At 45.2% G+C, this 57,671-nt stretch carries 48 protein-coding genes and 1 pseudogene; 19 read left to right on the forward strand and 30 right to left on the reverse strand.

Features of this window, described 5'->3' with window-relative positions:
• Positions 1-152 precede the first annotated feature (152 nt).
• From QUA74_RS12355 to pgl, 6 genes are all read right to left on the reverse strand, one after another.
• Complete coding sequence (locus QUA74_RS12355) at positions 153-605, reverse strand: FHA domain-containing protein (protein ID WP_333328826.1); 453 nt, start codon at positions 603-605, stop codon at positions 153-155.
• Positions 602-1,291, reverse strand: a complete 690-nt coding sequence (locus QUA74_RS12360) for a hypothetical protein (protein WP_333328830.1) — start codon at positions 1,289-1,291, stop codon at positions 602-604. The genes QUA74_RS12355 and QUA74_RS12360 overlap by 4 nt, the downstream gene beginning before the upstream one ends.
• 167 nt (positions 1,292-1,458) lie before the next feature.
• Positions 1,459-2,196 carry a PRC-barrel domain-containing protein gene (locus tag QUA74_RS12365; RefSeq protein WP_333328833.1) on the reverse strand — a complete coding sequence of 246 codons (738 nt, stop codon included), beginning with the start codon at positions 2,194-2,196 and terminating at the stop codon, positions 1,459-1,461.
• A 55-nt stretch (positions 2,197-2,251) separates the two neighbouring features.
• Positions 2,252-2,743, reverse strand: coding sequence for an FHA domain-containing protein (locus tag QUA74_RS12370; RefSeq protein ID WP_333328836.1), 492 nt, complete (start codon positions 2,741-2,743; stop codon positions 2,252-2,254).
• 82 nt (positions 2,744-2,825) lie between these two features.
• A complete protein-coding gene (locus tag QUA74_RS12375; protein WP_333328839.1) occupies positions 2,826-3,617 on the reverse strand; it encodes an FHA domain-containing protein in 792 nt (263 codons plus the stop codon).
• A gap of 206 nt (positions 3,618-3,823) precedes the next feature.
• The gene (gene pgl / locus QUA74_RS12380; protein ID WP_333328842.1) at positions 3,824-4,543 is read right to left on the reverse strand and encodes a 6-phosphogluconolactonase; all 720 of its coding nucleotides are present in this window, start codon (positions 4,541-4,543) and stop codon (positions 3,824-3,826) included.
• Positions 4,544-4,568: 25 nt separating this feature from the next.
• Between pgl and QUA74_RS12385 the strand changes: the two genes are divergently transcribed.
• Positions 4,569-4,853 carry a hypothetical protein gene (locus QUA74_RS12385; protein WP_333328844.1) on the forward strand — a complete coding sequence of 95 codons (285 nt, stop codon included), beginning with the start codon at positions 4,569-4,571 and terminating at the stop codon, positions 4,851-4,853.
• Positions 4,854-5,006: 153 nt separating this feature from the next.
• Positions 5,007-6,377: a hypothetical protein gene (locus QUA74_RS12390; RefSeq protein ID WP_333328847.1), complete on the forward strand. Its 1,371-nt coding sequence runs from the start codon at positions 5,007-5,009 to the stop codon at positions 6,375-6,377.
• A 189-nt stretch (positions 6,378-6,566) separates the two neighbouring features.
• On the opposite strand, the gene QUA74_RS12395 is transcribed toward QUA74_RS12390, so the two are convergent.
• The 5 genes from QUA74_RS12395 to QUA74_RS12415 form a co-directional block, all read right to left on the reverse strand.
• Positions 6,567-7,733 (reverse strand): LptF/LptG family permease, encoded by a 1,167-nt coding sequence (locus tag QUA74_RS12395; RefSeq protein ID WP_333328850.1) that lies wholly within the window; start codon positions 7,731-7,733, stop codon positions 6,567-6,569.
• A 74-nt stretch (positions 7,734-7,807) separates the two neighbouring features.
• Positions 7,808-8,536, reverse strand: coding sequence for an LPS export ABC transporter ATP-binding protein (lptB, locus tag QUA74_RS12400; protein WP_333129396.1), 729 nt, complete (start codon positions 8,534-8,536; stop codon positions 7,808-7,810).
• 173 nt (positions 8,537-8,709) lie between these two features.
• Positions 8,710-9,180 carry an LptA/OstA family protein gene (locus QUA74_RS12405; RefSeq protein WP_333328853.1) on the reverse strand — a complete coding sequence of 157 codons (471 nt, stop codon included), beginning with the start codon at positions 9,178-9,180 and terminating at the stop codon, positions 8,710-8,712.
• A 303-nt stretch (positions 9,181-9,483) separates the two neighbouring features.
• Positions 9,484-9,891: a DUF309 domain-containing protein gene (locus tag QUA74_RS12410; RefSeq protein WP_333328855.1), complete on the reverse strand. Its 408-nt coding sequence runs from the start codon at positions 9,889-9,891 to the stop codon at positions 9,484-9,486.
• A gap of 146 nt (positions 9,892-10,037) precedes the next feature.
• Positions 10,038-10,400: a ferredoxin-thioredoxin reductase catalytic domain-containing protein gene (locus tag QUA74_RS12415; protein WP_333328858.1), complete on the reverse strand. Its 363-nt coding sequence runs from the start codon at positions 10,398-10,400 to the stop codon at positions 10,038-10,040.
• Positions 10,401-10,711: 311 nt separating this feature from the next.
• Between QUA74_RS12415 and cas6 the strand changes: the two genes are divergently transcribed.
• Positions 10,712-11,842 carry a CRISPR-associated endoribonuclease Cas6 gene (gene cas6, locus QUA74_RS12420; protein ID WP_333328861.1) on the forward strand — a complete coding sequence of 377 codons (1,131 nt, stop codon included), beginning with the start codon at positions 10,712-10,714 and terminating at the stop codon, positions 11,840-11,842.
• 35 nt (positions 11,843-11,877) lie between these two features.
• Here cas6 and QUA74_RS12425 read toward each other — a convergent pair whose 3' ends face one another.
• The 3 genes and pseudogenes from QUA74_RS12425 to QUA74_RS12435 form a co-directional block, all read right to left on the reverse strand.
• Positions 11,878-13,314, reverse strand: a complete 1,437-nt coding sequence (locus QUA74_RS12425) for a DUF2079 domain-containing protein (protein WP_333328864.1) — start codon at positions 13,312-13,314, stop codon at positions 11,878-11,880.
• A gap of 9 nt (positions 13,315-13,323) precedes the next feature.
• Positions 13,324-13,584, reverse strand: a pseudogene (locus tag QUA74_RS12430) (DUF2079 domain-containing protein); the annotation flags it as partial.
• A 12-nt stretch (positions 13,585-13,596) separates the two neighbouring features.
• The gene (locus QUA74_RS12435; protein WP_333328867.1) at positions 13,597-14,907 is read right to left on the reverse strand and encodes a DUF2079 domain-containing protein; all 1,311 of its coding nucleotides are present in this window, start codon (positions 14,905-14,907) and stop codon (positions 13,597-13,599) included.
• A gap of 127 nt (positions 14,908-15,034) precedes the next feature.
• Between QUA74_RS12435 and dxr the strand changes: the two genes are divergently transcribed.
• Entirely contained in the window at positions 15,035-16,225 is a 1,191-nt protein-coding gene (gene dxr, locus QUA74_RS12440; protein WP_333328871.1) for a 1-deoxy-D-xylulose-5-phosphate reductoisomerase, read from the forward strand.
• Positions 16,226-16,568: 343 nt separating this feature from the next.
• On the opposite strand, the gene QUA74_RS12445 is transcribed toward dxr, so the two are convergent.
• Positions 16,569-17,096, reverse strand: a complete 528-nt coding sequence (locus QUA74_RS12445; protein ID WP_333328874.1) for a phosphoribosyltransferase family protein — start codon at positions 17,094-17,096, stop codon at positions 16,569-16,571.
• A 54-nt stretch (positions 17,097-17,150) separates the two neighbouring features.
• Between QUA74_RS12445 and QUA74_RS12450 the strand changes: the two genes are divergently transcribed.
• Positions 17,151-17,900, forward strand: coding sequence for a pentapeptide repeat-containing protein (locus tag QUA74_RS12450; RefSeq protein WP_333328877.1), 750 nt, complete (start codon positions 17,151-17,153; stop codon positions 17,898-17,900).
• 327 nt (positions 17,901-18,227) lie between these two features.
• Here the strand turns inward: QUA74_RS12450 and QUA74_RS12455 are convergent, their stop codons facing one another.
• Together QUA74_RS12455 and QUA74_RS12460 are read right to left on the reverse strand one after the other, a co-directional pair.
• Entirely contained in the window at positions 18,228-18,428 is a 201-nt protein-coding gene (locus tag QUA74_RS12455; protein WP_041622289.1) for a hypothetical protein, read from the reverse strand.
• Positions 18,429-19,162: 734 nt separating this feature from the next.
• Complete coding sequence (locus QUA74_RS12460; RefSeq protein WP_333328880.1) at positions 19,163-19,360, reverse strand: hypothetical protein; 198 nt, start codon at positions 19,358-19,360, stop codon at positions 19,163-19,165.
• A gap of 1,647 nt (positions 19,361-21,007) precedes the next feature.
• Here QUA74_RS12460 and QUA74_RS12465 point away from each other — a divergent pair.
• Positions 21,008-21,193 (forward strand): hypothetical protein, encoded by a 186-nt coding sequence (locus tag QUA74_RS12465; RefSeq protein ID WP_333328883.1) that lies wholly within the window; start codon positions 21,008-21,010, stop codon positions 21,191-21,193.
• A 325-nt stretch (positions 21,194-21,518) separates the two neighbouring features.
• Here QUA74_RS12465 and QUA74_RS29865 read toward each other — a convergent pair whose 3' ends face one another.
• Positions 21,519-21,680, reverse strand: a complete 162-nt coding sequence (locus QUA74_RS29865; protein WP_445251662.1) for a transposase — start codon at positions 21,678-21,680, stop codon at positions 21,519-21,521.
• A gap of 872 nt (positions 21,681-22,552) precedes the next feature.
• Between QUA74_RS29865 and QUA74_RS12470 the strand changes: the two genes are divergently transcribed.
• From QUA74_RS12470 to QUA74_RS12520, 11 genes are all read left to right on the forward strand, one after another.
• On the forward strand, positions 22,553-23,413 hold the full coding sequence (locus tag QUA74_RS12470; protein ID WP_333328885.1) for a calcium-binding protein: 861 nt from the start codon (positions 22,553-22,555) through the stop codon (positions 23,411-23,413).
• 279 nt (positions 23,414-23,692) lie between these two features.
• The gene (locus QUA74_RS12475; protein WP_333328888.1) at positions 23,693-26,476 is read left to right on the forward strand and encodes a tetratricopeptide repeat protein; all 2,784 of its coding nucleotides are present in this window, start codon (positions 23,693-23,695) and stop codon (positions 26,474-26,476) included.
• A 24-nt stretch (positions 26,477-26,500) separates the two neighbouring features.
• A complete protein-coding gene (locus tag QUA74_RS12480) occupies positions 26,501-30,592 on the forward strand; it encodes a tetratricopeptide repeat protein (RefSeq protein ID WP_333328891.1) in 4,092 nt (1,363 codons plus the stop codon).
• The gene (locus tag QUA74_RS12485) at positions 30,585-32,477 is read left to right on the forward strand and encodes a tetratricopeptide repeat protein (RefSeq protein WP_333328894.1); all 1,893 of its coding nucleotides are present in this window, start codon (positions 30,585-30,587) and stop codon (positions 32,475-32,477) included. Before QUA74_RS12480 ends, QUA74_RS12485 begins: the two co-directional genes overlap by 8 nt.
• Before the next feature lie 42 nt (positions 32,478-32,519).
• The gene (locus QUA74_RS12490) at positions 32,520-33,161 is read left to right on the forward strand and encodes a Uma2 family endonuclease (RefSeq protein WP_333328897.1); all 642 of its coding nucleotides are present in this window, start codon (positions 32,520-32,522) and stop codon (positions 33,159-33,161) included.
• A gap of 225 nt (positions 33,162-33,386) precedes the next feature.
• Entirely contained in the window at positions 33,387-34,121 is a 735-nt protein-coding gene (locus QUA74_RS12495) for a glutathione peroxidase (RefSeq protein ID WP_333328900.1), read from the forward strand.
• A 203-nt stretch (positions 34,122-34,324) separates the two neighbouring features.
• Positions 34,325-35,296 (forward strand): sodium-dependent bicarbonate transport family permease, encoded by a 972-nt coding sequence (locus tag QUA74_RS12500; protein WP_333328903.1) that lies wholly within the window; start codon positions 34,325-34,327, stop codon positions 35,294-35,296.
• A gap of 1 nt (position 35,297) precedes the next feature.
• Complete coding sequence (locus QUA74_RS12505; protein ID WP_242728729.1) at positions 35,298-35,609, forward strand: P-II family nitrogen regulator; 312 nt, start codon at positions 35,298-35,300, stop codon at positions 35,607-35,609.
• Positions 35,610-36,059: 450 nt separating this feature from the next.
• Positions 36,060-37,091, forward strand: coding sequence for a type I glyceraldehyde-3-phosphate dehydrogenase (gene gap, locus QUA74_RS12510; RefSeq protein ID WP_333328906.1), 1,032 nt, complete (start codon positions 36,060-36,062; stop codon positions 37,089-37,091).
• A 158-nt stretch (positions 37,092-37,249) separates the two neighbouring features.
• Positions 37,250-37,615 carry a DUF1823 family protein gene (locus tag QUA74_RS12515; RefSeq protein WP_333328909.1) on the forward strand — a complete coding sequence of 122 codons (366 nt, stop codon included), beginning with the start codon at positions 37,250-37,252 and terminating at the stop codon, positions 37,613-37,615.
• An 8-nt stretch (positions 37,616-37,623) separates the two neighbouring features.
• Positions 37,624-37,773: a hypothetical protein gene (locus QUA74_RS12520; RefSeq protein WP_333328912.1), complete on the forward strand. Its 150-nt coding sequence runs from the start codon at positions 37,624-37,626 to the stop codon at positions 37,771-37,773.
• 175 nt (positions 37,774-37,948) lie between these two features.
• Here QUA74_RS12520 and QUA74_RS12525 read toward each other — a convergent pair whose 3' ends face one another.
• A complete protein-coding gene (locus QUA74_RS12525; RefSeq protein WP_333328915.1) occupies positions 37,949-40,258 on the reverse strand; it encodes a protein phosphatase 2C domain-containing protein in 2,310 nt (769 codons plus the stop codon).
• A 1,203-nt stretch (positions 40,259-41,461) separates the two neighbouring features.
• Here QUA74_RS12525 and QUA74_RS12530 point away from each other — a divergent pair.
• Positions 41,462-41,818 (forward strand): hypothetical protein, encoded by a 357-nt coding sequence (locus QUA74_RS12530; RefSeq protein ID WP_333328917.1) that lies wholly within the window; start codon positions 41,462-41,464, stop codon positions 41,816-41,818.
• A 336-nt stretch (positions 41,819-42,154) separates the two neighbouring features.
• Here QUA74_RS12530 and QUA74_RS12535 read toward each other — a convergent pair whose 3' ends face one another.
• From QUA74_RS12535 to QUA74_RS12545, 3 genes are all read right to left on the reverse strand, one after another.
• Positions 42,155-42,499 (reverse strand): NAD(P)H-quinone oxidoreductase subunit M, encoded by a 345-nt coding sequence (locus QUA74_RS12535; protein ID WP_333328920.1) that lies wholly within the window; start codon positions 42,497-42,499, stop codon positions 42,155-42,157.
• A gap of 75 nt (positions 42,500-42,574) precedes the next feature.
• Entirely contained in the window at positions 42,575-43,096 is a 522-nt protein-coding gene (locus QUA74_RS12540) for a hypothetical protein (protein WP_333328923.1), read from the reverse strand.
• A gap of 272 nt (positions 43,097-43,368) precedes the next feature.
• Entirely contained in the window at positions 43,369-44,985 is a 1,617-nt protein-coding gene (locus QUA74_RS12545; RefSeq protein WP_333328926.1) for a TerD family protein, read from the reverse strand.
• Between the two features lie 25 nt (positions 44,986-45,010).
• Here QUA74_RS12545 and QUA74_RS12550 point away from each other — a divergent pair, with 25 nt between their 5' ends.
• Positions 45,011-45,811 (forward strand): ion transporter, encoded by an 801-nt coding sequence (locus QUA74_RS12550; RefSeq protein WP_333328928.1) that lies wholly within the window; start codon positions 45,011-45,013, stop codon positions 45,809-45,811.
• A gap of 273 nt (positions 45,812-46,084) precedes the next feature.
• Here QUA74_RS12550 and QUA74_RS12555 read toward each other — a convergent pair whose 3' ends face one another.
• The 8 genes from QUA74_RS12555 to QUA74_RS12590 all read right to left on the reverse strand — a co-directional run bounded on the left by QUA74_RS12555 (position 46,085) and on the right by QUA74_RS12590 (position 56,890).
• Positions 46,085-47,461, reverse strand: a complete 1,377-nt coding sequence (locus QUA74_RS12555; RefSeq protein WP_333328931.1) for an ATP-binding protein — start codon at positions 47,459-47,461, stop codon at positions 46,085-46,087.
• Between the two features lie 108 nt (positions 47,462-47,569).
• Complete coding sequence (locus QUA74_RS12560) at positions 47,570-48,925, reverse strand: ATP-binding protein (protein WP_445302144.1); 1,356 nt, start codon at positions 48,923-48,925, stop codon at positions 47,570-47,572.
• 682 nt (positions 48,926-49,607) lie between these two features.
• Entirely contained in the window at positions 49,608-50,174 is a 567-nt protein-coding gene (locus QUA74_RS12565) for a hypothetical protein (protein WP_333328937.1), read from the reverse strand.
• Between the two features lie 89 nt (positions 50,175-50,263).
• On the reverse strand, positions 50,264-51,829 hold the full coding sequence (locus tag QUA74_RS12570; protein WP_333328939.1) for a hypothetical protein: 1,566 nt from the start codon (positions 51,827-51,829) through the stop codon (positions 50,264-50,266).
• Between the two features lie 482 nt (positions 51,830-52,311).
• Positions 52,312-53,196 (reverse strand): hypothetical protein, encoded by an 885-nt coding sequence (locus QUA74_RS12575; RefSeq protein ID WP_333328942.1) that lies wholly within the window; start codon positions 53,194-53,196, stop codon positions 52,312-52,314.
• Between the two features lie 122 nt (positions 53,197-53,318).
• Positions 53,319-54,695 carry an oligosaccharide flippase family protein gene (locus tag QUA74_RS12580; RefSeq protein ID WP_333328945.1) on the reverse strand — a complete coding sequence of 459 codons (1,377 nt, stop codon included), beginning with the start codon at positions 54,693-54,695 and terminating at the stop codon, positions 53,319-53,321.
• Between the two features lie 182 nt (positions 54,696-54,877).
• Entirely contained in the window at positions 54,878-55,666 is a 789-nt protein-coding gene (locus QUA74_RS12585) for a TIGR03943 family putative permease subunit (RefSeq protein WP_333328948.1), read from the reverse strand.
• Between the two features lie 144 nt (positions 55,667-55,810).
• The gene (locus QUA74_RS12590) at positions 55,811-56,890 is read right to left on the reverse strand and encodes a permease (protein ID WP_333328951.1); all 1,080 of its coding nucleotides are present in this window, start codon (positions 56,888-56,890) and stop codon (positions 55,811-55,813) included.
• Between the last annotated feature and the right edge of the window lie 781 nt (positions 56,891-57,671).

Consider the following 57,671-nt stretch of genomic DNA (forward strand, 5'->3'; position numbering starts at 1 on the left):
TAAGTCGGGTCGCAGAAAGAGGAAGCCCAAACAGTGATGTTTGGAATCACCGTGGCTTTAGCGGGCGTGAGAATGTCAACACAATATTAGTTAGATGCTCTAATTGGGCATCTGAGCTTTGTTTGAACTAGCCTGCAATTGATAGCTGCCGGTCAGTCAAGATCGATTTGAGTGAGCCCTCCATGCTCATCATCTTCGATTATTCCCACGCCCCCAGGCCAAGCAGTTAACTTGTCTTTTGAAGCTTCGTCATTTTGGCGGAATTCGTGCTGCGGTGGCTTGATTATTTTGCCCGGTTGATTCGTTGCACCCACCCGAATCCTGATTTTTGGCCCGGAATTGCCCAAGCGAACTGTCATCCCGTCCACAACTGACACCTGAGCGATCGGTCTATCATTTACATAAGTGCCGTTAGCACCAAAATTAATAATTTCCCAGCCATTGACGTGATTCCACAGCTCTACGTGGTGGCGGGAAACTACAGCGCTGTAAATAATTACATCATTGTCGTTCGATCGACCGATCCGAACCACCGATTCGGATTCAAAACACCAACTTTGAACCGGGACAGACTGGATAGGATGTAACAGAGTTAAGGTAATCACTGATGTTTTGACACTCCACCGCCAGACAGAAACGGGGATACTTCTAGAGAGATTTTTTGGGATAAAACTACAAAAAATTTGATTTTTAAAGGCGTCGTCAGTGGGCCACTATTCCCTCGCTCTGCCGTAAAAGTCGAACTTTTGGCTGCTTGAGGCATTTGAACCAACTTTTGAGGGTTAGCTTTTGGCGCAGGCGCCAATTTTTGCTGTCCTCGGTAACAACCAAACACGATGTTATTAATCGGGTGAACTTCCCCATCATTGACAGAGGTCTCAACCGCTTGATTAATTAGATCTCGGATGGAGCGATTGCGCCGGTGGCTGAGTCGCTCCATTCCATGCGCCAAATAACCATTTTCCCGCTGACCAACGAGAGCATTTAACTCAGACCCACGTTGGTTGCACCGCTGATTCGAGTTCTCTATCGGGCGACAGTCAACGATCGACGAATCGCTGTTCGTGGAGACAGAAGTTAACCGATTATTAATCCTGGGGTCTCTAGATAAAATACTTGTTGGTTGTATCTGAGATGTTGCACCATTCTGAATCAGTCTTTTATGAACAGGCAAGATGCCTGTTCCACAAGAAAATTCACTCTTTGTGGAACAGGCATCTTGCCTGTTCTTGAGAATGGTGCAAGATGTGAGTTGTATCAAACAGCATAGGTCTTTTTGAGTTGCTAACATTTTCCTTATTGATGCGATACCTTTAAAATACAATGCTTTGAGCAGCACTTGAATTTAGAGCGACAACGCCTCAATCTCTCACATGGAAAATACAGATCGACCTTCCTCGCGCGCGACCCCCAAATGCGATCGGCAATCAGTCGCAGGGCGAGCGGGAAGGCCAAACTTCAGCTCAAATCTGAGTCGGGCGGCTCCGGGTTCGGCCCTGGCGGGACAGATTCTTGCCTTTGCCGCTTCAACTCTGCAACTTTTTCTTGAGCTACATCCCTGACTTCGAGAGCTTTATCTTGGAATTTTTCCGCCAAACTTTGAGCGCCCCGCTTCACACCTGCCACATTTTTGAGAGTTCTGTCGAAATCTTCATGTAAAAACTCTGCTACCAGACCGACTTTTTTGTGCAGTCCCTCCGCGTACTGGACTGGCTCCGATACAGCAGCTTCAGAGACGATCGCCCGCTTGCTGCCGATGGTCGAAATAGCTGCCACAGGTAACAAGTAAATGTCGTCTAAAACACCGCGCCAGCCGCTCGATTTAAATAGGTAGTGGGTGACTGAACCCGTGCGGACATCGAATAGGTAGTCAACCACTGCACCTGCCTGATTCCCAGCGTCCGTGAGCACCTCAAGCCCGATCGGACAAACAGCTTGTTCCGGCTGATGCAATTCCGGCAGTTCCGGGTTAATGGTGACAAAAACATTTTCCCCCACCGTATCAACTTGCGCCCAAGCGAACCAAGTTTTTTTGCTGCCCAAAAGTCCCGACTTGCAAGTAAAGCCGATCGCCCGCTGGGAGTGAGCATCGAGCCAAATCCGATCTACCCTGCCGACCTCTTCCGCCGTTCTGCGGTCGATCGTGCGGCGGTTTAGCAGTTCGCTGCGCCTAACAATCTGTGGTGATGTACTCATAAATAAACTCCTGAGTGCCGCCTTTGAAAAATGTCGATCGTCCAAAGAAGCAGATTTAATATTCTTCTTCCGAATAATGGCGATTATTATCTGCCTCGGTTAACTCCTCCTCTTCCCTGGAAGTGCCAACTTCTTTTTGGTCGGGAACAGGAATCGTGCTAATGTGCACGCCGCCCGAGGGAGCGTTAATTTCCTTAGCCTCCCTGGGCTTGACGCTAAGAAGTCCTAACTGGACTGAGGACGGATTCGGGCCTACGTTGATTTGAATTTTCGGCCCTGAGCGAGCCAAGTGAACGATCAGACCGTCCACAATGGGAACCTTAGCGATCGGCTTACCATCGAGGTAAGTGCCGTTGGTACCTAAATTGATCAGTTCCCAAGTTATGCCGCTGCGCCGCAATTCGATGTGGCGACGAGAAACCACAGCGCTAAAAAGAACGACGTGGTTTTCGGTCGAGCGCCCGATCCGGACGACCTGCTCGTCTTCAAAGATCCAACTGCGGACGGGTATAGACTGGAGTGGATGTAGCAAGGTCAGCTTAATCACATTGGCAGCATTGAGTTTTGGTAGAGCGCCTTAAGATGCGATTTTAGATTTTAGACTTTCGATCGCCCAATCCAAACTCGATCTAAGAGATTTGAAATAAAAACGTAACCAGGTCTCCTTTGCCCAGAGAGATGCGGTCTCCCGGTCGCAACCGATGGCGGTTTCCCTTGGGTAGCGGAGTATTGTTGACGTAAGTGCCGTTGGAACTGCCTACATCTTCTAGGTAGCAAGCATCTCCCTCCACCCGGAGATTTGCGTGTACCCGAGAAACTATCTCAGAATTAGCAAATCCCGAAACATCAATATCCGGCGGCACTAAGTCATTTGGCTTGCCTATGTGAACCACAGCCAGACTGTGAGGCAATTCCATCGGCGTATTTGTCTGAACGTGTAGCAGGCGCGCCGACTGCTGTTGCAGTTGAGTTTTAGCTACACCTGGTGGCTGTGGGCCCGGAACCGGAGGAGAGATAGTTACTGGTGTTGCCACCGATTCAGTTGTAACAGGAACCGAGGGCGAAGGCGGGGGATCTGGAATCGTCGGAATGCTGGCAGGAGTTTTTTCCAAGTTAAGCCCCTTATTCAGGGTAACTAGAGGTTCCATTGGCATCAGGGGATCGGGTGGCAATAAATCCGGCGCCGGTGAGGATACCACTGTGGGGCCTACAGGCGAGGGGGACGGTACTGTCACCTCAACTTCTGGAACTATGGAACCCGGACGCAAGTTAAAGCCACACTGGCCGCAAAATGCTGCATCTGTCTGAACTGCTGCACCGCAGTTCGAGCAACTTGCGGTAACAGGTAAAGGCGTGTAGCAAGCCTCACACTGGCTGGCCCCGTCGGGGTTCTGGTGATTGCAATTGGGACAGACAATCATCGATTTCTCCTTGCTATCGGCCAGATTTTCAAATCAGCCTCATAAAAATACTCGTGTATATGGTCAAATTTTAACTTTAACCGCCACAATTCTTATATTGCTTCGCTAATACTAGCAACTGAGCTGACGCCGTGACGTTAGCTGTGATGGGCAAGATTGAGTTAGTGATAATGCTGAGTGTGTTGGCACGCTTGCGGCTCTGTCGGCTATTTTACTGCTTCGCCAGCCGCGGCATCGAGCAGCCACCAAAGTTGGCCCTCTGGTTGAACGAGTCTGGCTGGATAAGTCATTTCGTCGGCTGCAGGGGCAAAAATTTGAGCAAGGGCGGGTTGTTTGCTGGCTCCTGCGACCATGAAGATGACGCACCGGGCCCGGTTGATTAAGGGGACTGTAAAGGTAATGCGGGGTTGACCGTCTTTGTTGCCTACAGTTACTAGGGCATCCCGGACTTCCAAGGCTGCTGTGCCGGGAAATAGAGAGGCTGTGTGGGCGTCGTCTCCTATGCCCAAGAGAATGATGTCGAAGGCAGGAAACTCGCCCTCGGATACTTTGAAGAACTGCTGCAATTCGGTTTGGTGCGCTGCAGCGTCGGCTGCGGGGTCGCCGGCGCCTGTGGGCATGGGGTGGATGTTGCTGGCGGGGATATTCACTCGATCGAGCCACGCGAGGCGCGCCATTTTTTGATTACTGTCTGGGTGTTCTGGGGGAACGTAGCGTTCGTCGCCCCAGAAAACGTGAATTTTGTCCCAAGGCAGGTCTTGGACACAGAGCGCTCTGTAGAGGGGTTCGGGTGTGCTTCCGCCCGCTGCGGCGATCGTACAAATTCCGCGTTCCGCTATGGATTCCGAGATTTTCGACAGCACAATCTCCAGCGATCGATCTATTAGTTGTTCCCGATTTGCTAATACTTCAACTACTTTTTTCATTAATTTCCTCTCAACTTTCCTATTCGTGTTATTCTCAGCAATTGCCAATTTTACCTTGACATTTTGGTTTGAGGTCGATCGGCTGACAGATCCGGCAGACCGGGCACAGCATCCCATAAAATTTTATCATCTTATGCCCCTTGATTTAAGGCAAGCAAGACATATTTCTACCAGTGCTTTATGGATTTTCACCTGTTGCATTGAGCTTTCGCAACTTTCAATCAAAAGTTCGATCGTACTGGGAGCATCTCTACATAAAGTAAAAAGCGTTTTTTGGGAGTGCGATCGTCCCGAACCGCAAAGTCTCTAAATATAGCGAGCCGGACGATCGCACACCGACAGTAAAAGCCAAACCGAGATGCTCCCGATCGCACTTACTCCGGCATAGCAAAAATAATCAAGATCGATGTGGTAGACTAGGAAAAATAGTTTTAAATCCGCACGATCGGATGGAAGCAAAACTATGTCAATTTTTAAGCGATTTCCTACATCTGTCCGCTATCTGATAGCGCGGTTGCGCCACTGGACCCAACCGGCGGTTTGGGCTCCCCTAGCCGTGCTCTGTGCAGGGGGGTTATTTATCTGGGAGGTCTCTGTAAACCCAGAAAGGTTGAGCATAGATGGCGAAGAAGAAGTAGCCACAAACAATCCAGCTTCGCTATCGGGACTATCTGCTGAAGATACCGCCATTGCGGCTGAAATCGACAGCTCACCAGTGCTAGTCAATCAGTTTAATGGCTCTACTGCTTCTGAACTGAACTTGTTAAATTCATCAGTAGTAAAAAGCCAAGGTTTATTCGACGAACTTCGAGATCGGGGCTTAGAAACTCCTCAGCCATCTTCCGCCCCCAAGGGAGTAGGAAGCAGCGGATTTTTCCCCTTGCCAAATTTAGCAACTCCTGCTGTCGAGGCCGGAAACAATAACCCCCAAAATTCCAGCTTACCAAGTTCAAACGCCACATCAGCATTGAGTTTATCTGGCAGTGGCAGACTGACTTCCGGGATAAAAACGATGATCAAGCCTGAGTCTGGGGGTACAGCAACAGCAACTTTATCGCAGGCGTCGAGTGATGCTAATTCAGATAAACAAAACGAAAATTCTCTGCCTTTGAGTCCGCTGCAAGCAGCTATGAAAAAATACGTCGTTGCTAACACTTCGGCAACGGTAGCGGAGGCTGAGAAAACTGCAGACTCGGCTAGATTGCTCGATCGACCTGCTTCCGATCCGGCAGCAGTAAATGCGACAAATTTGCTCCCAACGACCGCTAAAGCTCAAGCTGGAGCAAATCCTGTGAATGTTCCCACAGCACTTCCCCCACTTGTGGCTCCGACAACTGCTGTGAGCAAGGAATCTCAAGAATTCTTAAACCCCACAGCTACAGTCCCTGAACCCTTGGCTGGATTAAATTCCCGAGTACCGAGCCTCCCCGAAATTAATGCAGGCGCTCCAACGGTGGCTTTGCCGAAAAATCCCTACCAAACTAATTTATCTGGCTCAGGCTTCGCACCTGAAGTTCAACCTGCGGCACTTCCAGTAGCCATACCTTCGCCAACACCTCTACTTCCAAATGTCGGTCAATCTCCCTTTGGGAGTGGGATTGGGGGAAGCAAGATAATTAGCCCTCAATTCTCTCCCAATTCAGCGAATTCTCAATTTCAAACACCTCCACCGAGTCAGCTTAATTTGCCACAGCAGCCTAACTTTGGAGTTGTTCCCCAAAACACAAATCAGGGCGTGCAGCCCATTCAACCTCAAACTTTTGCTACACCCCGCTCCCTGGCTCCAGGACGCTACATTGGCGGTGGCGAAATCAATACTTTTTCTAATCCTTAAATGAAGGAAGTTCGGCCCCGAAAACGATATTATCAATTCCCCATACTTCGGCTACGCGGTTGCTGCCCTTCGACTTGGGTTCTCCTGAGCGGAGTCGAAGGACTTGCCTAGCCGAAGGGAAGAGAGCCGAAGGCAGTCGAAGGGCTGTACAAGTTCCCAATTACCCATTCCCAATGTTAGTGGTAAAACTTACCTAGCGGCTGCCCGCACCAACAACAATCCCCCGATACCCAAGCCAAACATTATCGGCAGCCAAGCCGACAGAATCGGAGTCAAAACAGCTTTCACGCCCATAGAACTGGTGATGAAAGAAAATACGTAGTAAGTAAAAATCACAACTACGCTAATACCAAAACTCGTTCCTCGGCCGGAGCGGCGCGGTTGAGTTCCCAAAGCGGCTCCCACTAAACCAAATACCATGCACACGAAAGGAAAAGCATATTTTTCTTGAATTCGCACCTTTAATTTGCGAATTTGCGGTTCGTCGCCACTGTTTTTAAGGATATCCAAACGCTCTAAAGCTTGGGCAATGTTCATTTCCTTGAAATCCCGCGCTCTAGCAGCTAAATCTAAGGGCGTGCGGGGGAGTTGCAATTGCTGGTGTTGAAACCTAACTATATTGCGGTAAGAGCCATCCGGAGCTACTATATAAGCGGTTCCGTTGAAAAAATCCCAGGTATTTTCTGAGGGATTCCAAGTAGCGGATTCTGAAGAAACGATTTGATTGAGGCCTGGGGTGGAGCGATCGATAATTGTTAAACCTTTCATTTGTTGGCCGTCAAATTGTTCTGCATAAAAAAAGCGGGCGAGGATTTCGTCGCCGCCTTTTTCTGGTTTGCGAAATTCTGTGTAGATAATATTTCTATCTTGAAATATCGGTTTTTCTCGCTTCAGGGCTCTGTCTAAAGTCAGAGTAGCTCTGTAGCTGGCGGCGGGTACGACTAACTCTTGCAAAGCAAAGGTGAAGCCGGCAACAATTAAACTCATAATCACTGCAGGCAGTATCAATCGGTAAACGCTAACTCCGCAACTGCGGAGGGCGATGAGTTCGCTGTCGCTGGACATTCGGCTGTAGGCCATTAAGGTTGCTAGCAGCATTGACATGGGGAAAGCCAATACTACGAAGTAGGGAATTTGCAGGAGAAAAATTTCTATGGCGGCGCTGTAGGGGAGGCCGGATTCTGTTACTCTGCGGACTAATTCAAATAAGGCTCCAACTGTGACGGCGACGGATGTAAAGAGTCCGACGCCAAAGAGAAATGGGCCGATTAGTTCTTTGGTAATGTACCAGTCCATTACTGAAATTCTCGGCAGCCAGTTGATGGGATTCAAAGAATTGGATATTGCTATTTTCATAGTTGCGCGTTCTCGCCGATTGCTCCTCAATTTAAAATCTAAAATTCTGCGGTTTGCCGAGTGCCTTCAAAAGACTATCGCACGAAGCTGTCGCCCAAGTAATACTGCCGCACTAAAGGGTTGCTGTAGAGTTCTTCTTCAGCCCCGGAGGCTAAAATTTGGCCGTCTCGCATGATGTAGGCTCGATCGGTAATTTCGAGGGTTTCTCGGACGTTGTGATCTGTGATGAGGATGCCGATTTTGCGATCGCGCAGTTTAGCAATAATGGTTTGAATTTCGTCTACGGCGATCGGATCGACGCCTGCAAACGGTTCGTCTAAAAATAGGAACATGGGCCCGTCTCGCCCTGCAGCTAAGGCTCTGGCTAGTTCAGTCCGCCGCCTTTCTCCCCCCGATATTTGAATTCCCAAACTGGATGCTATTTTTTCTAAGCGAAATTCTTGCAATAGGAAATCGACTCGCTCGCGCCATTCCCAGCGCGGCACTTGAGTTTGTTCTAAAACTAACAAAATGTTGTCCCGCACGCTCATGTTTCGGAAAATGCTTGCTTCTTGAGCGAGATAGCCAATTCCCAAATGCGCTCGCTGGTGCATCGCCAATTTAGTGATGTCTAAATCGTTTAGCCAAACGGTGCCTTGATTGGGTTTTTCTAATCCGGTTGCTATGTAAAATGTTGTGGTTTTGCCGGCACCGTTTGGGCCTAGCAATCCTACGATTTCTCCTTGGGCTACTGACAGGTTGACGCGACTGACTACATTGCGCTTTCCGTAGGATTTGTGAATATTTTCGAGTACAATTTTCATTTTCGCTCCCGGCAACCTCTACAAGCTAAATTTCAGACTGCTGCTTTGTGCGATCGAGTCTCTAATTTAAATTTTACCTTTTCAAGTTTGTGAGTTTTATAAGGACGAAATTTCGCATCTATCCCAAGTAGTATGTTTTGGCTGAGGCGAAATTTCGCTGCTGCGAGCCACTGTTACCGGGGGGCTGTAGTTGGACGTGGGGAGCCAACTGCATTTTGGGCGGCCGCATCTTGTTCGGGGGCAACCAGATAGACAGATTCTACCTGTCCTGGGTTGTCTGGCAGGGCAATAAACCGCCCTTCGTCGATGAGGTATGTTATGGTTTCGCCGCGCAGGCTGTTGCCCTGCTGCAATACGTAAACATCTCCGCTGAGAATGATCCGGCGCTCGCGGCTGAAGTATTGAGCTTGAGCTGCGGTTGCTTGTATTTGGCGGGCTGGATAGTTGATTTGGACGTTGCCGCGGGCTGTCACGATGCCGGTTTTGGAGTCGGCTTCTTGAATGTCCGATCGCACACTGAGAGTGCGGGGCGGGGCGACTTGCGGGTAGGTGGGAGAGGCGATCGCGCCTGCCAGAGTGAGGGGCAACAGCAGCGATAATCCTTTGAATATTCGCGAATTAAGTAGTTTAGCGGAGAGCATCATAAGCTTGGAGCCTCAATATTTGTGAAATTGCTGAAGGGCATTATCTCCAGTTAGATATTTTATCTTAACGGCCAGAAAGATTCCCGTGAGGTCGATCGATTGACCCGATAGTCTCAACCAATTATCCTAGCAAGACAACAGCGAATTTAATTGGTTATTTTGCTGAGTGGCTACGACTGTCTTAACCGCGAACGGGCAAGATACTCGTTCCACAGTAAATTAATCTGCTTGGGCAGCCGGCAAGAAAGCCACCCCTCCTCTGTGTAGGGGCCAAGTATACTGCACCCTAATACAAACATTTATTTAACTTTTTGGTACTTTGATAATTTGCGGCAATTGCAAGCCTGCAACTTCTTTACCTGCGAACAACGGTTGAAATTTAGCTACTTCTTCCGGGCCAGCTTGTTGCAAAGCGCTCAAAAGTTTAGCACTTTGTCCGAGCAACTCTTCAAGGGCAATTCCGGCATAACTCGGCTGATAATAACTGATCCGATTTATTCCTTCTCCCAGCAAGATTACCGCACCGCGCCAGTTTTGATTTCCTAAGTGATAAAGTGCTACCGCAATTTGCAATATTCCCTGATAAAATCTTTTTTCCGGGTCGCCGGCTTCCATCCACAATGCCTCGAAAGTATCGTGAGAAGCGTAAAATTCTTGGCTGTTAAACTGTTCAATACCTTGCCAAAATTCGAGCGGAATTTCCTCTATCATTCGATTGGAGATTAGGGATTTTCGATTGCGGATGTGTGTTTGAGTAGGCGGCGATCGATTTTTTTTTATAGCTCAGTCTTAAAAATAGGAAAAATAACGACCTGTTTTCAAAACTACTGCCATTTAACGACCGCCTACTTAACCGATTACATAGTCTCTCTGACAGATTGAATCTGATCCATTCCTATTTCCTGATTAGTTCCAGCGAAATCGTTGTCTGGCGTCAAAAATAACATACAGTGACACTCTTTACGCTCGCGCATGGGAATGCAGGGACAGTTCCAGTAGGCGGCTTTTACTTCGGCTTCTTTATCTTCGTAATGGCGACAAGGGCATAAGGGAGCGCCTAGTTCATCCTTGTGTTTTGCTAGTCCTTCTATGACGACAGCAGTGACAGAAGGCTCGGAACAAAAGTAAGTTCCGGTGCGCTTGGCGTAGGTTTCGGAGAAATTCTTCATCGCCTCCAAAGTTTTTTCGTTGGAGAGTTTAGATTTTTCTGTTGTGTTCATAGTTTAGGATCGGAGTTGAGGATGCTACGAGCTTTTGACAATTGTAGCGCAGAATGTGATTTTAAACACTGGTATATTTCTGTTTAGTTACAAGGAAGAAAACCTTGACAAAGATTGAGTTTTAGGTTGTTGGTTTTTTAGTGGTTTTTGTCTATCCCGGAGGGTGCGGGAAACTTGTGGCAGAGCGGGTTGTTGGAGCTGCCAAAAGACTTGGGCGATCGATCGCCCTCAACAATCATCCCCCAAAGGGGATAAAAATCGGATAAGATAGCACGGCGCTCTTTCTGTGACGGCTATAGGCACGGCATCTGATGGCAACTTCCCCGAACCGCACCGGCACCCGCGATCGAAAATCTCCTCCTTCTGGGCTGATTTGGCCGGCTGACACCGAGTTAGTCGGATTAGTGTTTGAATTGACTCCCCGCGCTGCTAGCTATCTGTACGCGCAGTATGCTATAGGTTTGCACGCTTGGTTTTTAGGTCAAGTACACCAAACTGACCCGGATTTATCGCAACTTTTGCACGATGAACAGTCAGAAAAAGCCTTTACTATTTCGGGATTGGAAGGTGATTTGCTCCCTGGCGGCAAAGAATTTCAGCTTTTGGGCGATCGAATTTATCGCTGGTACGTAACAGGACTTTCAAAGCCAGTAGTGCAGTGGCTGAGTCAGTGGCTGCAAAATTTGCCCCAAGAAATAGATTTGCGAAATGCTCCGCTGCTAATTCGCTCTTGGGATATTGCTTTTGCTCCCACAACTTACCAGCAATTATTAACAGCAGAACGCCCATTGTCGCCAACTATCAAACTTAGTTTTGTGACTCCTACAAGCTTTCGTAGCAAAGGCCATCACTTCCCTTTGCCAGTTCCCGAAAATGTTTTTCACAGCTATTTGCGCCGCTGGAATAACTTTTCGGGGGTAAATTTTGACCAAGCAGAATTTTTGAATTGGATTGATGAAAATGCAATTATTAGCCGCCACAAATTGGAGTCGCAAAAGGTAGCGGCGGGCAAAAAAGGCATGGTAACGGGATTCACTGGGGCTGTGGAATTTGGGCTAGGGCGATCGGCTCACAATCGTCCTGATTTTGTACAATTATTTTATGCTTTGGGGCGGTTAGCGCCTTACTGCGGCACTGGCCACAAAACAACTTTTGGATTGGGACAAACGCGAGCACAATGGTTGACAGAATCGCTACCTGAAGTGTCGATACAAAGCGTATTGGCGGCGCGAATAGATGAATTGACACAGAAGTTTATGGCGCACAGAAAGCGTACAGGCGGAAATCGGGCTGCTGAGGTTGCTGAAACTTGGGCGACGATTTTGGCGCGCCGGGAGTTCGGGGAATCTTTGTTTAATATTGCTGCTGATTTGGAAATGCCTTATGAAACTGTGAAAACTTACGTGAAGTTGGCAAGAAGGGTTTTGAAAGTGGAGGATTAGCGCGAATTTGTTGACTGTTGACTGTTGACTGCTGACTAATGACTTTTAGTGAATAGATATATGTCGTCTCGCTGATATTTTAGTTGAAATTGAGGGGTGTTTTTTAGTTGAGTTACTAGGTTTTCAACAAAATCTCGATCGCTCATCCAGCCAGGATATCTGAGGTTCAGCAATACATAATCAAATTCTGCGAGATTTGCAGGTGGCGCGTTAGCGTGAGTTAATCTTACTACAGGGCGGTGCGCTAGGTGCGGAGCAATCTGAGAAGTTGTTAAAACACTGCCTTTGGTTTCAACAAGAGAAATTGCCTCTCTGGTAGCGGGCAAAGTGTCGATCCCATTTAAATAAATAGTCCAAAAATAGCCGTATTTCGCTAAAGCTAAGAAAGCAATCAACGACCAAACTACAATGACTCTAGGCAATGGATAATTAGGAATTGGCAATCTCTCAAATATTGTCTTTCCCTTTTGCTGATTGCTAGCTGCTAAACTGGAAATTACGGCAACCAACAAAAACGGCAATATCGGCACAGAATATTGATGAACTAAATCCCGCTGAGCGGGCCTATCGGAAAGAATATTCATCGCCAACATCGGTACAGCACTAATTAAAGATGACAGATAACGCGGGGACAGCCACCAAATTACTGGTAATAGCAATAAGGCTAAATATTCAAAAGTCTCTAGAGAAAAAAAACGCTCTAAAACTAGATTGGGTTTCACTATTAAATTAATAGCAATTTCAAAAACCGAGTTTCCCAAATATTGATAACGCGCGATTCCCGCGTGTTCTCTTCCCTGATTAAAATACGGTATAACTGCCTGAGTAGCTACCAGGAACCAACCCGCGCCTAGAAATAGAGCTATGAGCCCACAATTGCGTTTTTTCTCAAAACACAACAGCCACAAACCCATCGCTGCCACAGTTAAAGATAGCACGGCTTTGCAGCTCAAAACTAATACAATAGCAGCACAAAACCACAAGATTTTATTCAGCCTCGCGGCTAAGGTTGCTGCTAGCAGTGCTGGTAAAGCAATTACTTCTGGGTGGAAGTCGAAGAGATTGACATTAAATACTAATGGATACAGGAGGTAAATACAGGCGATCGCCCCAGATATGCTATTATTTAATCCGGCTTGACGTGCTAAACTCCAACTCGGCCAAGCACCTAAAGCTAGGGAAACAGCTTGCACTAAAAAAAGCCAGTGAACATCGGGATATATTTTGTAAAGTAAAGCTAGTGGATAGAAAATAAAAGCGGCGTGATCGCCCCAAATATTTATTGCCATTAAAGAGGAAAATGGCGTTTGATTTTGGGAGATTAAATAAATTGCTTGGTCAAAAATTGCTAAGTCGAATACAGTTGACTGAAACAAAGCGTGCCGCGCGCTGCTGGCGGTAAATAAGACTATCGTTGTCACGACAATCATTAAAAATACTGGATGAGATTTTAGGGATTTTAAAGTTAGCATTTTATTGGTTTAATCAGCGATTCGTTTAAATAGCAGAACTTGGTTTTTTTGATAAGTTAAGTGAAAATCGGGAGATTTTTTAAGTTGATTTGCTAAGGTATCACCAATTTTTTCAGTATCAGGCCAGGGATGGCGCAGGTTTAATAATATGTATTGAAATTCAGCTAAATTTCTTTGGGGAGAAATTTGTGAAAGCAATTTTACTATTGGGCGGTGGGCAAAGTGAGGGGCAAGTCTATTATCGGTTAAAATACTGCTTTGCGGTTGAACTTGTGCGACTGCTTAGCGTGTAGCTGGCCAGGTATCTAGTCTATTTAGGTACAGATAAAAATCTTTATATTCGCTCACCCAGAGGAAAATTAGTAATGACCAAATTATCATGATTCTCGGCAATTGAATTCCTTGCCAAAGTTGAGAAATTCGGAAGTTTTTAAATTGTGGCAGATTGACCCATGTTAAAAACTGTTGCTTATTTGCTTTCTCCTCTTCCTTGTTGCCTTTTATTTCTTCCCTGTTCCTTGTTTCTTCCTTCGCGATTACTGCTAAAAATAAAAATGGAATTACAGGCACTGAATACTGATAGGCTAAGCTGCGTTGAAATGACAAGTCAGAGAGGATATTGATCAGCAGGGTAGGGAGGGCAGGAATTAGCGCTGTTAAATATTGTAAGCGTAGTTTGCCGGAAAATGGCAATAGCAGCCAAATCACAGGTAAGGTGAGGAGAAATAAATATTTGAATGTATCGAAGGAAAGAATTTTTCCTAATACTAACTGTGGTTTTAATATGAGATTGATGATAATTTCTAGTACGGATTTGCCTAAATAGCTGTAGCGCCCGACTCCAGCGACTTCGCTGCCGCTAAAAAAGGGGATGATTTTCTGGGAAGCTATCAAAAACCAAGCTGCACCTAGCAAAAGTGCGATCGCCCCGCATCGTTGCTTTTTTTCACAAAAAAACAGCCACAAACCCATAGCAACAACGGTTAGGGACAAAACCGCCTTGCAACTGAGAACTAACACAATAGCGGTACAAAACCACACAAGTTTATTTAAACGTGCCGCCAAAATTGCTGCCAAAAGTGCGGGTAAAGCGATTACTTCCGGGTGAAAATCAAATAAATTGATGTTAAATACCACCGGATAGAGCAAATAAATCAATGCGATCGCACGGGATTGTTCTTGATTTAAACCTGCCAAACGCGCTAAACTCCAGGTAGGCCAAGCCCCCAGGGATAATGTAACTGCTTGTACAAACAGCAGCCAATGCACATCCGGGTAAATTTTGTACAGCCAAGCTAGCGGATAATATATTACCGCTGCGTGATCGCCCAAAATATGAATCCCCATTAAAGAAGAAAAAGGCGTTTGGTTTTGGCTGATCAAGTAAATTGCTTGGTCAAAAATTCCCAAATCGAAAGCAGTTGATTGGAATAAAGCGTGCCGTAAACTGCTACACAAAAAGAAAATTGCCGCAGCAGTAGCGATCGCCCAAACCAAACTCGACGGTAGCTGCGATCGACCTTCCTCTATATTTTCGGCGATCGAAACACTGATGTCCTCACGGTCATCAGCAAAATTTTCCCTATTCTGCATGAAATCTGGCACTAGGTGGTCACTCAAAATATGATTCCATCGAATGTGCTTTCCACGCAATAGTTAACCACTAATTTTTATCCCCGCAATCGTAATATTAGAATAATCCACAAAACCTTAAAAAATTGTGAAAGCAATAACTCTTCTCGGCTCCACAGGCTCCATCGGCACTCAGACTCTGGATATTGTAGCTCAATACCCCGACAAATTTCGGATTGTCGGGTTAACCGCCGGACGAAATGTAACGTTGCTGGCCCAGCAAATTCGCCAGTTTCGACCGGAGATTGTCGCGGTTTGCGACGAAGATAAATTACTGGAATTGAAGGAGGCGATCGCAGATCTCGACCCTCAACCTATTTTACTTGCTGGCGAGTCAGGCGTTGTCGAAGTTGCCCAATACGGCGACGCTCAAGCCGTCGTCACCGGCATAGTTGGCTGCGCCGGTTTGCTGCCAACAATTGCGGCAATCAAAGCAGGTAAAGATATTGCCTTAGCCAATAAAGAAACATTAATCGCAGGGGGCCCCGTTGTCAACCCCTTAATCGAAAAATACGGCGTTAAAATATTACCGGCTGACTCGGAACATTCGGCAATTTTTCAGTGCCTCCAAGGTGTTATGGTTGGCGGGTTGCGACGAATTATTCTCACGGCTTCGGGGGGTTCTTTTCGAGATTTGCCGATCGACAAATTAGCCGCAGTAACAGTAGCCGATGCTTTGAAACATCCGAATTGGTCGATGGGGCAGAAAATCACGATTGATTCTGCTACTTTGATGAATAAAGGATTAGAAGTAATTGAGGCTCATTACTTGTTCGGGATGGATTATGACGACATTGATATTGTCATCCATCCCCAGAGCATAATTCACTCGTTAATTGAGTTGCAAGATACCTCTGTTTTGGCGCAATTGGGCTGGCCGGATATGCGATTGCCGCTGCTTTATGCTTTGTCTTGGCCGGAGCGAATTCATACAGATTGGGAACGGCTGGATTTGGTGAAATCTGGGGATTTGACTTTCCGAGAACCCGACCACGAGAAGTATCCTTGTATGCAGTTAGCTTATGCGGCGGGACGTGCGGGCGGTTCGATGCCGGCGGTGCTGAATGCGGCAAACGAACAGGCGGTAGCGCTATTTTTGGAGGAGAAGATTCAGTTTTTGGATATTCCGAAGTTGATTGAGAAGGCGTGCGACAAACATCAAACCGATAACTGTGAAAGTCCAGGTTTAGACGATATTTTGGCTGCGGATCGGTGGGCGCGGCAGGAAGTTTTGGCAGATAGTATGGAATTGGGCGATCGTATTCTTTCGGTTCGCTAATTGTATCAGCAGAATTGCACTTACCCACAAGCCCGCCGGGGAATTAATTCCCCGTCTCATAGCTAAAGTCGGTTCAAATTGAGATGTTGCACCATTGTCAATAAGTTTTTTATGAACGGGCAAGATGCCCGTTCCACAAGAAAATCTACTCTTTGTGGAACAGGCCGGAAAGCCGGTTCTTGAGAATGGTGCAAGATGTGAGTTCAAACCGACTGCCCAGCCTTAATAAATATTCAGTTTTCTTTGAGAGGACTTTAGCTATGAGACAGGGGTTTCCCCCCCTGACCGACTATGCCAAAAAGTGCAAAATATCGGCAAAACCCTATAAAAAATTGACCAGACTTTAGCCTTTTATAGACTCACTCCCAACTTTGGCTGCAAAATCAGCCGCACTCATCTTTTCGTACATTTCAAAAGGTTGGTGAATCCAAGGATTGTCAGCCAAATAATCTACATAATAATCCGGCTTTGCAACAGAACAAGCCTTGTACCAGAGTACAGCAGTCCGAATTTCCTGAATATCCTCGCCGTAGCGACTCTTCAGCCAAGCGATACCTTGCTCTAAACTAATTCCCGAATCCACCAAATCGTCAACCAGGAGAATGCGGCTGCCCAAATTATCGCCCACCATTGTCAAATCGCGGGCAAACTCGATCGCACCCCGAACTTTTCCCTCGGCCCCACCATAGGACGAGGCAGCTAAAATCGCCAGAGGTTTGTCGAAAATCCGCGACAGAGTATCTCCAACCCGCAGCCCTCCCCTCGCCAGACAGACAATGCGATCGAATTTCCACTGAGATTCCTCAATTTTTACAGCCAAATCCTCAATTTTCCGATGGTACTCAGGCCAAGAAACGTAAAGGTCACTCATTCCTAATATTATTGAAATATCAAAGGTATTATTAATTATTTTGGGGAAAATGACATGGATGCAGAGGAACTTCTCAGACGGTATGCAGCCGGAGAACGGGTTTTTCACAAAGTAGACATGGCCGGCGTCAATATGTCAAGGACAAATTTGCGCGATATTGACCTGAGTCACGCTAATTTAAAAGGTGCAAATTCGATCGGTCTCACCCTCTACAGAGCTAATCTGTATCAAGCAGATATCAGCCAAGCCAACCTCTCCCAAGCCAACCTCATGTCCGCTAATTTTGGCGAATGCGACGCGGTGGGAGCGAACTTGAGCGGAGCCATCTTGCGGAGTGTCGTGTTCAGCGGGGCCGATTTAACGGGGGCGAGTCTCAGGGGTGCAGACATGAGAGATGCAAACCTTCAGGGGGCAATTTTGATTCAAGTTTATGCAGTTAACGCTAACTTGCAAGGTGCCAACTTGACAGAAGTAAAACTTTGCGGAATCAACCTCAGTAAAGCAAATTTAACCGACGCGAACTTAACACAAGCTGACCTTAGCCGTGCTAACTTAACTCAAGCAAATCTGAGCTGGGCAAATTTGACGGAAGCAAATCTGGAAAAAGCGGATTTGAAGGGAGCCGATTTGAGCGGAGCTAACTTGAGCTGTGCAAATCTCCATCAAGCAGATTTGAGCGGAGTTTCCCTTAAGGGAGCAAATCTCCGGGGAGCAAACTTGCATCAAGCTTCTTTGCGCGGGACAAATTTGAATGAAGCGAATCTGAGAGAGGCGATGATGCCTGACGGCAACATCTCTGAGTAAATAAGCTGCCCAAATAGAAGTTAAACCGCAGGGTGCTGGTGGCGCACCCTACATTTAGGCTAATGCCTGATTTTTTTAAGGGGATTTAATTCTGCGTTAATCTCAGGCGTCCAAAAATCGAGAGAAGCCCCGGACTCGTGTTGTGGAGAGGCAAAAATTTTAGAGTCTTGTTCAAGCTCCCAGATTCATCTGTGGAGTAAGTCTAAAATCTCAAATTGTTCGAGTGAGCGGGACTCCACGGTTCGACTGAGCGCTTGCCGAAGTCGAAAATCCAAAATCGACTGACAGTTCATTTAAAGAGGAGTGGCAAAAAAAATTGGCGATAATTTAATCTACAACTTTCAGCCAGCCCCGGCGAACGGCGTGGAGCAAGCGGTTGATGGCTGTTTGATCTTCTTCGGTAAGACAGTCATTTAACAGCGCTGTCTTGAGCTGTTGTCGGTGAGTGGGAGTCAGCAGACCGGAGTGATATACCTGAAAGACTAGCTCTGCAATAGTAAATTGAGGTAACAGCGTTTGGGTTTTCATCATGTGTTTTTTCTTTGAACTCACTTTTGACAGTATTGACTGATTTTTCCAAAATTTATGTGATTCAACTACGGGAGTAAATGTGATCGATTGGCTCTTGATGAGTGATTTGTGTCAGCCGAACTTGGGGATCGGATGTTTTCTTGATAGCCCTGCTACTTGAAACACAAACCCCGTCTCGATTCCTCGCTTGTGGCAACCCCCACATCTCTACTTTTGGTTAAGAAACGGTGACAAATAAATTAATATTTACCTATTAATAGATTACTAATGACTGCTAGCGAAATCGCTCGGCTTAATTCAACGTTAAACTTTTAGAGTATTTATAAAGCCGCTTTTACCTACATTTACTTAGTTTCTTGGTGTGGTCTTTGTTCCGTGGATATACTTAATAACCCCCCCAAACACCGAGACAAGTTTCCGACAGGAGCGGGCATCCGCCCCAAATTTTAAGCTCTAGTTCAAGCTCCCAGATTCATCTGTGAAGTCAATCTAAAATCTAAAATTTAAAACCTAAAATCTAAAATCTAAAATCTAAAATCTAAAATCTAAAATCGACTGACTGCTTAAAATCAAAAATCCCGGCTTCTTCAAGAAACCGGGTTGGAGCTTTTCTATCCACAATTTTTTTTGAGAGGGTTAATGGAGCGACCTATTCACGAAAATCTGATTGTTGGCAAAGCTTGACAGGAGAGAAAGTAGAAATACTCATCTCAACTTCTTGTGTGAGGGGACTAATCGGAAATCCTGACCCATCCGCGGCGGATGGCGTGCAGCAGGCGGTTGACTGCATCTCTGGCGTCTTCGCTGAGAGCGCTTTGGCAGAGTGCGCGCAGTCCGTGGCTTTCAGTGCGAGTCAGATTGCCGGAATGGGTGACTTGATAGAACAGTTCAGCGATCGCGCGATCAGATTTTAAAGTCAGAGCTTGCATGAAATCTCGTTGAACTCGACTATTATAATATCGAGCATTTGAGAATAGAGTAGGGTGATTGCAGTTGGCTAAGCGGTGTGATCGTTCTTGGCTCCATTTGTGACCGAAGTCTGCGAGTATACGTGAGTGAAATCACAAAAAACCAAAGACCTCGATCGCATAAGCTATAATTGGGGTGATAGCCTCTAGGCTAGACAAAACCTCGAAAAGCTCTGAACGCAAGGCTTTGAGTTCCAAATACCGCCGCGCAGGGGGAGTACGTCCGCTCAACATCGCAGCCTATGGACTTGGATAGCTGTGAAACTTTGGGTTTTAGACACTTGCAGCTTGCAGCTCAGGGCATAAAGTTGCGATCGGCGAACCACACCCTGAGATACAATAATTATAAATACTTCTATCCCATCTATAGGCAGGTAGATAAAAAAATGATAATGATTAGCTACTTTTCGGTTGCCTTAATCGTTTTTATTGTTTGGTTCAAAAGTTTTTGGAATGATACTGCGACATCTAAAAAAGACTTGATCTCTTGGATAGCCTTAATCCTCGGGCCTCTCTTTTGGCCTGTTGTTCTGCCCCTATCCCTTTTGCAAATTACCAGCAAAAAGTCGGTTGTAAAAACAGCTCAAGGCGATCAAGAATTATAATAAATTGTGGAAGTAACTGGCTTCAACATAGTGGGTTATCTCGTGCTAAATTATTCGGCGTGCATCACTCTTGGCAGCGAGTAATTTATCTTGTTTAATTGTAAAAATAAATGCAGCTCGAAGGTAGAATTCAATAAAAATTCTGAATCCTAAAACAGTATTTTTTTACCGATATCAAATTCTGCCTTCTGCTTTTTGACCCCGCCCAAAAACGGATACAAGTTTCCCACAGGAGTCGGCAGCAGCCCAAAACTTTAGGCTTTTGTTCAAGCTCTCAGATTCATCTGTCGAATAAATCTCAAATCTCAAATCGTTCAACTGAGCCAGATAGACTCAGCGCTCGCTGAACGTATCACACCGAAGTCTCCAATCGACTGAGGCCTACTTTTTTCTGTCACATCGTGAATTAATGGTGCGGCTCAGTCAAAATTGTTCAGTCAAAATTGTCAGACTCAAATTATCGGACAGCGACCGCAACATTTTTTTACTCAAAAATTATTTGCCACCTCAACCAAGCTCAAAATTAATATGTAATGTAACATAGCCTGTTGCTTGCAAAAATATAACTTCAGACGTATTTCCGCCTGCCGCTGACTAACTTAAGAATTTTTATACTTCCGGCTGCTACGTAGCATTAATCGAAGGTGGGAAAATCCTGGCGAGGCGTTAAAAAACAGCTAGGATGTTTGCTCTGTAACCTTTTCCAGCTCGCTCTTTTCAAATTGTAGCAGCTCTAAGTCAAAAATTGTAGAGTTCGTTTGCGTCTAAATTGCCTAAGTCTTACCGCAGTTAGATAGACAATTCAAGGCAGAGACTGCAATATGAAATAGGCAACAAAAACTGTTTCAAATCGCAAGTACGACTTATTTTGGGCGATCGAGCATCAGGAGTGTATAACCGGAGCCAGCTAAATTTTTAGAGGTGCGAGATGTTTGGGAACTTCTAAAAAAAAGTGCCGTCACGGTATCCAAATTCGTTATTTGCATAAAAAGTAGGAGTCAAAATGAACCAAGTATCTGAGAAACCAATTTATAGAGTTCTTAATCTATTGTCGCTGCTAGCGCTGACTTACTATGCAGCTACTTCCATCAATTATATTTTCGAGAGTGACGGTCACATATACAGGTACGACAGCCAGAGCAATTCCAACGCGTCACCAGCGCAACTAGAAGCACACCGCTCGGAATAAATAGTAGAGATTTTCTCTGAATGAATGCCGAACCCAATTTCGGGGAATTTGCTAATCGTTAATGAGCAAATCCAAGTTAAAAACAATTAGTAGTCAAAAACTCTTGGCTAAAAACTTAATATTTTAACTCACAGCTATTAGCCATCGAATATACCACACAAATCAACTATTTAATTTGTTCTCAAAAGAGACCAGAATGATGAAAGGACGCCCAAGCATTTTCATCAGTACAAGCATTAATAGCTTTAGTAATCGCTTCATCAAGAAAATTTGAAGGTGGATATCCTTCAGAACGGAAAATGGCTTTGATTTTTGCCCAATAAAACTAGATGGGAGATAAATCGGGTGAGTAGGGGGGTAAGAATTTTACCTTTGCTCCGATAGATGCAATCAAAAAATTGATGGCTTCAGCATTATCAACAGGTAAATTATTCATAACTACAATTGCGCCAACCCATAACTGGGGCAGGATTCGCCAGCAGCCCAAAATTTTATATCCTAGTTCCAGTTCCCAGATTCATCTCTGGAGTAAATCTAAAATCTAAAATCTAAAATCTAGTGACAGTACCGTCATAAATCTCCGGCCAACCGTTTATCCCAACTTCACCAAAAGACGAGCGCTGCATTGTCAGATTGTCCGGAGGGATGCGGATCATGGTTGAAATGACCGATTGTGGTTGAGAAACTGGGTTTTTTAGCCAAAATCCTAAATTGAGCGTGAGGGATTTGGCTGGAAATATCAAGGTGATGAGGCTCAAAAACCAGTCGGGGAGTGTGTTTGGACGCAGTTTTGATTGAATCCGGCCTCCAGCTTGTGCAGGCTTGCTTTCAAAGCCAGCTAAAAAATTTTGATTTCTGGGGAACTATTGGCGAAAATCAAAAGTCTGGTCAACTACAATGTACTTAAAAAAAATCGCAGCTTAGTTCCAGCCCCATTGCGGGCGATCGAACTATCCGACGATGGACAGTGCCAAGGACCCGGTGCGACTTCTTAATCTTGAGAGCATACTCCCATTAAAAAGGGTCTCTGTGTATCTTCAGGGTATTGTTTTAATAATGACTAGCCACACCGACGGTCATTATGGTAAACTCGCAAACGTTTAACTGGAATATTTTCGTGTTAGAGGAGGCAGTTGTGGAGTCGAGAGTCAAAAGCAGGAAACAACCGAGATTTGCTGCTCAACGAATACAAGATTCAACTCGCGCTCCCAGGCTCGCTGCTGACAATTTAAATTACATGACAGCTTATAGCAGCCGGGTCAATTAGGGTCTCAACCGATGTCCGGTTTCATTTATTGAATCCCTTTGGAGGGAAAAGTGTATTGTAGAAAAATGATTGATCTTTTAGGAGGAGTGTAAATGACCCAGGTAACTAATCCAACAACCCCAGCAAGTTCACTACCAGGTGGTAATGGTGGCTCAACCGTTATTGGCACCCCCTTAGGCTCTAGCAGGTTGAACGGCAGCGCCGGGGATGACATCATCCTGACTTTTGGACCCGCAGATGTCGTCGCTGGTGGCAGTGGCAACGACCTGATTATTACCGGAGGCGGAAATGACAGTATCGGCGGCGGCGACGGCAACGATACTATCTTTTCAGGCAGCGGCGCCGATGTGGTCGCTGGCGGGACTGGCGATGACCGGATCTTTGCCGGTAAAGGGGATGACCTCGTTGATGGCGGTGATGGCAATGACTTGGTTTCTGGCGACAGAGGCAACGACACCGTACTCGGCGGATCGGGCAGCGATACAGTCTTTGGCGGCCAAGGCAACGATATTGTCGGCGGTGGTGATGGCAACGACACTCTCTACGGCGGTAAAGAAAACGATACTGTCGATGGTGGCGCTGGCAATGACTTTATCTCTGGCGACAGAGGAAGTGATGTCCTCACGGGCGGTGCTGGCAGCGATACGTTCTACTTCTTCTCCAGCGGTGGCGATTATGGCGTAGACACGATCACTGACTTTACCCCAGGTGAAGATAAGATCCGCTTGAAATCGGGTGGTGTGTTCTCTGGTTTGGGCAGCAGCTTCGAGGCAAGCGAGTTTGTCGTCGTTTCTGGTTTCAACGCAGCTACTCCAGGAGCAACCACGACGAACAAGTTGGTCTACGACCCAACAAGCGGTACGTTGTTCTTCAACGGCACCAGCGGAGTGCTAACTATTGCTCAGTTGCAGCCTGGCCTGACGATTACCTCGAACAACTTCGAGTTGTTCTAAAACAACTGGCTGTTGTGGCGCAGCACCGGATAAGATTCGGGGCTGTTCTCACAAAGCCGGTAGTTTTAAAGGATTTCAACCTCACTCTGCTACAAGCGGGGTGAGGTTGAAATATTCAATGGAGGAACTGAAGGAGGGGCAGTTAAAAAAAAAATTGATCGACAGTTATTGATAAAATTAATCGATCGCCCGATCGGGCAAAATATAAATACAAAGTTTTTAAATTAGAATTTCTAGGTTTTACTGAAGCGGTAAAGAAACCGCAACTGCTGGCTAGCAATGAGCACTGAAGAATATATCCGGCAAGCCCAAATTTATTTGAACAGGAGGAAGTTAACGGAGGCGATCGAGTTTTGCAAAAAGGCGATCGAACTTCAACCGTTTTCTCCCTCGGCTTACACGACTTTAGGCGAAATTCTCGAAGCTCAAGGCGATCCGACGGCGGCAAGAGACGCTTTTGTGCAAGCTTTGGAGATTTCGCCGCAGTTTTTTCTGGCTCATGCTTATTTGGGTCAACTTTACAGCGACTATTCGTGGCTGGATGAGGCGGTTTTTCACTACCGACAAGCTCTGGATTTGAAACCAGATTGGGCTGAAGTTCATTATAACTTGGGAAATGTTTTTCACAAGCAGGGTAATTTGTTGGGGGCGATCGAGTGTTACCGAAATGCGATCGCCAACAAACCCGATTATCTCGATGCTTTATACAATCTGGCTGTGGTTTTAGATGAAAATAGTCAGCTTGAAGCGGCAATGGATACCTACCGACAGGCCATCGCCGTGGCGCCGGATTACGTGGAAGCTTACAGCAATCTGGGTGTGGTTTTGCTAAAGGACGATCGGGCTGCTGAGGCGATCGAAGTTTACCAGCGGGCGATCGAGATTAAGCCGGATTGGGCAACGCTGCACAATAATTTGGGTCAAGCCTTGCTGGACAAAAGCCCGGAAAGGGCGATCACATCTTACCTCACAGCTATTGAGTTGGAGCCGGACATGGTTTTGGCTCACTACAATTTGGGGAAAGCGTGGCAATTACAGGGGGAACATTCAGCGGCAGTTGCTTGTTTCGATCGCGCGATCGAGGTCAATTCTGACTATATTTCGGGCTATACCGACGCCGGGTTTTCTTTGATGGTTTTGGGCAAAATTGCGGAAGCCATGCCTTATTTTGAGCGGGCAATAGCTCTGAAGCCTGATTTTGTTGAGGCTTACTGCCGATTGGGAGACAGGCGCAGAGTTGCTGCTGTAGAAGAGGATGAATTGTCAAGGGCGATCGCTGCGTGCGATCGATTTCTCACAGCACTAACTGGAAGGAAGAAGGAAGAAGGAAGAGCGAAGAAGGAAGAAAAAGAAACTATTCCCAATGCCCAATGCCCAATGCCCAATGCCCAATTACCAATTGCTGAAATTTGCGATAATTTAGCCGAAATTTACTTGCATTTGGGAAATGCTTTAACAGAGTACGGCGGACACGAATCGGCCGCCGCTTATTATCAAAAAGCTTTGCAAATTCAGCCCAAAAATGCAGAGCTTTACTGGCGGGTGGGAAATTCCTTAGCCCAGCAACAGCGGTTCAGTGCAGCAATTGCAGTTTACCGCATGGCTTTGACGATTCAACCTGCTTTACCGCAGGTTTATTTTGAGTTGGCAAAACTGCTGGAAAAACAGGGGCGCTGGGAACGGGCGATCGATTATTATCAAAAGGTTTTAGAGCTGCAATTGCACGGGTACGGGAATCAGAAAGAGTGGAAAAAAAAGAGTTTTATCTTGCCAGATAGCACTTCTATAAAACCTCCTCACGGTATTTATTTATCGAGTTGGGATTGGCTGGTTAAGGCAAAGTTGGATGCGGACAATTATGTGGAAATAGTTTGGAAATATGCACCAGAAGCAAGTGCAGAAAATATTCCGAATTCCCAATTTGCGAGGTCCAATTCCAAATTTGCCAATTCCGATTGTGCCGGGTTAACTTGCGGGCTGTGTTTGCAGAGACTTTCTAAGTGGTTCGATCCGGTGCATTTGGGTTGGGGAGTTTGCCGTTTGTCTAACTTGCAACCGCTACCTGTGGAGTCACCAAAGACTTTTGTGGCACAGATTCCCAACGGGCGAGTTTGGATTGTTCCGCAAGAAAATTATTGGCTGATTTGCAAGGCTATCGCTGTAATTACTCCTGACAATTATTTGTTGGCTGATGTGTCGAGAGATTATCCGGGGTTTTTGCCGGGATGCGAAAAGCATGATATTAGAAAACATAGCGTTTTTAAGTTAGAATCATTCCCGCCTATCAAGCAAATTGACGGCAGCGTGGCGGTGCTTTCTGGTTTGTCGGGCAATGTCTATTTTCACTGGATGGTTGACGTTTTGCCGAGGATAGAATTGCTGCGGCGAAGTGGCAGGGATTTGGCGGAGATTGATTGGTTTTTGGTGAATAGTTGTCAGCACCAATTTCAGCGGGAAAGTCTGAGGATTCTGGGCATTCCCGAAGAAAAAGTCTTGGAGAGCGATCGCTTGCCACACATACAAGCAACCGAGTTGATTGTACCTTCTTTTGCGGGATATTTGGGCTGGCCTTCTGGGTGGGCGATGGATTTTTTGAGGCGGGAGTTTCTCAAGGGAATTATACCTAGTTCGCGCTATCCAAAACGCATTTACATCAGCCGCAGCAAAGCAAGATATCGACGAGTTTTGAACGAAGAAGATGTGGTTGAAGTTCTGGAGAAATTTGGCTTTGTTTCTATTTTGCCTGAGTCGATGTCTTTGGCAGAGCAAATTGCTCATTTCTATCACGCTGAGGTGATAGTTGCTGCCCACGGCAGCGGCTTGACAAATACGATTTTTAGTCGCCAGGGAACTAAAGTAATTGAGTTGGTGTCGCCTCACTATATCAGCCATTATTACTGGGGAAGCAGTCAATATTTGCAGTTGGAACATTACTTTTTAACAGGCGAGGCTTTTGAATGCTATCCTATTAGACAGTTGATGTATCAGAATTCGCTGACTGAAGATATTTTAGTGAACTTGAGTTCGCTGAAAAAGATGGTTGAGGTGGTGGGTTTGGGTTAGTTGGTGTCTGGAGCAAGTTTAATTATGCCCTCGATTGAGAAGATGGAAAAGGCAGCGGTTGATTTGAATCGGCAAGCAGAAGTTTATTTAGCCGAAGGAAAGTTGAATGAGGCAGTTGCTGCTTGCGAGTCAGCGTTGAAAATTGAACCGAATTTGGCGGCAGCGTGCCAGACGCTGGGAAAGGTGATGCAGGTTCGAGGTGAAATCGAGCAAGCTAAGCAGTGGTATGAATCGGCGATCGATCGCAATCCAAATTTGCCGGAAGTTTATGCTAATCTCGGCATTTTGTATTCTCAGGGGAAACAGTGGGAAAAGGCGATCGCAAATTGTGAAAAAGCGATTTCGCTAGCGCCGAATTTTGCTGCTGTTTACCGGCTGTTGGCGAGAATTTGGACGCAGTTGGAGAAGCCAGAAGAGGCGGCAGACTGCTGGTATCAAGCTTTCAATATCGAGCCAAATTGGGCAACTGCGGACGAGCACGTTACCCTGGGAAATAGTTTTGTTGAATTGGGAAAGTTCGATCGCGCTATTGAATATTATTCGCGAGCCATTAAGTTAAACCCGAATCTGGCAACAGCTTATCACAATTTGGGGGAAATGCTGGTTGGTCAGAAGCGGTGGGATGAGGCGATCGCCAATTACCGACAAGCCATTGAAATTAATCCAGATTCTTTTGAATCTTACCACAGTTTGGGTAAAACTTGGGCGGAGCGAGGAGAATGCGATCGGGCGATCGCCTGTTACCGCAAAAGCCTCGAACTCAATCCCAATTATGCTCGTGCTTACCTTAGCTTGGGCAATATTTTTATGCAAAAGCGCGAGTTTGATGCAGCAATTAAATGTTACCGTCAGACTCTTGAATTTAATGATAATTCCTACTGGGCATACAATTGCTTAGGGGACGCTTTGGCTCAAAAACAACTGTGGCAGGAAGCTATTAGTTGCTACCGCAAAGCTATTGAAATAAATCCAAATATTCCTTGGTTTTATGTCAATTTGGGAGTTGCCTTCACCTGCGAAAAATCCTGGGATGAAGCTGTTAGCGCTTACCTGCACGCGGTTCAGCTTGAGCCGAATTTGACGGGAATTAATCAGCGGTTGGGATATGTTTTGCGGAAGCGCAGCGAATCGGGTTTAGAAAGCACAATCGCAACTTATTGTCAAGCTATTGAGGTACTTGCAAGCGGGAAAATTTACCACAAATTGCTGGGAATTGAGTTAGATGGAGCAGAGTTTTATATAAATTTAGGCAATAGTTTAGCGAAACAGAAGCAGCTTGAAGGTGCGATAGTATTTTATAGCATGGCACTGCAAATTGAACCCAATGCTGCGGAAGTTGTGGCCAAACTGGATGAGGTTCGGGCGAAACAACAGGAGTTATACGCACAAATTGCCGCTTACCGTCACCAAATTGATCTCGATCCGAGCAATTCTAAGGCTTACAACGATTTAGGAAATATTTTACCGCAATTAGGGGAATTAGAAGAAGCAATTATTTGCCACCAAAAAGCGGGCGAATTGAGGGGTTGGCCTGAGTGTGCGGCGAAAGATTATCAATTTACCCAAGATTGGTTTACCCACAATATTCCTATTTGGCAACGGCATTTGCAGGAATTTACCGGAAGTGCGGATTTTCAAGTTGTGGAAATCGGCAGTTTTCAGGGAATGTCGGCTTGCTGGCTGTTGGATAATATTTTAACTCATCCGACGGCAAAGATTACTTGTATTGATTTGTATTTTCAAGAACATTTTAAGGGCAATATTGTTAAAACGGGAGCCGCAGATCGGGTAATTGAATTAGAAGGTTACTCTCAAGATTTGTTAGTGAATTTGACTTCGGAATATTACGATGTTGCTTACATTGACGGCTGTCACAAACCTACCAGTGCTCTGCAAGATGCGATTTTATCTTGGAGGTTGGTGAAAGTTGGGGGATTGATGATTTTTGACGATTACGAGTTTACCTTTCCCGACAGCCCGGAGCAAGATACTAAAATAGGGATAGATGTTTTTTTGGAGATGTTTGGAAGTCAGTTAGAAGTTGTACATAAAGGCTATCAACTGATTGTCAAAAAAATGGGCCATCAAAGTTTGGGCGAAGAGCAAACTCTGTTGTCTCTGGGTTGGGAAAAGTTGGGGGATATTGCGGCAAATGTGGGTTATTTAGATGAGGCGAGCGATCGCTATCAAACAGCTATTAAAATTAAGTCGGGCAACTACTTAACTTACCACAAGTTGGGTAAAACTCTGCAAAAGAAAGAACTGTTTGACGAAGCTCGGGTCGCTTACCAACGGGCGATCGCACTAAACCCTAATTTTAGTTGGTCTTACCACTTTTTGGGGGAGACTTTGCAGGCAATTGAGGAACACAGCGAAGTCGCTGCTGCTTACCGCAAAGCTATTGAGTTAAATCCCGATTTTTGTTGGACTTACAACAATTTAGGCGATGTGTTGATGGAGCTTTCTGAGTGGGAGGAAGCTGCTGTTGCTTACCGCAAGTTAGTTGAACTGAATCCCGATTTTTGTTGGTCTTACGAGAGATTAGGTAAGGCTTTGGTTGCACTGGAAAACTGGGAAGAAGCGGCGGCGGCTTACCGCAAAGCTATTGAATTAAATCCGGATGATTGTTGGTTGTACAACAGTTTGGGGGAAGTTCTGGAATTACAAGAAAATTGGCCCGAAGCAGCAGCGGCTTTTGATCGTGCTATTGAGCTAGAAGCTGAGCATAGTTGGCTGTACAAAAAGTTGGGCGATGCACTGCGGAATCAAGGGGAATTGGAAAGGGCGATCGCCATTTATGAAAAAGGTATCAATCTCGAACCAAAATCTTGTTGGTGTTACGAAGGATTGGGTTTGAGTTTAATTGCAAAACAGCAGTGGGAACCGGCCATCACTAATTTAGTCCAAGCACTGCAAATTCAACCCGATTTGTTTGAAGCTTACGATAATATAGGGTATGCTCTGGAACAACAAGGAGAAGTCGATGAGAGCGATCGGGCAAAATGCAGTAATCAAAATTTACCCTTAAGTATTCTCGAAAAATACTGTGGGTTTACAGAAGATTTGACCGTTGCAGCAGAATCTAATCCTAACCTCACCTGCATTGACATCCATCCTGCGAGTCAAATCAATTTATCTAATTCCAAAACAATCGACAGCAGCCGCAGATTTTGGGAACATCAAAGTCATTCCAGAAAAGCTTTTGTTGCCGTATTGCCAAACGGACGAGCTTGGGCAGATGTTGTGACTAGCGCCGTCATTACTTCAGACAATAAACTTGTTGCTGATATTTCAATGGGTTGTGCTGAATTGGTAATCACTTCCGACAAATTGCCTCCCGCTGAACACGTCGATGGAAATGTGGCTTTTTTATCTGCTCGCTGGGGTGGAGCCGCTTATTTTCATTGGATGTTTGATGTGATTACGCGATTTGACCTTTTACAGCGGAGCGGATTGATAGAAACTATAGATAAGTTTGTTGTCAATGCCAGGGATTCTTCCTATCAAGCAGAAACTTTAGAGACTTTAGGAATTCCTCAAGATAAACTTTTAGAAAGTCGCTGCAGTTTACACATTACAGCAGATAAATTAATAGTTCCGTCAATATCTTATAACGGGTCGGGAGCTGTTTCAAAATGGAAGTGTGAATATCTCAAACAGACATTTTTAAAAGAACAAAAGCCACTAAATACAGACTATTCAGAGCGAATTTATATCAGCCGCCAACACGCATCCTATCGGCGGATAGTCAACGATGAAGAGGTAATTAAATACTTAGAAAAATGTGGGTTCCGCAGTGTCAAGCTGGAAACGATGTCGATAGCGGAACAAGCATCGTGTTTGGCTGCTGCTAAAGTAGTTGTCGCACCCCACGGAGGGGGGTTGACAAATCTAGTTTTTTGCAGTCCGGGAACTAAGGTGATTGAGATTTTTTCTCCCCTTTACGTTCCCTATTGTTATTGGATGATTAGCAATTTGTGCAGTTTGGAACATTACTATTTAATTGGTGATTTGGTTGATGATGAAACTCCGACAAAACCTTTACATAAAAATATGCGGTTGGATGTGAACTCGCTGGAAAAATTACTGACTATTGCAGGAGTTTTGCATGTATAATGACTACCACTATTTTGGTAATTCCCTGCAAGAAAGCGGTCGGTTTGATGAGGCTGTTGCTGCTTACAAAAAAGCTATTGAATTAACTCCTAATTTTTCTTGGTCTTATCACAGTTTGGGCGATGTTTTGCTGAAACTTGGAAAATGGGAGGAAGCTGTTGCTGCTTACAAAAAAGCTGTTGAGTTAAATCCTGATTTTTCCTGGTCTTATCACAATTTGGGCGATGCTTTGCTGAAACTTCGGCAATGGGAAGAGGCTGCTGTTGCTTACCGCTGTGAGATTGCGCTCAACTCGGATTTTGCTTGGTCTTTTTGCAATTTAGGCGACGCTTTAACTAAACTCAAACAGTGGGATGAAGCTATCGCCGCGTATTTAAAAGCTGTTGAAATTGACGGAGATTTGCCGGGAATTTACGAGAAGTTGGGATACGCTCTCGGACAAACAGAGTCTGATTTAAACTTAGTGTTAGAACAATCTCAATTGCAAATTACACCGGAAAATTGGGAGTGTTATTTGCAGTTAGGAGAGAATTTAGCCAAGTACGATCGCCCCAAAAGCGCAATTATTCTTTACAAATCGTTGTTGACAAATATGCCGAGTTATGCAGAAAAATCAGCGAAATTAGAGGAGTTGTTGCAGCAGCAAGAAAAGTTCGTTAGCGAAGCCCTCGAAGAGGATCGCGCATTAGCCTCATCTCGCGCAACTGTCGCTCAAAAACCAGATGATTGCTGGTCTTATTACAATTTAGGTGCTGTTTTGAGCAACCAAAAATATTGGGAGGAAGCGGCGGCGGCATTTTTTCAAGCAATAGAAATAAATCCCGATCTTCCTTGGTGGTTTTATTACAATTTGTGGGAAGTTTTTGTGAGGCAAAACAAGCTAGATGAAGTTGAGAACTTGTGTCGCGAAGTTGTTGCAGCTAAACCGGAGGCTTTTTGGCCTTATCTGAATTTGGGGGAAGCTTTGACGAGGCAAGGTAAAATTGCCGAGGCGATTGATTTTTATCGAACTGTCAGTTACAAAGAAAGTTTGGCATCTATTATCAGTAAGAGAACAGGCAAGATGCCTGTTCCACAAGCAGATACAGGCAAGATGCCTGTTCCACAAGCAGATACAGGCAAGATGCCTGTTCCACAAAATTGGAACTTAAAACCAGTCCAAGTTCCTAACTTTATAATTATTGGTTCTCAGCGGTGCGGCACGACTTCTCTGTATACTTATTTAGCTCAACACCCGCAAATTTTGACTCCGATTAAAAAGGAGATGGATTTTTTCTCGTGGCACTTTGACAGAGGGATTGATTGGTATTTGGCTCATTTTCCGCCAATGCCTCCGGGAGAGCAATTTTTGACTGGTGAAGCAAGTCCGAGCTATTTTGACTATCGGGAAGCACCGGAACGGCTCTACAGCCAGTTTCCAGAAGCTAAACTGATTGTACTTTTGCGAAATCCGGTCGATCGGGCGATTTCTCAATTCTACCGCTTGACTGGCTTAAATTGGGAAGCGCGATCGCTCGATCGAGTAATTAGCGATGAAATTGAACGGTTGAATCAAAATCCAGAATACATCATCGGCGAGGAACCGGGGAATTATTTAGCTCGCGGTAGGTACATAGAATTTATAAAAAACTGGCGGGCTTTCTTTCCCCCAGAACAGTTGTTAATTTTGAAAAGCGAAGATTTTTATTCACGTGCGGAGACCTCTGTCAAGCAAGTTTTAGAATTCTTAGATTTGCCGGAATATCAATTGTCTGAATACCAAAATGCTAATCCTGGTTCTTATCAGCGGGTAAATGAATCGGTTCGCGACAGGTTGAGCGATTATTTCCGACATTACAATCAGGAATTAGAGGAATATTTGGGGAGGCAGTTTGATTGGGAATAAAGTTGAGCTAAGATTAGAACAACTTGTAAGGAGGTAATACCGATGCTGACGAGCGAGCTAGATACGCTACTTAAGGAACAAGCACTCCAACGCCAAGATCCTGAAGATCGCTACATTACCGATAGCGCCAACTGGGAACAATACGAGACACTGCTGAATCGGATTGGAGATACAGCGGGGTATCGAGTTACTTATTTAGATGGAGTTTTGGAAATTATGTCGCCTTCTCGCCGCCATGAAAGTCGCAAAACTGGCATTGGAAATCTGCTAGAAATTTACTTTGTAGAAGCTGAAATAGAATATTTTCCTTTTGGGTATACAACTCTGCGACAAGAGGAAAAAAGTGGCGGTACGGAACCGGATGAAGCTTACTGTATTGGCACAGATAAAGAATTTCCAGATTGGGTAATTGAAGTGATTGTTACCAGTGGCAGCATCAATAAACTAGAACTGTATAGAAGGTTGAATGTACGAGAGGTTTGGTTCTGGCGAAATGACCGATTTTCTATCCACCATTTGCGAGAAGAAATTCCGGTTGAATTCGTGTCCAACTGCGGTTATGAATTAATTACACAAAGCGAATTGCTACCGGGAATTGATATCGATATGTTGAGAGAATGTGTAAAAAATCCTCACCCGTTAGCAGCAGCAAAGGAATGGAGACAGAATTGCCGACCTACTTAAACAGCAAGTTTTAAATCTGCTAGCTGTCGCAAAGACAATGAACTGAGCTCAGCTCGCGCGCGCCGCGAGATTGATTCGGACTATCGTCGCAAAGACAATGAACTGAGCTCACGCGCGCGCCCAAGTCCGAGAAAAAAACCCGCCTCCCCTTGACAAGTCATACTCGTTATGAGTACGCTAAACTAAGCAAAGGAATTGAACCCAAGTACCCAAGAATTTAAAATCATGCTGACGAACCAAGAAGGTCAAAGAGTACCCAAAGTCACCTTTCGCACTCGCAAAGACAACGAGTGGGTGGATGTCACCACCGATGATATATTTGCAGGCAAAACCGTAGCAGTGTTTTCGCTGCCGGGAGCTTTTACTCCCACTTGTTCGTCAACGCACCTCCCCGGTTACAACGAATTGGCGAAAGTTTTCAAAGAAAACGGCGTAGATGAAATCGTTTGCATTTCCGTCAATGACACCTTTGTGATGAACGAGTGGGCAAAAGACCAAGAAGCAGACAATGTGACGTTAATTCCCGACGGTAACGGCGAATTTACTCAAGGCATGGGAATGCTGGTAGACAAAACAGATTTAGGCTTTGGGAAGCGGTCTTGGCGTTATTCGATGCTGGTAAAAGATGGCTTAGTTGACAAAATGTTTATTGAGCCTGATGAACCGGGCGACCCTTTCAAAGTGTCCGATGCCGAGACGATGCTCAACTACATCAACTCCGCAGCAACTAAGCCGAAGGTAGTTTCGCTGTTTACAAAAATGGGCTGTCCCTTCTGCGCTAAGGCTAAGGGAATGCTGAGTCAAAAGGGCTTGGATTATGAAGAAATCGTCTTGGGCCGGGATATCACAACTCGATCGCTCCGGGCTATTACTGGGGCTACAACTGTGCCGCAAGTATTTATCGACGGCAAGTTGATCGGTGGTTCCGAAGCCCTAGAGTCTTATTTGGCAGTTGCTTAGTTAAACAACAATACTTAGCCTGCGGGCGCACAGTGCACACCTTACTCGTTGTACGGTGCGTACTTTGCGGCTTTGCCGTATTTGGGGGTATTTAGCCTAATCAAGCTTCGGTGTCAAAAGTTTGATCGGTCTATTGATCCATTCTCGTGCAACAATTACTGGGGAAGTCATATTAAAAACGCAAGAAATGGGAGTGACCGATCGTGGATTTGAGTTTAGTATCGTCAAATATCTTAAATCCCCCAATATTAGCTTTTTTCATGGGAATGCTGGCAATTTTTCTCAAATCTGATTTAGAAATTCCAGCCCCCATCCCCAAACTGTTTTCGCTGTACCTGCTGTTTGCGATCGGATTTAAAGGCGGCGTCGAACTGTCCAAAAGCGGAATTGACCAGCAAGTTGCCCTGACAATTGCGGCCGCGATGCTGATGTCAATGCTAGTACCCATTTATACTTTTTTCATACTGAGGATAAAACTCGACGCCTACAATGCAGCGGCGATCGCAGCCACCTACGGTTCCATCAGCGCCGTCACATTTATCACCGCAACCTCCTTCCTCACAGCACAGGGGATCGACTTTGACGGTTACATGGTAGCCGCGCTAGCATTAATGGAATCCCCAGCAATTATAGTTGGTCTGATTCTAGTCAGTGTATTTGGCGGGGAAGAAGGAAAACGCGAAATAGTTTGGCCAGAAGTGTTGCAAGAAGCATTCCTAAACAGTTCAGTTTTTCTACTGATTGGCAGCCTAATTATGGGCATACTGACAGGAGAACATGGTTGGGAAATTATGAGTCCGTTTACTCAAGACTTGTTTTACGGAGTTCTGACTTTTTTCTTGCTAGACATGGGGCTGGTTGCCGCTAGCAGAATTAAAGATTTGCAAGAAGCAGGAGTTTTTCTGATCGGCTTTGCAATCCTAATTCCCCTAGTCAACGCAGTAATTGCTTTGGTAATAGCCAAATTAATCGGAATGCCGCAGGGAGACACTTTGCTGTTTGCCGTATTGTGCGCGAGTGCTTCTTATATAGCAGTACCAGCAGCCATGCGCCTAACTGTTCCCGAAGCGAATCCAAGCCTTTACATTTCAACTGCCTTAGCAGTGACATTTCCCTTTAATATCATTGTAGGCATTCCCCTGTATCTATACGGAATCAATATGTTTTGGAGGTGAGATGATGGAGTCAGTCAAAAGAGTAGAAATCATAGCTCACTCAGTGGAGCTCGGCAAGATTTTAGACGGTTTAGACAAAGCTGGGGTACCAGGTTATTCGGTGATTCGTGATGTCGCTGGAAAAAGCACTAGGGATCACGTTTCTCGTGGTTCATCAATGACGGCGCTGGATAACATTTATGTGCTTGCTTTTTGTTCACCAGCTCAAGTTTCAGCAGTTGCAGAAAACATTAGACCCGTGCTCAATAAATTTGGTGGGTCGTGTTTTATTTCAGATGCGGTGGAATTGCTAATTACTAGGTGCGTCGGGTAGTCATTAGTCCTTAGTGATTATACCAATTCGGAAAATTTGAGCTACACATAGATTCTACGCCATATGTTTAGGGACACGGCAATGCCGTGTCCTTGAGCGGATATGCGACTTTCATCCTAGGCTTTAGTTCCGACAATCGCCACTGGTGAGAATCCCAATCCGTTTCGCCTTTTGGATAAGTTTTTTATTATTACTTTAGCCTGATTAAAAAAAGCGATTTTGAAAATATTTTCTGTCTATTATAGCACTTTTACAAGTTTATACTCATCAGCCATTAGCCATTAGTCAGGGGTCTTTTCAGGATTAATTGCCCTTCCCAGCCGGGGCCTAATTCAGAATTCTTAAGAGATAGAAAAGAATCAGTTGCCAAAATCCGTTAGCGTGGTAAATTCTAAGCCACCACAGACGATCGCCCGATCGACTAGCGAGATTTTCAAGAGGAGTTTAAACATGGCTGCATTAAAAGTTGGCATCAACGGATTTGGTCGCATCGGACGGCTAGTCATGCGTGCCGGCATCAAAAACCCCAACATCCAATTTGTCGGCATTAACGACTTAGTTTCGCCAGAAAACCTGGCTTATCTTTTCAAATACGACTCCACCCACGGCATTTACGACGGCGAAGTTGAAAGCAAACCAGACGGGATTGTCGTTGACGGAAATTTTATCCCCTGTACAGCGATTAGAAATCCTGCCGAATTGCCCTGGGGTAAATCCGGCGCAGATTATGTTGTAGAATCTACCGGATTGTTTACAGATTTTGAAGGCGCATCAAAACACTTGACGGCGGGAGCAAAACGAGTAATACTTTCAGCACCGACAAAAGACCCGGAAAAAGTTCCCACTTTTCTAGTAGGCGTCAATCACCACAAATTTGACCCGGCAAAAGATACGGTTGTTTCTAATGCTAGCTGTACGACGAATTGTTTAGCACCAATTGCCAAAGTTATCAACGATAACTTCGGATTGGAAGAAGGTTTAATGACTACAGTTCACGCAATGACAGCTACTCAACCAACTGTAGACGGCCCCAGCCAAAAAGATTGGCGGGGAGGACGCGGTGCGGCTCAAAATATTATTCCATCTTCGACCGGTGCAGCGAAAGCTGTTACTTTGGTGTTGCCAGAATTGAAAGGAAAATTGACGGGAATGGCTTTGCGCGTGCCAACTCCCGACGTGTCTGTAGTTGACCTTACTTTCAAAACGGCGAAGGAAACTAGCTATAAAGAAATTTGCGAGGCTATGAAAAAAGCCTCTGAGGGTGAACTCAAAGACATTCTTGGATATACTGAGGATGCGGTAGTTTCGACAGATTTTCAGGGCGACGCGCGATCGAGCATTTTCGATGCTGGTGCGGGAATTGAACTGAATTCTAAGTTTTTCAAAGTGGTTTCCTGGTACGACAACGAGTGGGGTTATTCTAGCCGCGTGATTGACTTAATGCTGTCTATGGCCGAGAAAGACGGAATTTTGAATAATTGATTTTTTGTGAGGTGGCATTTTGGGCGGGCTCGCGTGCCCAACCCCTACTCCCCACACACAAATTCCTATGATTTTTTGTGGAACGGGCATCTTGCCCGTTCCTGATAATGTTATCTAATGTGAGTTAAACTTTTTTTATTTCCGATTCGATCGCACTCATGTCTGAATTACCACCGCTGAATAACGAAACTATTTGGGCTATTCTCAACGAAGAAATCGACGATGCTGCCGTCAACCGATTAGTTTGGCAGTATCTGGGCTACCGCTGCGATGCCGAGACTGGCAAGTGGAACAGTGCAGGTGTTGCAGCCGACTGGCGGCAAGAGTACCCGGAACCGCCGGATTTTATCGATTCTAGGCCGGCGACGGTGAAATTGACTCGATCGACCCCTCCAGAAAACAAGCAGTTGCTGAAGGAAAAATTGGGGTTTAAGGGCTATAAAATTGGGGAATTCGGGCCGAGACAGACTCGCAGGGCGACGATGGCTAATTGGTTGATGGGTTTTATGGAATCTGGGGCGTAACAAGAATTTTGGATGGCTGTGCGGTTGTTGCCGGCGTTAGAGGTGTCAGTGGCAATTCTGGCAGCAGCAACCAAGACTCACTTTTGAGCGCGGCAGTTGACAAAGCCGTATCCCAAATGGTGACTAAACTGGCAGAAGCCTCTAATAAATTAGGTTAGAAATTTTGAAACGTTTTTAGATTGGGAGTTGTTAAATCCCCAATCTAAAATCTAAAAATGTTTCAGCTACTTGACCTGCGATTGTACCAGTTAATATTAGTTTGGTTTAGGAATCTGCATTTTCCTTTATACTAAACTCGATCCAATTTGTTCAACATACTCAAGCATTAACAGTTTAATTAGCATTGGGATTTGAGTCAGAATCAACGCACTTCCCCTTTTGAGTTGGGTTTAAGGCTAGGCTAGAGGCTACTTTAGAAACCGCAGCTTGTTCTTGAATCCATCCAATTTCCCCCGGTTGCAGCTTGGCGCTTTCTACTTCGACTGTTGGCTTAACTGCCGGGGAAGGCGAGGGTGTTGCCACAGCGGGAGATGGATTTAGTGCGGGTTTTGAAACTGTAGAAAAATCTTTATTTGACTCGGGTTTGGGAGAGTTCGATCGCACTATTTCAGGAATCGAACAAACTTTCAATTCCAGCCAATTGCCTTGAGGCGTAAGCTGTTTGTTTGTCACCTGCAAAACGCTGCCGGCTGGGACTGTTCCTTTGACAGTCAACTCACCGATTGCGCCTCGCAAATCCAAGCGCTCGCCCTCTTTTCCCAATTCCCCAGCCGCAGAACTTTTAATCTCTATAAACGAGCCTGGTTCTAAAGATTTGACCGGAGAAGCTACAGGTTCAACATTTTTCTCCGGCGAGCTTCCAGCATTAATTAAGCCGCCTTTCCCGAAAATCGACTCCCCGGCAGTATCGATCGCCCGACCCACCGGAGGGATGAAAAAATAAGCAAATACACCCCCCAAGCCTAATAAAAATAAAATTTTTAGCAGCAGCGAAAATGGGCTTTTGCTTTTTTCCGGCTGTAACAACTGCGTTTTTGCTGGAGAATTACCCTCGCCAAGGCTTGTGATATCGGTCAAATCCGTTGGCATATCCTCGCTGTCGGAAATTAGTTCGATCGGCGTATCTAAAGGTGCGACAGACAGTTCTGTCAAAGTATTGCCGTCTTCCCTCAAATGTGCTTGACAGTGAATTAAAGCAACAGTAACGTTATCGTGACCGTTTCTAGTATTAGCAATCTCAATCAGTCGATCGCGCGCCTTAACCAAATTAATAGTACCGTCGAGAATTGGCAAAATCTCCGCTTCCCAACATTCCTCAACCCGGTCTTTATCACTCAAACCGTCGGAACACAGCAGCAAAACGCAGTCTTCATCCACCGGAAAACGCTGCACAGTCGGGTGCAGAGTGTTGGACGAAGTAATCCCCAAAGCTTGAATCAGAGCTCCGGCGGCCACTTGTTCCAAAGCATCCCGGTAGAGAGAGTAGCCCAAACGCACCTCACGGCAAGCCACATTATCATCGAGAGTAACTTGATAGCAGCCGGTGCGGGTAATCCAGTAAGCCCGACTGTCTCCGACGTGGGCGACATAGAGCTCATGAATGTGGGCTAAAGCCATAACTAGCGTAGTTCCCATCCGCTGGCGGCCTTGGCGGTGTTCGCTGTCGTTGCGACTGGCTATCTTGTCGTTAGCAGCACAAGCCGCCCGTTCCAGCTTGGAAGTCAGGCTCAACGGGTCCCAATTAGCCTGATGTAGGGGCATTTGCTGCAACTTGTCGCGCAGCACACCAATCGCTTCTTCCGAAGCGACTTCGCCGCCGTCTTGTCCGCCGATACCGTCGCAGACGATCGCGCAAGCTTCCGCACCCGGGTTTCCTGCGAACACCTTACCACTGGGCGGATAGCAAGCATCTTCGTTGTGAGCCCGGGATCGGCCTACATCCGTGCCCGTGGCAATTTCAACGTGACGATCGTAAAATCGGCCGCACTTTGCCAAAGCTTTATCCAACTGGCCCATCAATTGTTCGCCGTGGCGCACTTGACCGGCAACCATTTGCTGGCAAAGTTGCCTCAAAAAATTAGCAATAGCCGGGTGAGCATCTTCGAGCCACTGCTGCCACAATTTGCCCAACTGCGACAAATGAGGCGGTTTGCGATCGGGCTGCAATTCCAGAAACCGCACCAATTGCCCTTCCACCCGCAGCAGTTCCGGAGTCAGCAGTGTGGAAGCCACGCCCTGAGCGATACACGGCTGCCACAACTGGGCAATTTGCCACAGCCAATTGAGCTGGCGCATCGCTGCGGCTCCTTTCCAGGAATCCGCCAATTCCGGCATTAAAGATTCCGTCACCTTCAAAATCGGCCCGTTTTCCAGTAGCCAGATATCTCCCGATAGCTTGCTCATCTTGGACGATACCAGGCCGTATACTTGAGGTACGTGCAACTGATAGGCAAACAGTCTCAGATAAGGAGTGACAAGACTCGGAATCTCTTCGGGCAGTTCCGGCAAGTGTTCGGGTTGAGTATCGACAAGAAGTCGATCGCGCTTGACCAAGTAGCGACCAGCGATCAGATCGCCTGGCTTACACCCTTTGATCCCTTCACCTAAAGCCCATAAGTAGTGTTTTGCCACAGAGTTTTGCATAAGGGTTCCTGACGCCTTTGGGCAAGCGTGCTGATCTGAACTATTTTAGCGATTGAACCTCGACGGGTTGATACGTGGCGATTATTTGACACCCCCGCTTTCTCAACAGACGGAGATTCTTAAGACTTCGCAGTCCTAATATCCTGATTTTTCAGGTTCCCGGGCTCACCACGTTTCCACTGTTGTGTGCGTAGTGATATCTGCTACACAAAACTTGGCTAAACTTATTTAAGTCTCACCATTCAATCGGGATTGCTCCTGAAGGGTCTGCTTCCTGCTTCACCCAAGGGAGTCGGCTCCTTCTTGTCCACAGGCGTTAATTCGGGTGTAGCCCACCCTAATCGAATTAATTTTAGTTGAAGCTTTTAGCCATGAGTCATCCAATATTTTCAACCAATTTAACGAAACGCGGACTCCCGTTCGACCTTTTTACAGGCTGGTCAGTTTTGACTTGCACGCTCGGTTTACTCTCCCAGATAATTAAGCCTTGGTTTTTGGCATCGCTCTAATTCTACCACCCACAAAGGTTAACCAGTCAAGCTAAGTCTGACTAACTTTAGTAAACTTTTTTGCTATTTAGTCCAACTCCTGACAATATTTTAGGCGTGACTTTCCCCCAGTCTAGGGGTAGGTTTTAATGTCTTGTACTGACACGAACAGTTTACCATTTTGTTGACGGACGGATGAATCTTGCTATGAGCTTTCAGGGTTAGACGATCGCGCGACACCCCCGTCATGGGCTTGAAATCACACTGTTTTCAGCATATTCCTGATAGTGGCCATTTCCGAAGAAATCGCAGCACTCAAGTGAATTGAGATTTTAGACTAACTATAATGGTAGGATGCTGGTACGTAGAAATCACCTGAGCCGGTAGGTATAAATAAATATCAATGCTCGGTTTTCTCGCCAAGGGTGTTCATTGCCTCGTGACCGAGTTTCGCAAGTAAAGTTAAATTTAACCTGGTCCAAAGACGGATAAAAGCCCCCAGATTCATCTGTGGAGTCCATCTAAAGTATAAAATCGACAATCTCACATTTCACATCTACTGATGGACGCAAGCCCCCGACAGGAGTCGGGGAGAGCAAAAACAATTAGATATTTAGTTCAAGCCCCCAGATTCATCTGTGGAATCAATCTAAAATCTAAAATCTAAAATCTAAAATCGACTGACCGGCCTCTGCAAGCTGTTGAGTTTTTAACCATGCACCCACATGATCCCAGCGCCTTTCCCAAGAATTTGCCCGATCCGAAGCGACTGCCTGCTGTTGAAATAGACGAAATACTCACTAGCATTCAACATTCTCACAGTTTCTATTACAAAGTGATGAATCTTGAGGTTTGGGCGCTGGTGGAAACCTTGGATGGGATGTTTCCCGGCGCTTGGGGTCAGTTTATGACCAACCGCCAACTTGCAGTTAAACAGTTTTTGGAACGCGATCGCGTTCCAAGTTCTCCGGTTGATGCTGGGGAGGCGGGGAAGAAGCCCGATGACCGTCGGAAGAAGGAAGAAGCCGGGATTCAGGAGTCAGGAGTCAGAAACAAGCAGGAAGAAGAATAAAAGCAGATTTTCCCCATTCTCCCCATCTCCACCTTTCCTCTGTATCCAAGTCTACATCCCCCTCATATCAAATCCGTTAGCATCTGAATAGTAAATTCGAGTTCACTGTTGACGGTTGACTGTTGACGCCGTGAACAGTCAACCGTCAACAGTCAACATCATTCCGGTGTAACCGGAAATGATATCAATCCCCAAAGCGAGAGACAAAACAGAACCCTCTTTTCCCCCCTACTCCCCTGATTAAGAGGAGTAGGAGGGATCAAAACTCAGCTACAAGCGACATTTATTATGGGTTTCAATCTTAAGTTGACCTAAATGCCGATCGCTCGATCGCCCTTACAGGTGAATTTTGGCATCAACTTGAGGCAATCCCATGCTGTAGTTGACAGCGCGGCCGTTGAGGTTGTAGCTGATTTGGCCTTTTTGGAGGAGCGAGCGCACCAAGTGTTCCAAGTCCGAACCGATACGGCGGAGGTTGTACTCGGTCAAATCTTGGCCCTCGTATGCGTCTACGAGTTGGTCGAATTTGGCCTGTACCTGTTTGATTGACTCCTCATTCCAGTTAAGTTCGTTATCTGGGTCAATATCGAGCGTCAAAAGGTCATTGCTGGGTACGAGTTCGTCATCTTCGAGGATAGCGGTGTATATGCGAATATGGCGGGTTGTTGACTTGAGCTGCATGACTTCTTATGTGTAAAGATTTTTTGCTGAATTAATTGTAATGGCACAGAGATGCGCGGGGAGGGTGGGCGATCGTCAATTTCTCGGAATCCCGAAATTTTTTAGTTGTTCAGCCGTCCAATTTTTGTAATATTCAGTTTTCTCTAAAGAATCGGAAGCTGGCTTCAGCTTAGAATTTACTTGAACAGTGAAGCCCGGATAGGGCATCCTCCTAGTATGAAGCCCGTCAATATTAAAATCTTCTTCGGGATGGATGTGAAAAGCCAGCAAGCCTAGCTCGGAAATCTGATTATTCAATTTGTCTATCAATTCTTTAGTTTCTGGCGCAGTAATTGCTGTTTTTTCGGGATTAATTACTACCATGATTTCCAATTCCGAATTGTAAAATTCATAAATTGATTTCATGATGGCAGAATCGCGATCGAACTCAGTCAGCGCTGAAAACCGCTCTATTTTGAATAAAATTTGATTAGCCAAGCGTGCCTTTTTAGCGAAGGGACAAATCGGTAAATCGCTGAAAACTGGATGCGGTAACTCGACAAACTCGGTCATCCATCTGAGGGTAGATTCTATAATTTCCGTGTCAGATTCATTCATCGACAATCTATGTATTTGATCTTTAATACTAATCATAATCTATTTCTAGGGCGATGCACACCCCACTATTGGTATCCATTTTAGACTGAAACCCATAATAAATGTCCCTTCTATCAAAGTCTCGATCCCCCTAAATCCCCCTTAAGAAGGGGGACTTTGAGTGCTTCCGGTTCCCCCCTTTTTTAAGGGGGCTAGGGGGGATCTCCGGGTCAAGAAAACACGCCCTACTCCTGCCATTTCTAAGGACTCAATTCGTTACTACAAAGATTAATTCATTCGTGAATTGTCCCATCTGGCATAATTGCGCCTGCGAGTTTTGCATTTGCCATATTTGCTCCAACCCAGTTAGCATCTTTCAAGTTAGCTTTTTCTAGATTTGCATAACTCAAATTTGCTCCGCACAGGTTTGCTGAAGTTAAGTTTGCTCCACTCAAGTTAGCATGGTAAAAGCTAACTCCAGACAGGTTTAAGCCACTCAAGTTTTGACCGCTCAGATTAGCTTGAACAAGACTAGAGCCGATCAAACTTACCACTTTCAAATTTACATTTTTTAGGTTAGCTCCATCAAGGTTTACTGCAACTAAACTTACCCCATTAAGCTTAACCCCCCTTAGATCAGCATAGGATAGGTTAACTTTAGTTACTTTGGCTTGACTTAAATCTGCTCCTATCAAATTAGCGCTATTTAAGATTGCCTGAGTGAGGTTGGCACTACTTAAATTGGCTGTAGTCAGGTTCGCACTATTCAATTGTGTCTCGCTCAATTTTGCTTGACTTAAATTCGCTTGAATCAGTCTTGCATAATTCAAATTTGCCTTAGTTAAGTTAGCGCCACTCAAGTTAGCTTGAATTAAATCGGCTTGTTGCAGATTTGTGGATTTCAAATTTGCTCCTTGCAGGTTAGCCCCTATCAAGTTTACCTTAACTAGGTTGGCATTACTCAGGTTGGCATTACTCAGGTTGGCTTGACTTAAACTAATAGGATATTCCAGAGTTTTTCCGCTCAAGTCTACTCCGGCTAAGTTAATCCCTGTAAAATCTCGTTCTCCCTCTTGGTACCGCTGCAAAAATTCCTCAGCAGCGATCGCTGGTTCCAGATTTTCTAGTGCAGAATCATCTATTTTTTCCTCTTCCTGAGATTGCACAGTATCCGCATTCACAGGAGTAGCAGCCCGCTGTTCTACCGCGTCTTTAGATACTGGAATCGGTGTCTCCCCGATCGCCTCTTCGCGCAATAACCGATCTACCCGATCGCTAAACCGCCTCACAACCTCAGCATCATCAACCTTCTCACCAGCATTCGAGCTTTTCTCAACCGCATTCTCAACATAATACTTGTCTACAAAACTTTGCAACCCAGCATTATATCCCTGTCCTACCGCCTGAAACCTCCATTCGCCATTCTTCTTATACAAACGTCCAAATTCTAAAGCCGTTTCTTGGGAAAATATCTGATTTAAATTGTACCGAACCAATTCGCTAAGAGTTTCTCGGTTGTAAAGCCTGATAAAAGCATTTGTAACTTGACTAAAACTTTGATTTTTTTCCTGTCCCTCGTGAAGAGTCACAATAAACACAATTTCCTGAATCGCCGAATTGATTTTACTCAAATCCACATAAACCGTCTCATCATCTCCGTCTATTTGCCCAGTCGCGCTGTCTCCTGAATGCCGCACCGCACCGTCGGGGGAGGTCAGATTGTTGTAAAATACAAAATAATTTTCATCAGGAATGCGACCGTCCGCCGCTAACATAAAAACAGATGCGTCAATGTCGCAGTTTTGTGCTGTCTGGCTGACTTGCCAACCCAGGGCGATCGCAATTTTACTGAAATCAGGAGTTTCTTTAGAAAGATTGAACCTTTCACCCTTCGTTAATTCGATACTCATATGCGATAATTCCCTTATCTCATAAATGGTATTAATTATCTCATCTATGTTAACCCGATCGCAAATTGGATTTTATCTCGAAGACATCGAAACCCCAATTGGCAGAACCGTAAATTTAACTCTTACCGGACTCATTCTCCTATCTTCGACCAGCTTCATCGCCGAAACTTACCCGATTTCGGAAGCTGTTAGAATTAATTTACAAACTCTCGATACAGCGCTTTTAGTTGTTTTTGTGTTTGAGTATTTATTGCGACTATGGTGTGCCGAAAATCGAGTTAAGTTTATTTTTAGTTTTTTTTCAATTATTGATTTGCTGGCAATATTACCATTTTTGCTGGGATTTGTCAACGTTAGTTTTATCCGCATTTTTCGCTGGTTTAGAATTCTCCGGCTCATCCGTTTTCTGGAATTAAAAATTTCTATTTTCCGCATCAGCAGCGAAGATGGGGTTATTTTTGCTCGGATTTTGTTTACTTTGCTGGCAATAATTTTTGTTTATTCTGGTTTGATTTATCAAGTCGAACATCCGGCAAATCCCGAAAGTTTTGGGACTTTTTTGGATGCGGTTTATTTTTCGGTTGTCACGATGACGACGGTGGGATTTGGGGATGTTACTCCGATTTCGGAATCCGGCCGTTTTCTGACTATTTTGATGATTTTGACGGGAATTGCTCTGATTCCTTGGCAATTGGGGGATTTGATTAAACACTTAGTTAAAAGTGCTAATCACGGAAAAGCTGTTTGTCAAGGTTGCGGTTGGTCTGTACACGATGCTAATGCTAGATTTTGTAAAATGTGCGGCAGTCAATTAGATAATGGTTGACTGTTGACTGCTGACTGTTGACTGTTGACTGTTGAGTGTAGTACAGATAACGGGTAGGGAAACTGCATTGCCGTGTCCTATACTTCATAAATCAGGAATACAGTGTAACTTCTTCTCTCTTCCCTCTTCCTTCTGTAATAATAATTAGGCAACTGGCACATTAAACAAAGGTATGTAGTTGCGCTTCAGCGCTCTTTCCTAAGCTAAGAGCGCTAAAGCGCAACTACATACCTAAATTTAACCCCTATTTGTGACAGTTGGTCTTAGTCCTATTTAAGCTAAGGGTAACAAAATTTCAAATTCAGTGCCTCTGCCTAATTCCGATCGCATTCTGAATGCACCGCCGTGTTTGCCCGTCACTATTTGATAGCTAACTGCTAAACTGGTTTCTTTGAGGGCGCGTTTTTCCGTAGAGAATGATTCTATGATTTTTTTGTACTTGCTAGGTGACATTCCTGGCCCGTTATCTGCTATGCAAATCGAAACCCAGCGAACATGAAGTTTGTCTAAATCCGGCGCAGGTTCGGGACAGCAGACTTGAGTTGTGATTTCAATTTTAGGCTGGCGATCGCACTCTCTGAGTCCTCCACCTTTAAACTCTTTCGCCAATTCTTGACCGACGGCTTCATTAATTAATGTATGAATAGCATTGGTCAAGATATTCATAAATACTTGGTTTAGCTGTCCTGCATAGCACGGTACTGGTGGCAGATAGCCGTAGTTTTTCACTACTTGGATTTCCCTCGTCAAATGACTTTTGAGCAGCAAAAGTATGCTGTCTATGTTGGCGTGCAAGTCGGTGGGTTTGGGATAAATATCGTCGATGTGGCAGAAGTTTTGCAAACTGGTTGCTAACTTGCTCAAACGTTCTGCTCCCGATTTGATGCTGGCAACAGTTCGGAGGAAATCGTTTTGCAAAAAGTCATAGTCGATCTCTTCTTTGAGCCGTGCTATTTCCGGCGGGGGGTCAGTACAGTATGCGTCGTAAACTGAGAGCAACTCCATCAAGTTTTTGCTGTAGTCGCTTACGTAGGTTAAATTGCCCCAAATAAAGCCTACCGGATCTAAAATTTCGTGGGCTACTCCGTTGACTAAACGCCCTAAACTAGCCATTTTTTCGCTTTGAATCATTTGAGTTTGGGCTCTTTCGTAGCGGACTTGAGTTTCGATGCCACGAATTTGCCAGTAGGCGATGTTTAGCGCGTGAGGGTCTAAGAGGCGATAAGATTGGGAGTCTATTTGGACGACGATTGGTTCTGACTGCAATTCGGGCGATCGACGCAGAGCTTGTGGAGCTGCTGCCAAAATTGTTGTACTCTCTGGGACTAATAATATTTCGAGGCGAGCGTAACTGTAGAGAACTTTCAGCGGGAGGTGCAAAAATAGCTCGGGGCCTTGGGGTTTGAGCAAATATTCCAGCAGTTGCCTGCGGGATATCATGCCAGCAAACTCTCCTGCTTCCATCAAGACGACTCCCGGCACTAGGGGATACTGTTCAAATATTTCGGCAACTGCCACAGCCAAGCAGCTCGATTTAACCTGAAAGTCATACAGGGGCAAATCCCAGAGAGTAGACTCTAGCGAAAGGTCTTGATGGCTGCCTTCGGAGACTGAAGGGCTAAGGAGTTTGGAACTGAATTTATTTGCCACTGGAACTTTTAGTTGCCGAAACGCTGGGAAAGTGAAATGAGAACGTACTACTAAGCTAGCCTATCATTTCAGCGCAGGAGCGAACAACCGAGAATATTCTTGAGTTAATCATGTTTTGTGAACTATAGGCAGGAGAATTTCAAATTCAGTGTTCTTGCCTGGTTGCGATCGCAATTTCATTTGGCCGCCGTGCTTTTCTGTGACGATTTGATGGCAGATAGCCAGCCCCATACCGCTGCCTTTGCCTGCTGGTTTAGTGGTAAAAAAGGTGTCAAATATCTGCTGGTGATTTTCTGGAGGAATGCCGGGCCCATTATCGGCAATGCAAATTGCCACCCGCTTGCCGTCTTCGGTTTCTATGACTTTAGTGGTAATTTCGATTTGGGGCTGCCAGTTGTCCGAGCAGTGGGTCTTTATTTCTCGATCGGCGGCGTACTCTGTCAGGGCGTCTAGAGCATTAACTAACAAATTCAAAAACACCTGACTCAACTGACCGGAGTAGCCGCTAACTAGGGGCAGTTCGCCGTAATTTTTAACCACTTCTATGTTGTTTTTAAAGCGGTTTTTCAAAATTAACAGCGTCATCTCCACGCATTCGTGAATGTCTGTCGCGGCTGGTTTTGTCTCGTCCATGTGAGAGAAGTGGTGCAGCCCGTTAACTATTTTTAGCAATTGCGAGGCTCCCAACTCCATCCCTTCTAAGGTAATCGGCAAATCTTCTTGTAAAAAATCAAATTCAATTTCTTTTTTAAGGGCATCAATTCGGGGACAGGGTGCCGAATATTCTTCTTCATAAACCGACATGAGCTGAAGCAAGTGTTCAAAATAGGACAGCAGAAAAGTTAAATTTCCCCAAATACAGTTCAGCGGATTTCTGATTTCGTGAGCTACTTCTGCTACAATCCTCCCCAAACTCGCCATTTTTTCTGTTTGGATGAGTTTGGCTTGGGTTTGTTTGTGGAGTAACTTATTGGTTAATTCGTGAATTCTTGATTGAGCGACCATTAATTGGTGTACGTCTAACAGCTTGTAGGTCTGGGGGGCTATTTCCACTACTACGGGTTCGTAAATTAATTCGGCTGATCTGTAAAGACATTCCTGGGCTGCTTCTACTATTAACTTACTGGCGGGAAGTACGAGTTCCTCTGCCTTGGCAAACTTGTACAGTACCTCTATTGGCCGCTTGAAAAACATTTCTACTCCGTAGCGGCAGTTAACTTTTTCAAAAAATAGACGCCTGGATATCATGCCGACAAAATTACCCTCATTTGTCAACATGACGCCGGGAAGCATGGAATTTTCTTCAAAAGCCTTGGCTACTTCTTTTGCCTGTTGAGTTAATTCAATTTGGCAGTTGGAGAGTGGCAGGTCTAGGAGAGTTGATTCTAAGGAGATGTTCCAAGTACAAAATTCAGGTATATGCAACACTGATAACTCCGAGCTAGTCTCACGCACAGCAAACATAGATGAAACCCCTGTTAAAAATTGTATTCATGAACAACTTAAGTTGCTATTAATTCGTAACGGGTAATTGGTAGCGGGTAGTTGCTAATTTGTGAAATTACAACAGCACCCGATGGGAAAACCCGATCGCACTAGCATTGTGTGCTAAAGATTTTGTTTCTAAATCAATATTAAACGATCTAAGCTTTTGTGGAACTTACGGAGTAGGCGCTTTAAACTTTTTACCATGATATACCTGCGATCGCGTGTTTTCCGAAAATTTTTAATATTTATAACGAATTATTGTGATAAGTTATACCATTTTTCCAGTGATAGAAGGGAATTGGAGAACAGCTCGCGGGTTATCAGTGAATATACGGGCATCCTTCGAGGGTTCGAGGGCCCGGATTAGCCATCGTCCAAGGAGCTGCAGGCTCCAACTGTCAAGACTAGGGCCCAGACCAAAGGAAGTTGGGCCACGGATTCGCTTTCTGCGGATGTAACCGAATGTAACGGATGGAAGGCTTGAGTTATCTAGGAGAGAAGGAAGAAGCAATGTTCCGCAAGGGTTTGTGCAATTAAGAACATCCTAACCGTCGGCCGCGGTTCCTATATCACTACAAAGAAATGCAACTTGAGGCAACTTCCCAACCTCGATGGTCATCAGTTTTTTGCAATCTGCAATCTGCAATCTGTCATCGTCTTAGGGTTCCACCTCCGGCCAGAGGCGTTCTAGCTGATACCGCCAAGCGGCGAGAGTTTTTTCGCTAGACTCTCGCCCTAGTTCCATTTCACCCATCAATCCCTCTGCGTAGAAACGGTCTAAAGTCTGAAGGGTAGTTTCGACAGACTGTCCCTGCATCTTCGCAGCTTTGATGATTTGACGGATGCGGCTTTCTATCAAACCGCCGAAAAAGTCAGACAAACCTCGCTCTTGCAAAGCCAGCACTCTGGCGACGGCGGCCGAGAAATCGGCGGCCGCGAGTGTGGCACAACTGTGCTGAAATACTCCCCACAAAACGTTTTGATGTAAGGCGTAGCGAGTTTCGAGGGTGGTGTCAAAGTTAGCTTCTAGCAGTTTATCAAGAAATGGTTGAGCTTCCTGGGCATCGGCGATCGGCAGCAAAATCCGCAGCCACGTCCCGTCTTCTGAAAGGAGGACTAACAGGCGAAAATTGGGGGTTTCTACTTGCCAAGAAGTGGCAGCAGGCATCTCAACACTGTCACCAAATAAGTCTTTAAGGGTATTGCTAATTTCTTCGGGAGTCATAATGATTTTAGATTTTAGATTTTAGATTTTAGATTTTAGATGAGTCACCAGTCATTAGTCAGCAGTGCGATCTCAAATCTCAAATTGATTTATGGTAGCCAGCGGGGGTGATAGCCGGCAAAGGGAAGTTCTTCTGGCTGTAGTTTTGCGGGAGAACCGTTTGCGGGTACTTCTACTAAGGGTAGCAGCCAGAGGCGGCTGGTGGCGATCGACTGTCCACTATCGTTGCGGGGACTGTCTGCTGCTGAGGGAGTTGCTGCTGTGACTGATTGGTCGAAAATTAATGCCAGCCCGTCGGGAGATAAACTGATTTGGGTATCTAATTGGTTGGGCAAAATCAGCAGCGGTTTGATGGTTCCTACCAAACGAGTCCCCTCTTTTTTGAGGTCGATGGTGGCGATGAAAGGCTGTTCTTTGTAGCTTTCTGTTTTGAGGCGTTGGGCTAACAAACAGTAGAGACGCTGAACTTGGTTGTCTTGGTTTTTGCGGGGGTCGAAATAAACGGCCATAATGCTGCCGGGAATACGCAATATTTCTTGTTCTACACCTTGGTTATCTAAGATGAAAAGCGATCGAGTAAAGTCGCTGTTGTATTTAACATAGGTGGCGGCGGAGTTGTCGCGGGCCATGCCCAATACTTGTTCGTATTTTGGCAAAAATTCTACTGGGTCTGCTTCCGGTTTGAGGGGGACGATCGCTAATCCTTGTTTTTGAGATATTACCATCGATTTGCTATCGGGGCGAATCATAAAATCTCCGCCTTGTTCATTTTCCAAGCGTCGGGGCGGCGCTTTTTCTTCCACAATCCAAGGACTGAAATCGCCGGGATTGCTGCGGTTGACGCGCTGGACAACTATGATTTTTCCGTCGGCTGAGAGGTCGAATTTCAGGTTTTGGTAATCTTTGGAGTCTAAGATTTTGTCGATTCTACCGGCTGGGTATTTTTGTTGAGTTCCTGAGTCCGATTGGGGGTTGAGGCCGGTGGTGACTGTGAATAGTTCTTGATTTAGAGTGCCGCGAGTACGGGCGATTGATCGATCGGTGGCTGAGAATAAAATGCGATCGCTGTCGGGATACGGTTTAAAATCGGTAACGACTAAATCTTTGGGAGTCAGCGGTATCGGTTTTGATTCGCTGCTGGTGAGATTGACTAGCATTAATCTGCTTTCTGTTTCGCCTTGGACACCGATGTAAGCAAAAGCTCGATCGCGGCTGCGAAAGGAACTGCTAAACGGTTGCATTGGCGTTCCTTTATTTTGGTTTTTTTCTCCGAAATACTTATCGGTTGCTCCGGCGAGTTTGACGGTGTAGGTAACGCCGTAGGGTGCTGGATCTTTGAGGGTGTAAGCCATGCGTCTTCCAGCCCAACTAAATTTACCGGGCAGGGGGGGTTCTAGCTTTAAGTTTTCCTCGACGGTGGACTGGTTCATCGGCCGAAAGAATGTGAGGAGAAAGCCGGTATCTTCGGCGCCGATTTGTTTGTTTTCCCAGGTAAATTCTCGCACTCTGGGTGCTGTGCGATCGCCGCTCAGCAGCAGCAGCCCTATTAAGAAGCTCAGCACTAGCATGAGGAAGATGGCCGCGCGGTCGATCGGCTGTTTGAATGGCAGATTAGCGAAGGGTGAAGGATTAATTTTTTTCTTAAAAATACTCACAAATCTTTCTCTCCTACTTTCGGCTGAAAATTAACTGCCAAATTCTCCCTCTTAAATTTTACCGTCTTGGGCGTACTCCCGACCCTCTGAAACGGTTTTTTTTACCAGTGAAAAGGAATGCAACGACGTATGTTGGTAAAAAACTCGGTTTCTGAAAGTGTTGGTACTTTCAGGACTGAATTAAACTCACAAGCTTAAATCCGTGGAGTATGCAGCACTTCCAACAGTATCAACCGAGTGGAGATGTGAAATTATAGATTTTACCTTTTAGGAGGCCTCAGAGCTAAAAATTGCTTGATCGAGAGAGGCTTTGAGGAAAGTAGAGCACCCTACTATTGTGCCAGTTGCGTCCAACACTGTTTGAAATTTTTGATTTTTAATTTAATCTCCAATCTCAAATCGCTAGTTCTTTAATAGGTTGAGGGGTAACGCTGGCTATCTACCCATCCTACTAAGAATCATGACCACTACTTATCTCCCTTTCACGAACCCTTGACGATTGGTGTGTGGGAATTCTTATTAACCGCTGATAGTGTATACGGAGATTCCGGTTCGGGATATAGCTTAGAATATTTGCTATCGTAATGCCTGACCTCAAAATAGTTTAAGTTTGACGGGTGAGGCTTATATAGCGAGAAACATTCCAACAGACAAAAAGTTGCTGCACTCTCTAAAAGCCCGACATTCACTACTTGATTTTTGAAGAAGCGACCTGATTTGATCCAGTGTTTCATCTGGCTTTTTGACAAGCAGTAAAATGCTGAATGAGGATTGCTAAACTCAGCAAATTTTACACTTTCTATCTCTACACTAGATAGCTGATTCCACGAGAGCTGCGAATCTACTGTCAAATCAATATATCTCTTGGTTCCTTGATACATTTCAAAACGGTTTGGGTAAAGAATAGCATTCTCATAGCCGCTTTCTCGGTTAAATTTTTCTAATTTTTCTAGAACGAAAGCATCGTACAAAACAATGTCATCTTCTATGAATAAAAACCAGTCAAATTTTTCTACTCTTTCGACAAATTCTTCCTGAAGTCTAAACTCTACAAACATGGGGTCGCATTCAGGGCCTTCTTGTATCTGAATGCGCTTAATTTGATATTCGGGTAAGTAGGCTGTAACGTGCCTGTTCGGTAGAGTTTGGATAGTAATACTCAGGTCGCAATGAGCAAAACTCGTCAACAGTCCATCTATTGTGTGCCTGAGTCTCTCTATTTTTTCTGCGCCTTTTTCTGGATTGTTAGATTCTTCAACTGATGTAATGTGTGCGACCGCCGCAAAGACTTTGGGGCGTTCTTTTTCGGGCTGTTCGTTTTCTTTGAACAAATTTATAATGCGATTTCTTTGGTAAAAAAACATCATTTTAGTATACCTCGTGGCTACTCTCGATATTTCTTGTAACAGAGCCATTTGTAAAAAGATAAAGTGCATTACTTTTCTTCTTGTATTATTTTCGGCTGACATATAGACAATCTCCTTTTGGTTTACTGAAACAGTTGATTGATTGGAACTAAATCCATCGGTGATATTTTATCGATTGGCAGACCCAAATTAAAAACGACTCTACACCCAAGTAGAGTGGCCAGCACCCCTACAAACAGCGCTGTTAATTGAATATCCTGCCAAAAACAAGTTAGTCCTTCTTTCCACAAACCGTAGTTAGTTACTGCATAGGTAGGAAGGTCGCCGAGAGCTACAGCAATCACGGCACCTAAATTACCTTTTAAGTAGTATCCCAGCGGTATACTTATACATAGATTCACAAAAGTCAGTAGATTGCCTATAGCTGGGTACTGAGACTTTCCTACGGCTAACAGACAAGAACCCATCATATTGTGGAGGGTGGTGTGCCAGATACCTAACGCCAAGATTGGCATCATCCAAGATGCCGCCGCATACTCTTTTCGATACAGTATTAAAATTAACTGATCTCCAAAACTCACAAAAATTGCTAAACCTACGGCTAATGGTATTAGAATTAGCTTGCGGTTCTTGAGTATCTTGGCGCGCAACTCCTCCCGCGGCAACTCTGCCAGCATAGAAATCGAGGGAAAAATCACCCGGCCACTAATGGCGATAATGACTTGGCGTGGCATATCCCCCAGGGTAAAAGCGATTCCGTAAATGCCCAACATTGTTAAAGTAAATATTTTTCCGAGGATGAGTCTATCGGCTTGAGAACACAAGAAAAACAAAGCCGTAGACAAAAATATCCATTTCCCATAAGAAAATATTTCTTTAGCTGCTGCTTTATCCCAAGCAAAGCGGTTTGACTTGCCGGGAATCAAAAAATGGCTCCATACTAGCTCCATTAAAGCTCCAGTAAAGCCAGCGACGAGGATCGCCCAGATGCTGCGATCGAACCAGGCCCAGACAATCATCACTGTTGTAGAAACAATCTGTATGACCAACTCAAAAATTACTACTTTCTTCACTGCCATTTTGCGTTCTAGGCTGGCTGTGGCAGTGGATTTAAACCCTCCTAGTAAGGAATTTATACCTATTATTGGAATCAACCACAGAAGACGGGGCTCTTCATAAAAACTAGCAACGGGCTGGGTAATTATAATCAAACAAATGAAAATGAACAAGCTGCGAATAACTTGCAGTGTCCAAGCGGTGTTGAGAAATTGAGGATCTTCCCCGCGCTTATTCTGGATGATACTTGGGCCCAAACCTATGTCTGTAAATAAGTTGATCCCTGTTATAAAAACGTAGCTTAGACCTACCAGACCAAATAATTCGGGCAAAAGCAGACGCGTCAGGATTAAGTTACTGCCAAATCGGATAATTTGACTGCTTCCATAGCTGGCGATCGTCCAGGCAGCACCTTTGATAGCTAATTTTTTTTCTGATGACATATACTCAGAATTTATTTCCTAATTACGAGTGTAGTTGCTGAATTTGTTATTTGCAACTCCTACAGGATGATGCTGCCACTTTTCTTGCTGACTTTACCGTATCTTCATAGGTAGACGCAAGTTGGATCGGGACTGTCCATCTCGCAATAAAGGTAAAATTTAATCTCATACTTACTCTCCATCTAATAATCATAAGGGTTTTTGGGTTCAGGAATTGGTTTGAGGGAGGATGCTTGAATGATTAATTTGCGCTTGCCTTGCAGTTCTTCTACGATCGTTTCTCCTTCTATTTCTAGCCAACTGTCTGGGGCAAAGGTGGTGCGACTTTGACCGATCAGTAATTTTACTGGCAACCCGATCGGATAAGCGTCTGCCGCGCAGCAGGTAATGATAAAACGCCCGATCCACATATATTGTTCTGCTAGGTTAGGGGGATGAATTACAAATCCTTGAACTTTGACTTTTTGACCTCTGTATGTGTCCGGTTCGGGGTTGAAATTTAGCAGCCGCACCCATTCGACGAGCGAGCGCTGTTCGGGTTTTGTAGTATTGCGAAATTCTTGGGGTTGCAGTCTGGTGATGGGCAGGGATTCGGTGAGGCCTCGTTCTAATGCTGTCTGGCTGGTAAAAGTGCGTGGCGTTGTGAGTAAACCTATTAATGCGACGCTCAACATTAAGGTGCTGCCGATACTGGGGGGAAACAAAGTAACGTGTTCAACTTCTGTGATTCTGAGAGAGTTATTTGCTGCTGATGTCCGCGATTGCTTTGTGAGGCGATCGAGTTTTAAGAGTTCCCAAGTTTTTAACCCGCCAATAACCATTAAGCCGATTCCTCCCGCTAGAGTCAAGCCAAAGTAATTGGGGTGAATGAGAATGCTTAATTTGCCGCTAATCCAATATTTAAGAAGCAGTATTCCCCAGGCTAAGATAGCTAGGGCGTCCAGCCAAGGGCTAATTTTTTTAAGATTCATTTTTTAATAGTGATTGGGAAACAAGAGGTAAGAGGGAAGAGGGAAAAGAAAAAAATACTTACCCGTATATCCGTGACTTCCGTGTCGTGGAGCAAGGTCATTGAAAATCGAAAATGGTATTAGTGGTCTGTTCGAGCTAATTTATTAACCTAAATGCAAGTTGACAGCGAGGGTCATTAAAAAGGTTAACTGAGCTGCCAAGACAACTAAGTAAACTACGGATCTACCTTTAAAAATTGACAGCATTAAACCGATGCCTTTGAGGTCAATCATCGGGCCGAAAACGAGAAATGCTAACAGCGAACCGCTGGTAAATGTGGAAGCAAAAGACAGGGCAAAAAAGGCATCTACTGTAGAACAAATCGATACCACTGCGCCTAAGAGCAGCATGGCTAGAATCGAGGAAACGGGGCCTTGGCCGAGGTTGAGAATTAGTTCGCGGGGGGCTCCTACTTGAATGATGGCCGCGATCGCACTTCCGATCACCAACACTCCTCCCAATTCGCGCAACTCCTGTACCATAGTATCTAAAAGCAGGCGCAGACGCTCTTTAGAAACAGGGTGGAACATCGAGGAACGTTTCGAGGTTTTTTCTGTTTTGCCTGTTTGTAATGGCTGCCAGTTGTCTTGTAGCAAAGATTCGATCGGCACCGCCCCCCCCGGCTGACCGAGCATAAATGTTCCCGACTGCAACAGCAGCGGAGTGTTGGCTTGGACGAGTTCTTTTTTGGAAAACTCTGGTTTTGGGAGGGGAATGGCGCGGGCTACAGACGGGTGCAGCAGAGGCCGCAAGTCTTTTTGGGCGCTGAACACCCAGCCGATAATTGTAGCTATAGACAGAGAAAATACCACCCGCAAAACTACAATTTCTGGCTGATCGCGAAATGCCGTCCAAGTCGCCCAAATTACCACGGGGTTGATGGTGGGGGCTGCGAGCAAAAAGCCGATCGCGGCTGGTGCGGGCACTCCCTGCATCAGTAGCCTGCGGGCTACTGGCACGTTACCGCACTCGCACACGGGAAACAAAAAGCCGATCGAACTGCCCATCAAAGCCGCCAGCAGCGGGTTTCGCGGGATGCGCGATACGAGTTTGCGTTCGTCTACAAAGCCCAGCAGCAAACCTGAGAATAAAACTCCCAGCAGCAGAAAAGGTATTGCCTCTACTAACAAGCTGAGAAACAGGGTGAAAGCATTGTTTAACTGATTTGTCAGGGCGGGTTGCATCGATCACCTACGGGTAGATTGCTATTTAGTTATACGTCTTTGGTAGAACTCCTTGTATATCATAACAAAGCATAGCACTAAATTAAGATCCAGTTATTTTTTTTAGCCTTTTTTTTGCTGGATTTTGTAAATATTATAATTTAATCAATCCTGATGCCTTGAATAATTTGGACTGGTTAAAGTTGTTTGAATTTAACAAAGATTTTATTCATATCCGCCTCGTACAGCCAATCAATAATTGACTCTGCCAACCGTCGCAGATTTGATAGATTTTGCGGTTAACAATAATTGATTGTAGAACAAATGCCAAGGCAGATTTTGGAGATTGCGGGCGAGGCTAAGTGTTTTATATAACGATCTCTATAAAATTGGTTTTTAGCGATGACTTTAGTTTTCACTACAAACCTATAGGTGACCCACTGGCAGGTGTGTCGCTGGCTGAGCGTTACGGGGGGTTGCGAGTACCGGATCGGGGAGATGGGATAAAATCGCCTCAAATGCCCTAGCTTGAAAGGCGTCCCGCCATCGCGATTGCAAGCTAAAACTCCGGGACGCGACCCCCCGAATTTCTGCTTTTAACTTGTCTGCTGACGGGCTGCATCGTGTTGGCGATCGGGCAATTGCGATTTTATTCTATTGTCAATCAATTATATTTCTCAGTACAAAAACGTATTAACAAAAGGTTAAGACGATAACTTAAGGTTAATGAATAGTTAAATAGTCGAACCAAGCGTTAATACCGCTCAAGTCAGTATAAAATAAAGTCAGGTATAATTACCAG

The organism is Microcoleus sp. LAD1_D3, from assembly GCF_036702135.1.
GTDB lineage: Bacteria > Cyanobacteriota > Cyanobacteriia > Cyanobacteriales > Microcoleaceae > Microcoleus.

What these genes read in the sequence shown, in the direction of transcription:
- QUA74_RS12395 (WP_333328850.1), bottom strand. Translation starts at nt 7,733, where the DNA reads ATGAAAATAGCAATATCCAATTCTTTGAATCCCATCAACTGGCTGCCG.
- cas6 (WP_333328861.1), top strand. Translation starts at nt 10,712, where the DNA reads ATGGCAACTTCCCCGAACCGCACCGGCACCCGCGATCGAAAATCTCCT.
- QUA74_RS12550 (WP_333328928.1), top strand. Translation starts at nt 45,011, where the DNA reads ATGGTATTAATTATCTCATCTATGTTAACCCGATCGCAAATTGGATTT.
- QUA74_RS12415 (WP_333328858.1), bottom strand. Translation starts at nt 10,400, where the DNA reads ATGAACACAACAGAAAAATCTAAACTCTCCAACGAAAAAACTTTGGAG.
- QUA74_RS12545 (WP_333328926.1), bottom strand. Translation starts at nt 44,985, where the DNA reads ATGAGTATCGAATTAACGAAGGGTGAAAGGTTCAATCTTTCTAAAGAA.
- QUA74_RS12425 (WP_333328864.1), bottom strand. Translation starts at nt 13,314, where the DNA reads ATGCTAACTTTAAAATCCCTAAAATCTCATCCAGTATTTTTAATGATT.
- QUA74_RS12515 (WP_333328909.1), top strand. Translation starts at nt 37,250, where the DNA reads ATGTCTGAATTACCACCGCTGAATAACGAAACTATTTGGGCTATTCTC.
- QUA74_RS12410 (WP_333328855.1), bottom strand. Translation starts at nt 9,891, where the DNA reads ATGATAGAGGAAATTCCGCTCGAATTTTGGCAAGGTATTGAACAGTTT.
- QUA74_RS12365 (WP_333328833.1), bottom strand. Translation starts at nt 2,196, where the DNA reads ATGAGTACATCACCACAGATTGTTAGGCGCAGCGAACTGCTAAACCGC.
- QUA74_RS12590 (WP_333328951.1), bottom strand. Translation starts at nt 56,890, where the DNA reads ATGCAACCCGCCCTGACAAATCAGTTAAACAATGCTTTCACCCTGTTT.
- QUA74_RS12450 (WP_333328877.1), top strand. Translation starts at nt 17,151, where the DNA reads ATGGATGCAGAGGAACTTCTCAGACGGTATGCAGCCGGAGAACGGGTT.
- QUA74_RS12470 (WP_333328885.1), top strand. Translation starts at nt 22,553, where the DNA reads ATGACCCAGGTAACTAATCCAACAACCCCAGCAAGTTCACTACCAGGT.
- QUA74_RS12360 (WP_333328830.1), bottom strand. Translation starts at nt 1,291, where the DNA reads ATGTTAGCAACTCAAAAAGACCTATGCTGTTTGATACAACTCACATCT.
- QUA74_RS12455 (WP_041622289.1), bottom strand. Translation starts at nt 18,428, where the DNA reads ATGAAAACCCAAACGCTGTTACCTCAATTTACTATTGCAGAGCTAGTC.
- QUA74_RS12505 (WP_242728729.1), top strand. Translation starts at nt 35,298, where the DNA reads ATGATGGAGTCAGTCAAAAGAGTAGAAATCATAGCTCACTCAGTGGAG.
- QUA74_RS12525 (WP_333328915.1), bottom strand. Translation starts at nt 40,258, where the DNA reads ATGCAAAACTCTGTGGCAAAACACTACTTATGGGCTTTAGGTGAAGGG.
- QUA74_RS12475 (WP_333328888.1), top strand. Translation starts at nt 23,693, where the DNA reads ATGAGCACTGAAGAATATATCCGGCAAGCCCAAATTTATTTGAACAGG.
- QUA74_RS12540 (WP_333328923.1), bottom strand. Translation starts at nt 43,096, where the DNA reads ATGAATGAATCTGACACGGAAATTATAGAATCTACCCTCAGATGGATG.
- QUA74_RS12530 (WP_333328917.1), top strand. Translation starts at nt 41,462, where the DNA reads ATGCACCCACATGATCCCAGCGCCTTTCCCAAGAATTTGCCCGATCCG.
- QUA74_RS12575 (WP_333328942.1), bottom strand. Translation starts at nt 53,196, where the DNA reads ATGATGTTTTTTTACCAAAGAAATCGCATTATAAATTTGTTCAAAGAA.
- QUA74_RS12485 (WP_333328894.1), top strand. Translation starts at nt 30,585, where the DNA reads ATGTATAATGACTACCACTATTTTGGTAATTCCCTGCAAGAAAGCGGT.
- QUA74_RS12495 (WP_333328900.1), top strand. Translation starts at nt 33,387, where the DNA reads ATGCTGACGAACCAAGAAGGTCAAAGAGTACCCAAAGTCACCTTTCGC.
- QUA74_RS12565 (WP_333328937.1), bottom strand. Translation starts at nt 50,174, where the DNA reads ATGACTCCCGAAGAAATTAGCAATACCCTTAAAGACTTATTTGGTGAC.
- QUA74_RS12435 (WP_333328867.1), bottom strand. Translation starts at nt 14,907, where the DNA reads ATGCAGAATAGGGAAAATTTTGCTGATGACCGTGAGGACATCAGTGTT.
- lptB (WP_333129396.1), bottom strand. Translation starts at nt 8,536, where the DNA reads ATGAAAATTGTACTCGAAAATATTCACAAATCCTACGGAAAGCGCAAT.
- QUA74_RS12535 (WP_333328920.1), bottom strand. Translation starts at nt 42,499, where the DNA reads ATGCAGCTCAAGTCAACAACCCGCCATATTCGCATATACACCGCTATC.
- QUA74_RS12465 (WP_333328883.1), top strand. Translation starts at nt 21,008, where the DNA reads ATGAACCAAGTATCTGAGAAACCAATTTATAGAGTTCTTAATCTATTG.
- QUA74_RS12560 (WP_445302144.1), bottom strand. Translation starts at nt 48,925, where the DNA reads ATGTTTGCTGTGCGTGAGACTAGCTCGGAGTTATCAGTGTTGCATATA.
- QUA74_RS12580 (WP_333328945.1), bottom strand. Translation starts at nt 54,695, where the DNA reads ATGTCATCAGAAAAAAAATTAGCTATCAAAGGTGCTGCCTGGACGATC.
- QUA74_RS12405 (WP_333328853.1), bottom strand. Translation starts at nt 9,180, where the DNA reads ATGATGCTCTCCGCTAAACTACTTAATTCGCGAATATTCAAAGGATTA.
- QUA74_RS12375 (WP_333328839.1), bottom strand. Translation starts at nt 3,617, where the DNA reads ATGATTGTCTGTCCCAATTGCAATCACCAGAACCCCGACGGGGCCAGC.
- QUA74_RS12460 (WP_333328880.1), bottom strand. Translation starts at nt 19,360, where the DNA reads ATGCAAGCTCTGACTTTAAAATCTGATCGCGCGATCGCTGAACTGTTC.
- QUA74_RS12585 (WP_333328948.1), bottom strand. Translation starts at nt 55,666, where the DNA reads ATGAATCTTAAAAAAATTAGCCCTTGGCTGGACGCCCTAGCTATCTTA.
- QUA74_RS12445 (WP_333328874.1), bottom strand. Translation starts at nt 17,096, where the DNA reads ATGAGTGACCTTTACGTTTCTTGGCCTGAGTACCATCGGAAAATTGAG.
- pgl (WP_333328842.1), bottom strand. Translation starts at nt 4,543, where the DNA reads ATGAAAAAAGTAGTTGAAGTATTAGCAAATCGGGAACAACTAATAGAT.
- QUA74_RS12480 (WP_333328891.1), top strand. Translation starts at nt 26,501, where the DNA reads ATGCCCTCGATTGAGAAGATGGAAAAGGCAGCGGTTGATTTGAATCGG.
- QUA74_RS12490 (WP_333328897.1), top strand. Translation starts at nt 32,520, where the DNA reads ATGCTGACGAGCGAGCTAGATACGCTACTTAAGGAACAAGCACTCCAA.
- gap (WP_333328906.1), top strand. Translation starts at nt 36,060, where the DNA reads ATGGCTGCATTAAAAGTTGGCATCAACGGATTTGGTCGCATCGGACGG.
- QUA74_RS12390 (WP_333328847.1), top strand. Translation starts at nt 5,007, where the DNA reads ATGTCAATTTTTAAGCGATTTCCTACATCTGTCCGCTATCTGATAGCG.